56 protein-coding genes and 1 tRNA gene (2 of these 57 running past the window's edge) are annotated in these 54,898 nt (G+C 70.7%); 30 read left to right on the forward strand and 27 right to left on the reverse strand.

Features of this window, described 5'->3' with window-relative positions; all coding sequences use genetic code 11:
- A protein-coding gene (locus ACFQRD_RS11405; protein ID WP_377017891.1) for a catalase crosses the window boundary here: on the forward strand, positions 1–196 show its end. It extends 2,024 nt beyond the left edge of the window; 196 of the gene's 2,220 nt are visible here — the last part of the coding sequence; the start codon falls outside the window, past its left edge; the stop codon is at positions 194–196.
- A 161-nt stretch (positions 197–357) separates the two neighbouring features.
- Here ACFQRD_RS11405 and ACFQRD_RS11410 read toward each other — a convergent pair whose 3' ends face one another.
- A complete protein-coding gene (locus ACFQRD_RS11410; protein WP_377017889.1) occupies positions 358–1,692 on the reverse strand; it encodes an APC family permease in 1,335 nt (444 codons plus the stop codon).
- A gap of 199 nt (positions 1,693–1,891) precedes the next feature.
- Here ACFQRD_RS11410 and ACFQRD_RS11415 point away from each other — a divergent pair, with 199 nt between their 5' ends.
- The 4 genes from ACFQRD_RS11415 to ACFQRD_RS11430 all read left to right on the forward strand — a co-directional run bounded on the left by ACFQRD_RS11415 (position 1,892) and on the right by ACFQRD_RS11430 (position 6,027).
- The gene (locus tag ACFQRD_RS11415; RefSeq protein WP_377017887.1) at positions 1,892–2,941 is read left to right on the forward strand and encodes an iron-siderophore ABC transporter substrate-binding protein; all 1,050 of its coding nucleotides are present in this window, start codon (positions 1,892–1,894) and stop codon (positions 2,939–2,941) included.
- A gap of 16 nt (positions 2,942–2,957) precedes the next feature.
- Positions 2,958–4,028, forward strand: coding sequence for a FecCD family ABC transporter permease (locus ACFQRD_RS11420; RefSeq protein WP_377017885.1), 1,071 nt, complete (start codon positions 2,958–2,960; stop codon positions 4,026–4,028).
- A 248-nt stretch (positions 4,029–4,276) separates the two neighbouring features.
- Positions 4,277–5,203, forward strand: coding sequence for a FecCD family ABC transporter permease (locus ACFQRD_RS11425; protein WP_377017883.1), 927 nt, complete (start codon positions 4,277–4,279; stop codon positions 5,201–5,203).
- Positions 5,200–6,027: an ABC transporter ATP-binding protein gene (locus ACFQRD_RS11430; protein WP_377017881.1), complete on the forward strand. Its 828-nt coding sequence runs from the start codon at positions 5,200–5,202 to the stop codon at positions 6,025–6,027. The genes ACFQRD_RS11425 and ACFQRD_RS11430 overlap by 4 nt, the downstream gene beginning before the upstream one ends.
- A 183-nt stretch (positions 6,028–6,210) precedes the next feature.
- Here the strand turns inward: ACFQRD_RS11430 and ACFQRD_RS11435 are convergent, their stop codons facing one another.
- Positions 6,211–6,816, reverse strand: coding sequence for a TetR/AcrR family transcriptional regulator (locus ACFQRD_RS11435; RefSeq protein ID WP_377017879.1), 606 nt, complete (start codon positions 6,814–6,816; stop codon positions 6,211–6,213).
- 131 nt (positions 6,817–6,947) lie between these two features.
- On the opposite strand from ACFQRD_RS11435, the gene ACFQRD_RS11440 reads away from it, so the two are divergent.
- From ACFQRD_RS11440 to ACFQRD_RS11475, 8 genes are all read left to right on the forward strand, one after another.
- Positions 6,948–7,979 (forward strand): aldo/keto reductase, encoded by a 1,032-nt coding sequence (locus ACFQRD_RS11440; RefSeq protein ID WP_377017877.1) that lies wholly within the window; start codon positions 6,948–6,950, stop codon positions 7,977–7,979.
- Positions 7,980–8,390: 411 nt separating this feature from the next.
- Positions 8,391–8,681 carry a 30S ribosomal protein S6 gene (gene rpsF, locus ACFQRD_RS11445; protein ID WP_377017875.1) on the forward strand — a complete coding sequence of 97 codons (291 nt, stop codon included), beginning with the start codon at positions 8,391–8,393 and terminating at the stop codon, positions 8,679–8,681.
- A gap of 56 nt (positions 8,682–8,737) precedes the next feature.
- Positions 8,738–9,286 carry a single-stranded DNA-binding protein gene (locus ACFQRD_RS11450; RefSeq protein WP_377017873.1) on the forward strand — a complete coding sequence of 183 codons (549 nt, stop codon included), beginning with the start codon at positions 8,738–8,740 and terminating at the stop codon, positions 9,284–9,286.
- A gap of 117 nt (positions 9,287–9,403) precedes the next feature.
- Positions 9,404–9,640, forward strand: a complete 237-nt coding sequence (rpsR, locus tag ACFQRD_RS11455; RefSeq protein WP_377017871.1) for a 30S ribosomal protein S18 — start codon at positions 9,404–9,406, stop codon at positions 9,638–9,640.
- A 17-nt stretch (positions 9,641–9,657) separates the two neighbouring features.
- Complete coding sequence (gene rplI, locus ACFQRD_RS11460) at positions 9,658–10,128, forward strand: 50S ribosomal protein L9 (RefSeq protein ID WP_377017869.1); 471 nt, start codon at positions 9,658–9,660, stop codon at positions 10,126–10,128.
- A 136-nt stretch (positions 10,129–10,264) separates the two neighbouring features.
- The gene (locus tag ACFQRD_RS11465) at positions 10,265–10,549 is read left to right on the forward strand and encodes a hypothetical protein (RefSeq protein ID WP_377017867.1); all 285 of its coding nucleotides are present in this window, start codon (positions 10,265–10,267) and stop codon (positions 10,547–10,549) included.
- Between the two features lie 87 nt (positions 10,550–10,636).
- The gene (locus ACFQRD_RS11470) at positions 10,637–12,094 is read left to right on the forward strand and encodes an amino acid permease (protein WP_377804268.1); all 1,458 of its coding nucleotides are present in this window, start codon (positions 10,637–10,639) and stop codon (positions 12,092–12,094) included.
- A gap of 194 nt (positions 12,095–12,288) precedes the next feature.
- A tRNA-Leu gene (locus tag ACFQRD_RS11475) sits at positions 12,289–12,372 on the forward strand.
- 360 nt (positions 12,373–12,732) lie between these two features.
- On the opposite strand, the gene ACFQRD_RS11480 is transcribed toward ACFQRD_RS11475, so the two are convergent.
- Complete coding sequence (locus ACFQRD_RS11480; RefSeq protein WP_377017865.1) at positions 12,733–13,290, reverse strand: TetR/AcrR family transcriptional regulator; 558 nt, start codon at positions 13,288–13,290, stop codon at positions 12,733–12,735.
- Between the two features lie 83 nt (positions 13,291–13,373).
- Here ACFQRD_RS11480 and ACFQRD_RS11485 point away from each other — a divergent pair, with 83 nt between their 5' ends.
- Positions 13,374–14,303: an SDR family NAD(P)-dependent oxidoreductase gene (locus ACFQRD_RS11485; protein WP_377017863.1), complete on the forward strand. Its 930-nt coding sequence runs from the start codon at positions 13,374–13,376 to the stop codon at positions 14,301–14,303.
- Between the two features lie 12 nt (positions 14,304–14,315).
- Here ACFQRD_RS11485 and ACFQRD_RS11490 read toward each other — a convergent pair whose 3' ends face one another.
- Entirely contained in the window at positions 14,316–14,705 is a 390-nt protein-coding gene (locus ACFQRD_RS11490; protein ID WP_377017861.1) for a MerR family transcriptional regulator, read from the reverse strand.
- A 54-nt stretch (positions 14,706–14,759) separates the two neighbouring features.
- Between ACFQRD_RS11490 and ACFQRD_RS11495 the strand changes: the two genes are divergently transcribed.
- Entirely contained in the window at positions 14,760–15,740 is a 981-nt protein-coding gene (locus ACFQRD_RS11495; protein ID WP_377017859.1) for an aldo/keto reductase, read from the forward strand.
- Positions 15,741–15,767: 27 nt separating this feature from the next.
- Here ACFQRD_RS11495 and ACFQRD_RS11500 read toward each other — a convergent pair whose 3' ends face one another.
- From ACFQRD_RS11500 to ACFQRD_RS11525, 6 genes are all read right to left on the reverse strand, one after another.
- Complete coding sequence (locus tag ACFQRD_RS11500; RefSeq protein ID WP_377017857.1) at positions 15,768–16,316, reverse strand: NYN domain-containing protein; 549 nt, start codon at positions 16,314–16,316, stop codon at positions 15,768–15,770.
- Between the two features lie 42 nt (positions 16,317–16,358).
- Positions 16,359–18,758, reverse strand: a complete 2,400-nt coding sequence (locus ACFQRD_RS11505; RefSeq protein WP_377017855.1) for a PQQ-binding-like beta-propeller repeat protein — start codon at positions 18,756–18,758, stop codon at positions 16,359–16,361.
- A gap of 111 nt (positions 18,759–18,869) precedes the next feature.
- Positions 18,870–20,096 carry a formaldehyde dehydrogenase, glutathione-independent gene (gene fdhA, locus ACFQRD_RS11510; RefSeq protein WP_377017853.1) on the reverse strand — a complete coding sequence of 409 codons (1,227 nt, stop codon included), beginning with the start codon at positions 20,094–20,096 and terminating at the stop codon, positions 18,870–18,872.
- Between the two features lie 130 nt (positions 20,097–20,226).
- Positions 20,227–21,288 (reverse strand): Gfo/Idh/MocA family protein, encoded by a 1,062-nt coding sequence (locus ACFQRD_RS11515; protein ID WP_377017851.1) that lies wholly within the window; start codon positions 21,286–21,288, stop codon positions 20,227–20,229.
- Between the two features lie 53 nt (positions 21,289–21,341).
- Positions 21,342–22,241: a sugar phosphate isomerase/epimerase family protein gene (locus ACFQRD_RS11520; protein WP_377017849.1), complete on the reverse strand. Its 900-nt coding sequence runs from the start codon at positions 22,239–22,241 to the stop codon at positions 21,342–21,344.
- A 4-nt stretch (positions 22,242–22,245) separates the two neighbouring features.
- On the reverse strand, positions 22,246–23,433 hold the full coding sequence (locus tag ACFQRD_RS11525; RefSeq protein WP_377792359.1) for an ROK family protein: 1,188 nt from the start codon (positions 23,431–23,433) through the stop codon (positions 22,246–22,248).
- Positions 23,434–23,630: 197 nt separating this feature from the next.
- Between ACFQRD_RS11525 and ACFQRD_RS11530 the strand changes: the two genes are divergently transcribed.
- From ACFQRD_RS11530 to ACFQRD_RS11560, 7 genes are all read left to right on the forward strand, one after another.
- Positions 23,631–25,151, forward strand: a complete 1,521-nt coding sequence (locus ACFQRD_RS11530; RefSeq protein ID WP_377017844.1) for a YdiU family protein — start codon at positions 23,631–23,633, stop codon at positions 25,149–25,151.
- A gap of 265 nt (positions 25,152–25,416) precedes the next feature.
- Entirely contained in the window at positions 25,417–25,971 is a 555-nt protein-coding gene (locus ACFQRD_RS11535; RefSeq protein ID WP_377017842.1) for a type 1 glutamine amidotransferase domain-containing protein, read from the forward strand.
- Between the two features lie 208 nt (positions 25,972–26,179).
- A complete protein-coding gene (locus tag ACFQRD_RS11540; protein ID WP_377017840.1) occupies positions 26,180–26,773 on the forward strand; it encodes a hypothetical protein in 594 nt (197 codons plus the stop codon).
- Between the two features lie 228 nt (positions 26,774–27,001).
- The gene (locus ACFQRD_RS11545; protein ID WP_377804287.1) at positions 27,002–28,384 is read left to right on the forward strand and encodes a mechanosensitive ion channel; all 1,383 of its coding nucleotides are present in this window, start codon (positions 27,002–27,004) and stop codon (positions 28,382–28,384) included.
- Between the two features lie 829 nt (positions 28,385–29,213).
- Positions 29,214–29,921 (forward strand): alpha/beta hydrolase, encoded by a 708-nt coding sequence (locus ACFQRD_RS11550; protein WP_377017838.1) that lies wholly within the window; start codon positions 29,214–29,216, stop codon positions 29,919–29,921.
- Positions 29,922–30,130: 209 nt separating this feature from the next.
- Positions 30,131–31,609 carry a hemolysin family protein gene (locus tag ACFQRD_RS11555; RefSeq protein ID WP_377017836.1) on the forward strand — a complete coding sequence of 493 codons (1,479 nt, stop codon included), beginning with the start codon at positions 30,131–30,133 and terminating at the stop codon, positions 31,607–31,609.
- Positions 31,606–32,646 carry a hemolysin family protein gene (locus ACFQRD_RS11560; protein WP_377792358.1) on the forward strand — a complete coding sequence of 347 codons (1,041 nt, stop codon included), beginning with the start codon at positions 31,606–31,608 and terminating at the stop codon, positions 32,644–32,646. The genes ACFQRD_RS11555 and ACFQRD_RS11560 overlap by 4 nt, the downstream gene beginning before the upstream one ends.
- 122 nt (positions 32,647–32,768) lie before the next feature.
- On the opposite strand, the gene ACFQRD_RS11565 is transcribed toward ACFQRD_RS11560, so the two are convergent.
- Both ACFQRD_RS11565 and ACFQRD_RS11570 read right to left on the reverse strand, forming a co-directional pair.
- Positions 32,769–33,227: a hypothetical protein gene (locus tag ACFQRD_RS11565; RefSeq protein ID WP_377017832.1), complete on the reverse strand. Its 459-nt coding sequence runs from the start codon at positions 33,225–33,227 to the stop codon at positions 32,769–32,771.
- Positions 33,228–33,268: 41 nt separating this feature from the next.
- The gene (locus tag ACFQRD_RS11570; protein ID WP_377017830.1) at positions 33,269–34,843 is read right to left on the reverse strand and encodes a LarC family nickel insertion protein; all 1,575 of its coding nucleotides are present in this window, start codon (positions 34,841–34,843) and stop codon (positions 33,269–33,271) included.
- A gap of 254 nt (positions 34,844–35,097) precedes the next feature.
- Between ACFQRD_RS11570 and ACFQRD_RS11575 the strand changes: the two genes are divergently transcribed.
- Complete coding sequence (locus ACFQRD_RS11575) at positions 35,098–36,297, forward strand: AAA family ATPase (protein ID WP_377017828.1); 1,200 nt, start codon at positions 35,098–35,100, stop codon at positions 36,295–36,297.
- Between the two features lie 159 nt (positions 36,298–36,456).
- Complete coding sequence (locus ACFQRD_RS11580; RefSeq protein ID WP_377017826.1) at positions 36,457–37,401, forward strand: NADP-dependent oxidoreductase; 945 nt, start codon at positions 36,457–36,459, stop codon at positions 37,399–37,401.
- 339 nt (positions 37,402–37,740) lie between these two features.
- Here the strand turns inward: ACFQRD_RS11580 and ACFQRD_RS11585 are convergent, their stop codons facing one another.
- From ACFQRD_RS11585 to ACFQRD_RS11605, 5 genes are all read right to left on the reverse strand, one after another.
- Complete coding sequence (locus tag ACFQRD_RS11585) at positions 37,741–38,217, reverse strand: VOC family protein (protein ID WP_377017824.1); 477 nt, start codon at positions 38,215–38,217, stop codon at positions 37,741–37,743.
- A gap of 276 nt (positions 38,218–38,493) precedes the next feature.
- Positions 38,494–38,919, reverse strand: coding sequence for a DUF6098 family protein (locus tag ACFQRD_RS11590; protein WP_377017822.1), 426 nt, complete (start codon positions 38,917–38,919; stop codon positions 38,494–38,496).
- Positions 38,920–39,109: 190 nt separating this feature from the next.
- Complete coding sequence (locus ACFQRD_RS11595; protein WP_377017820.1) at positions 39,110–39,304, reverse strand: hypothetical protein; 195 nt, start codon at positions 39,302–39,304, stop codon at positions 39,110–39,112.
- Positions 39,305–39,365: 61 nt separating this feature from the next.
- Positions 39,366–40,247: a manganese catalase family protein gene (locus ACFQRD_RS11600; RefSeq protein WP_377017818.1), complete on the reverse strand. Its 882-nt coding sequence runs from the start codon at positions 40,245–40,247 to the stop codon at positions 39,366–39,368.
- Between the two features lie 119 nt (positions 40,248–40,366).
- Complete coding sequence (locus tag ACFQRD_RS11605; RefSeq protein WP_377017816.1) at positions 40,367–40,879, reverse strand: DUF4383 domain-containing protein; 513 nt, start codon at positions 40,877–40,879, stop codon at positions 40,367–40,369.
- A gap of 422 nt (positions 40,880–41,301) precedes the next feature.
- On the opposite strand from ACFQRD_RS11605, the gene ACFQRD_RS11610 reads away from it, so the two are divergent.
- Positions 41,302–41,739: a stress protein gene (locus ACFQRD_RS11610; protein WP_377017814.1), complete on the forward strand. Its 438-nt coding sequence runs from the start codon at positions 41,302–41,304 to the stop codon at positions 41,737–41,739.
- A 231-nt stretch (positions 41,740–41,970) separates the two neighbouring features.
- Here ACFQRD_RS11610 and ACFQRD_RS11615 read toward each other — a convergent pair whose 3' ends face one another.
- Entirely contained in the window at positions 41,971–42,381 is a 411-nt protein-coding gene (locus ACFQRD_RS11615; RefSeq protein ID WP_377017812.1) for a four-helix bundle copper-binding protein, read from the reverse strand.
- Between the two features lie 156 nt (positions 42,382–42,537).
- Here ACFQRD_RS11615 and ACFQRD_RS11620 point away from each other — a divergent pair, with 156 nt between their 5' ends.
- Positions 42,538–43,035, forward strand: a complete 498-nt coding sequence (locus tag ACFQRD_RS11620) for an AAA family ATPase (protein ID WP_377017810.1) — start codon at positions 42,538–42,540, stop codon at positions 43,033–43,035.
- 46 nt (positions 43,036–43,081) lie between these two features.
- On the opposite strand, the gene ACFQRD_RS11625 is transcribed toward ACFQRD_RS11620, so the two are convergent.
- Together ACFQRD_RS11625 and ACFQRD_RS11630 are read right to left on the reverse strand one after the other, a co-directional pair.
- Positions 43,082–44,029 (reverse strand): ribose-phosphate diphosphokinase, encoded by a 948-nt coding sequence (locus tag ACFQRD_RS11625; RefSeq protein ID WP_377017808.1) that lies wholly within the window; start codon positions 44,027–44,029, stop codon positions 43,082–43,084.
- Positions 44,030–44,092: 63 nt separating this feature from the next.
- Positions 44,093–45,286: an MFS transporter gene (locus tag ACFQRD_RS11630; RefSeq protein WP_377017806.1), complete on the reverse strand. Its 1,194-nt coding sequence runs from the start codon at positions 45,284–45,286 to the stop codon at positions 44,093–44,095.
- A gap of 462 nt (positions 45,287–45,748) precedes the next feature.
- Here ACFQRD_RS11630 and ACFQRD_RS11635 point away from each other — a divergent pair, with 462 nt between their 5' ends.
- Both ACFQRD_RS11635 and ACFQRD_RS11640 read left to right on the forward strand, forming a co-directional pair.
- Positions 45,749–46,690 (forward strand): iron-containing redox enzyme family protein, encoded by a 942-nt coding sequence (locus ACFQRD_RS11635; protein WP_377017804.1) that lies wholly within the window; start codon positions 45,749–45,751, stop codon positions 46,688–46,690.
- Positions 46,687–46,902 (forward strand): CDGSH iron-sulfur domain-containing protein, encoded by a 216-nt coding sequence (locus ACFQRD_RS11640; protein WP_377017801.1) that lies wholly within the window; start codon positions 46,687–46,689, stop codon positions 46,900–46,902. Before ACFQRD_RS11635 ends, ACFQRD_RS11640 begins: the two co-directional genes overlap by 4 nt.
- 111 nt (positions 46,903–47,013) lie before the next feature.
- On the opposite strand, the gene ACFQRD_RS11645 is transcribed toward ACFQRD_RS11640, so the two are convergent.
- The 6 genes from ACFQRD_RS11645 to ACFQRD_RS11670 all read right to left on the reverse strand — a co-directional run bounded on the left by ACFQRD_RS11645 (position 47,014) and on the right by ACFQRD_RS11670 (position 53,068).
- Positions 47,014–47,313 carry a hypothetical protein gene (locus tag ACFQRD_RS11645; RefSeq protein ID WP_377017799.1) on the reverse strand — a complete coding sequence of 100 codons (300 nt, stop codon included), beginning with the start codon at positions 47,311–47,313 and terminating at the stop codon, positions 47,014–47,016.
- Positions 47,314–47,541: 228 nt separating this feature from the next.
- Positions 47,542–48,618, reverse strand: a complete 1,077-nt coding sequence (locus tag ACFQRD_RS11650; RefSeq protein WP_377017797.1) for an aldo/keto reductase — start codon at positions 48,616–48,618, stop codon at positions 47,542–47,544.
- 199 nt (positions 48,619–48,817) lie between these two features.
- Positions 48,818–49,738, reverse strand: a complete 921-nt coding sequence (locus ACFQRD_RS11655; RefSeq protein WP_377017795.1) for a class I SAM-dependent methyltransferase — start codon at positions 49,736–49,738, stop codon at positions 48,818–48,820.
- A gap of 144 nt (positions 49,739–49,882) precedes the next feature.
- Positions 49,883–50,593, reverse strand: coding sequence for a phosphatase PAP2 family protein (locus ACFQRD_RS11660; protein WP_377804271.1), 711 nt, complete (start codon positions 50,591–50,593; stop codon positions 49,883–49,885).
- A gap of 211 nt (positions 50,594–50,804) precedes the next feature.
- Positions 50,805–51,803 (reverse strand): phosphotransferase enzyme family protein, encoded by a 999-nt coding sequence (locus ACFQRD_RS11665; RefSeq protein WP_377017791.1) that lies wholly within the window; start codon positions 51,801–51,803, stop codon positions 50,805–50,807.
- A 506-nt stretch (positions 51,804–52,309) separates the two neighbouring features.
- On the reverse strand, positions 52,310–53,068 hold the full coding sequence (locus ACFQRD_RS11670; RefSeq protein WP_377017789.1) for an SDR family NAD(P)-dependent oxidoreductase: 759 nt from the start codon (positions 53,066–53,068) through the stop codon (positions 52,310–52,312).
- A 141-nt stretch (positions 53,069–53,209) separates the two neighbouring features.
- On the opposite strand from ACFQRD_RS11670, the gene ACFQRD_RS11675 reads away from it, so the two are divergent.
- Positions 53,210–53,818 (forward strand): TetR/AcrR family transcriptional regulator, encoded by a 609-nt coding sequence (locus tag ACFQRD_RS11675; protein ID WP_377017787.1) that lies wholly within the window; start codon positions 53,210–53,212, stop codon positions 53,816–53,818.
- A 124-nt stretch (positions 53,819–53,942) separates the two neighbouring features.
- On the opposite strand, the gene ACFQRD_RS11680 is transcribed toward ACFQRD_RS11675, so the two are convergent.
- Positions 53,943–54,503, reverse strand: coding sequence for a TetR family transcriptional regulator (locus tag ACFQRD_RS11680; protein ID WP_377804273.1), 561 nt, complete (start codon positions 54,501–54,503; stop codon positions 53,943–53,945).
- An 85-nt stretch (positions 54,504–54,588) separates the two neighbouring features.
- Here ACFQRD_RS11680 and ACFQRD_RS11685 point away from each other — a divergent pair, with 85 nt between their 5' ends.
- Positions 54,589–54,898, forward strand: partial view of an SDR family NAD(P)-dependent oxidoreductase gene (locus tag ACFQRD_RS11685; RefSeq protein ID WP_377017783.1) — the 5' portion only. It continues 437 nt past the right edge of the window; the window shows 310 of its 747 coding nt (coding positions 1–310); it begins with the start codon at positions 54,589–54,591; its stop codon lies beyond the right edge, outside the window.

The following is a 54,898-nucleotide window of genomic DNA, read 5'->3' on the forward strand; positions in this document are numbered from 1 at the left end:
CCTGCTGATCGACGAGTGCTGGCGGCACGCCAAGGCCATCGGCGCCTGGGGCCGCGGCCGTGAGGCGCTCGAGGCCCGCTGCACGCCGGGCGCGCCGGGTCTGGTCACCGGTGAGGACGCCACCACCGTATTCGGCGAGGTCCAGCGGCTACTGGAGAACCACCGCGTGTGGGAGCGGTTCCCCGCCGGCGTCTGAGTCCCGACCACCGGGGCGGGCCCTCTCTGCCAGGGCTCTGACCAAAGACGGGACGTCATTCGAGGGTGGCCCGTCACATGCAGGCCGCCCTCGAATGACCGCCCACCGGTGGTCAGCTCACGAGCGCCGGTGGTGGTCAGCTGACTCCCGGGTCTCGCCGCTCAGGTCGTCGTCGTGCGGCGGCGCCGCCAGGCCGCGAACAGTGCGAGCAGAGCCCCGACCGCCAGGATCGGCAGCCCGAGCTTCCACACGGCGGCCTCTACCTGCGTCATCAGCAGCACGCACGAGAGCAGGCCGGCGATGGGCAGCACCGCCGGCACGCGGAAATGGCGCTGGTCGACCCGGTCACGGCGCAGCACCAGCACCGCGGCGTTCACGGCGACGAACACCACCAGCAGCAGCAGCACCATGGTGCTGGCGAGCACGTCGATGGTGCCGGTCAGCGCCAGGAGCAGCGAGAGTGCGGTGGTGACGATGATCGCGACCCAGGGAGTCCGCCGGCGGGGCAGGACGCGGGTTAGGGGCCGCGGCAGCAGCCCGTCCCGCGCCATCCCGTAGGCCAGGCGGGAGGACATGATCCCGGTCAGCAGCGCGCCGTTGGCGACGGCGACCAGGGCGACCACGCTGAACACGACGGGCGGGATGATGCCGGCGGCGGAGACCACCTGCAGCAGCGGAGCGCTGGAGTCGGCGAGCTCGGCGGTGGGGACCACGGCCGCGGCCGCGGCGCCCACCAGGGCGTAGATGAGGCCGGCGACGATCAGCGCGCCGAACAGTGCGCGCGGGTAGGAGCGGGCGGGGTCCTTGGTCTCCTCGGCGATGTTCACGCTGGTCTCGAAGCCGACGTAGGAGTAGAAGGCGAGGATGCTGCCGGCCAGCACCGCGGCGACCGGCCCGTTCTCCGGGGTGCCCAGCTCGGTGAGCCGCCCCAGGTCGCCGTCCCCGCGGCCCACGACGATCGCGCCCAGCACGATCACCGCCAGCAGCCCACTGACCTCGATGATCGTCGCCACCCGGTTCGCGCCGAGCGACTCGGAGATGCCGCGGGCGTTCAGCAGCGCGAGCAGGGCCAGGAACACGATCACCACGAGGAAGGTCGGCAGGGAGACGAACTCCGCGAGATAGTCCCCGGCGAAGCCCAGGGAGAGGGCCCCGACGGAGACGACGCCGGCGGCCAGCATGCAGAAGCCCACCAGGAAGCCGGCGAACGGACCGAACGCCCGGGTCGCGTAGTGGGAGGAACCGCCGGCCTGCGGATACTTCGTGGCCAGCTCCGCATACGAGCCGGCGGTCAGCAGCGCCATCAGGAGTGCGACGACCAGCGGCACCCAGACCGCTCCGCCGGCCAGTGCGGCCACCTCTCCGGCCAGCACATAGACACCGGCGCCGAGCACGTCTCCGAGGATGAACAGGAACAGCCCCGTGGTGGTCACCGCGCGACGCAGGCTGGTGCGGTCGGCGGCTGTGGTGCTGGAGCTGCTCCCGGTGCTGGTCATCCCGCAAAGATAGCTATGACCGGCGCAGATGCCCGGACCGCTCGGTCGTGCACGGTGTCGGGGCGCCGGGGATCGCTGTTGTCCAGATCACTGAATCGCTCGTGGACGCCGGTTTCCCCGCCAATTACGTGAGGCTAGGCTTGCCTAAGTCGCTGGGAGGTCCCCGGTGGCCCGTCCCGTCCTCGTACGCAGGAGAGCCATGAGCCCCGTCCCCGCCCGCCCGACCCGTCGTTCCTGGATCGCCGGAGCGCTCGCCGCGCCCCTGGCCCTGGCCGCATGCAGCGGCGACGGGCAGGAATCCGGCTCGAACGGCTCCGACGGCGGCGGCGCCGGCGACTTCAGCCCCGTCACGATCGAGCACGCCCTGGGAACCGCGGAGATCACCGCCAAGCCCGAGCGCATCGTGACCCTGGGCCAGGGCTCCGCCGAGACCGCGATCGCCCTGGGCATCATCCCCGTCGGCGTCGAGGAGTACCCGTGGGGAGCGGACGAGACCGGATACCTGCCGTGGATCCACGAAGCCGTGACCGACGCCGGCGGCGAGCTGCCGACCCAGTTCACCGGCGCCACCGAACTCGACGTCGAGGCGATCCTCGAGCTCAGCCCCGACGTGATCCTGGCGCCGTGGTCCGGGCTCACCCAGGAGCAGTTCGACGTGCTCACCGACATCGCCCCCACCGTCGCCTACGCGGAGCAGCCCTGGGTGATCACCTGGGAGGAGCAGATCACCACCATCGGCAAGGCCCTCGGCGAGGACGAGGCCGCCGCGGGCCTGATCGACGAGATCACGGCGACCTTCGAGGAGTCCGCCCAGCCCGGCTACGCGGACTACACCTTCTCCTTCATCTACAACGACGGGCCCGGCACCCTCGGGGTGTTCTACGAGAACGAGCAGCGTGTCGCCATGGTCCGCGGTCTCGGCCTCACCGTCGACCCGGTCAACCAGGAGCTCGACGAATGGGATGTGCCCGGCACGGACTCGGCCATGATCGGGCTCGAGAACGCGGACAAGCTCGCCGGGTCCGACCTCATCTTCACCTTCTACTCCGACGAGGCCAACCGCAAGGAGACGGAGGCGCAGGAGCTCTACGCCTCCATCCCCGCAGTCGCCAGCGGCGCGATCGTGGCCCCCACCGACCAGTCCTTCGTCACCGGCTCCTCGATCATCACGCCGCTGACGGTGCCCTGGGCGCTCGAGCGGTACATCCCGATGATCGACGAGGCGATCGCCAAGGTCGCCTCGGCCTGAGCCGGGCCGCATCCACGTGAGCCGGATATCCGCGACCCGCCGACCCCGGGCCGACGACCCCGCCGACGGGGCGAGCCTCCCGTCGGCCGATCGGCCCGCGCGCAGGCGCATATCGCCGTGGCTCGCCCTCGGGCTGGCCACCGTCCTGCTCGCGCTCGCCGCGGTGGCGAGCCTGTTCCTCGGGACGCGGGAGACCGATCTCGAGGCGGTGTGGGCGGTGCTGCGCGGGGAGGGCAGCGACTACATGCGGGAGGTGGTCGCGGCCCGCGAACCCCGAACCGTGCTCGGCGCCGTGGTGGGTGCGGCTCTCGCCGCCTCGGGCATGCTCATCCAGGGCGTCACCCGCAATCCCCTCGGCGAGCCCGGACTGCTCGGCGTCACCTCGGGTGCCTCGGCCGCCGTGGTCACCGCCACCGCGTTCCTCGGCTTCTCCGGCGGCACCGCCATGGTGTGGGTCGCGCTGCCCGGCGCCCTGCTCGCCGTGGCCGTGGTCCACCTGCTGGGCCGCCCGGCCGGCACTCACTCGGTGGTGCCGCTGATCCTCGCCGGCGCGGTGATCTCCGCGGTGCTGTACGCCTACATCCAGGCCATGATCCTCACGCGCCCCGCCGTGTTCGACTCCTACCGGTACTGGGTGGTCGGGTCCCTGGCCGGGGCCTCCTACGACACGCTCGCCGCAGTCGCGCCGACGCTGGTGATCGGCCTGGCGCTCGCGATCGTGGTCGTGCCCGGACTGAACACCCTGGCCCTCGGGGACGACGTCGCCACCGCCCTGGGCACCCCCGTGAGCCTGCTGCGCGCCGGTGCCCTGCTGGCCGCCACCCTGCTGGCGGCGGCCGCGACCGCCGCGGTCGGACCGATCGCCTTCGTCGGCCTCGCCGTGCCCCATCTCGTGCGCGCCATGGTGGGCAGCGAGCACCGGTGGCAGCTGCCCCTGTGCCTCGTCCTCGGCGGGGCGCTGCTGCTGGGGTCCGACGTCCTCGCGCGCAGCCTCGCCCACCCCGAGCTGATGGTCGGCGTGGTCACCGCCTTCGCCGGTGCCCCGTTCCTGCTGCTGGCCGTGCGCCGTGGGACGGTGAACGCCTGATGGAAGGCCCGACGACGTCCGCGACGACTCCCAGCGCCCCGACGAGCCATGCGCTGATCGGCGGTGCGCCTGCAGGCCAGGGCACGAGGGGCCATGCTCCGACAGGGCAGGCCCCGACAGATCATGAACCGGCGGGCCATGAACCGTCGGGCCGTGCCCCGACGCCTCGCCCACCCGCGCGCCGCGCGCCGCTGCCCCGAGCCGTGGCGGTAGGGGTGCTGCTGGTCAGCGGGATCCTCGCCGGAGGCTTGGCGACGCTGGCTTGGGGACCGCTCGGCGTGACCGCGCCGGATCTGCTCGCGGCCGCCCGGGGCGAGGCCGGCACCAAGGCCATGTTCGTCCTGGAGCGCCTGCGCGGGCCCCGCCTGCTGGTCGGCATCGGCGCGGGCCTCGCGTTCGGGCTCGCCGGAGCCCTGTTCCAGACCGTCACCCGCAACCCGCTGGGCAGCCCCGACGTGATCGGCCTGGGCAGCGGCGCCGGGGCCGGCGTGGCGCTGGGCACGCTGCTGGCACCCGGTCTCGTGCCCGCCCCCGTCGGCGCGGTCCTCGGCGCCGGGGTCGCCATCACCCTGGTGTACGTCTCCACGGGGCTGGGCTTCACCTCTCCGGCGCGGGTGATCATCACCGGCATCGGCGTCAACGCGATGGCGCTCGCCGTGACCCAGTACGTGGTCGCCGTGGCGCTGCGCGATGCGTCCTCCCAGCTCGCCGGGTACCTGGTGGGAACCCTGAACTCCCGCAGCCTCGACCAGGCCCTGTTCATCGCCGTGGCTCTGCTGGTGCTGATCCCGCCGGTGGCCGTCCTCTCGCACGACCTGCAGATGATGGACCTCGGCGACCAGCTGGCCGACGCCCTCGGTGGCTCCGCCCACCGCACCCGGACCTGGGCGATCGTCCTGGCGGCGCTGCTGGCCGCCGCGGCCGTCGCCGTCGCGGGGCCGATCGCCTTCGTCGCCCTCGCCGCCCCGCACATCGCCCGCCGGCTGGCCGGCGCCCCCGGGCCGCACCTCATCCTCTCCGCGCTGGTCGGGGCGCTCATCATCGTCCTGGCTGACTTCACCGTCCAGCACGTCGGCCCCGTCGAGAACCTGCCCGTCGGCGTCATCACCGCCGGTGTGGGCGGGATCTACCTCGGCTACCTGCTGATCACCACCTGGAGGAGGGCCGACGCATGAGCGCCGGACGCACCGATCCCCATGGCGCATCCTCGCTGCGCCTGGAGGCCGCCACCATCGCCTACGGCGCGAAGCCCGTCCTCGAGCAGCTCGACTTCGAGGTGCCGCGAGGCGTGTTCACGGCGGTGATCGGCCCCAACGGCTGCGGGAAGTCGACGATGCTGAAGGCCCTCGCCCGCACCCTGCGCCCGCGCGCCGGCACGGTCCGGCTCGATGACCGGCCGCTCGGGCAGTGGCGCTCGAGAGCAGTCGCCCGGCGCATCGGCCTGCTCCCGCAGGACCCCGTCGTCCCCGACGGCATCACGGTCCGGGCGCTGGTCGCACGCGGACGGCACCCGTATCACTCGCCGTTGCGGCAGCGCGTGCCCGGGGACGAGGAGGCGGTGGCGGCAGCGATGGCCGCCACCGGGGTCGAGGACATCGCCGAGCATCCGGTCGCCGGGCTCTCGGGCGGCCAGCGTCAGCGCGCATGGATCGCGATGATCCTCGCCCAGGACACCGAGTACGTGCTGCTGGACGAGCCCACGTCGTTCTTGGACATCTCCCATCAGATCGACGTGCTGCACCTGTGCCAGGACATGCGGGAGCAGGGCCGCACCGTCGTCGGCGTCCTGCACGACCTGAACCAGGCCGCGCGCTACGCCGACCATCTCGTGGTGATGGATGCCGGCCGCATCGTGGCCACCGGCCCGCCGGCGCAGGTGCTGCGGGCCGACCTGGTCCGCGACGTGTTCTCCCTCCGCGCGGAGGTCACGCTCGACCCCCAGAGCGGGAGCCCGATGGTGATCCCGCGCCGCCGCGAGCCGGACCCCTCGCAGCCGTGACATGCCGGGGCGGTCGCGGCCTGGACGCCGACGGCTGTGACATGCCGGGGCGGCTGCGGTCTGGACCCTGGCGGCTGTGACATGCCGGGGCGGTTTCGGCCGTTCCACCGTTCCGTGTCGCTGCGGCCACGTATCGGTGGAATCGATGCGCGCGTCGGAGCCGATCTCGTGGGAGAAACGGGCTCAGCCCGTCACCGAGAGCCCGTCCAGGAAGATCGCGACCATCCGCTCGGAGAAGCCGTCGGCACCACCGGGCACCGGCTGGGACAGCAGCGCGATCGCCGTCAGCACCTCGCGGGCGCTGACGTCATCCCGCGCCTCGCCGGCCGCGGCCGCCCGGTCCAGCAGGCCCTGGAGCGCCGGGACCAGCTGTTCCAGCAGCTGGTCCGGCAGTCCCTCGTAGGCCGGATCGCCGGAGTGCAGCGCTGAGGCCAGCCCCTGTTTGGTGCCGACGAACTCCGTGAAACGACCGATCCAGGCCACCAGCGCAGCGCGCGGTCCGGCGCCGCTGCTGAACTCGTCGGCCGCGGTGACGCACTCGTCGATCTCATGCTGGAGCACGGCGACGATGAGGTCCGACCGGCGCGGATAGTGGCGGTAGAGGGTTCCCACTCCCACCCCGGCGAGGTCGGTGATCTGCTTGGCCGGCACATCGACCCCGCTCTGGGCGAACGCCGTCTTGGCGGCATCGAGCAGCGCCGCGGCGCTGCGCTTCGCATCCGAGCGCTGACGCCGAGGCGGCCCGGCACCGTCCGGCGCTCCCGCGGCGGGCGTGGTCGATCGCGACATCTGGTCCTCCCGTGTGGCCCTTCCCTTGCCAAGCGGAAAGGCGTTCCGTATTGTTCCGGAATGGGCTTCCGCTTCGCGCAGTCTACGTCCCGGAGCCTGCCACCCGCACCCCTCACCACTCGGAGGACACCATGCAGTACCGCACTCTCGGCAGGACAGGCATCCAGGTCAGCCCCTATGGGCTGGGAGCCCTCATGTTCGCCACCCAGATGGGCAACGACGCCGAGGAGTCCGCCCGCATCATCCACAAGGCGCTGGACGGCGGCATCAACCTCATCGACACCGCCGACGCCTACGCGGACTCGGAGGAGGTCGTCGGCCGTGCGCTCCAGGGCCGACGCGACGACGTCGTCCTGACCACCAAGTTCGGCCTCCCCGACCGGGCCGCGGCCGGCGTGCCGAACCGGCAGGGCGGCTCCCGGCGCTGGATCACCCGGGCGGTCGAGAACTCCCTGCGACGCCTGCAGACCGACTACATCGACGTCTACCAGCTCCAGCGTCCCGACCCCGCCACCGACATCGAGGAGACCCTCTCGGCGCTGACCGACCTGGTGCGGGCCGGCAAGATCCGCGCCTTCGGCACCTCGACCATGCCTGCCTCGGACCTGGTGCAGGCGCACTGGACGGCCGAGCGGCGCGGGCTCGAGCGGCCCCGCACGGAGCAGCCGCCGTACTCAATCCTCAACCGCGGCATCGAGCGCGAGGTGCTGCCGGTGGCGCAGGAGTGCGGCATGGGTGTGCTGACCTGGGGGCCGCTCGGGCACGGGATGCTCACCGGCAGGGTGCGACGTGGCCAGGACACCGACGTGATCCGCGCGAAGTTCCTGCCCAGGGCGTTCACCGACGAGGCGCGTCTGGACGTGGTCGAGCAGCTCGCCCCGCTGGCGGCCGAGGCAGGGCTCTCGATGCCGCACCTGGCGATGGCCTTCGCGATCTCGCACCCGGGCGTGACCAGCGCACTGGTGGGAGCGCGGACCATGGCCCATCTCGACGATCTCCTGGAGGGCCTGGACACCGTGCTGAGCGACGACGTCCTGGACCGGATCGACGAGATCGTCCCGCCCGGCACCGACATCGGCGTGCTCGACCAGGCCTACGTGCCCCCGGCCCTCGCCGAGGTCGAGCGGCGCCGCCGCCCGGTGGGACAGCGCTCGGCCGCCTGAGCTCGGCCCTCCGGCCTCGGCTCTCGGTGCCTGCCCGGGACGCCGCGCTGGACCCTGGTAGCCGGGGCATCCCGGCGCGGCCCCGGCCGTTCCACCGATACGTGTCACTGTCGCCACGTATCGGTGAAATGGTGGGCGTGTCGAGGCCAGCCAGCGGCCTGCCGACGGTGGACCGCCGACCTGGCAGCCCCCTGCCAACGCCGCGCCAACCCCCTGCCGGCTCCCGGACAGCGGCGTGCCCGCCCTGTGATCCCCCGCGCACGTCCACAGCATCCCTGGCCCGCACCCCCGCGTGCGGGTAGTCTGTGCCGGTCCGTGAAGTGCATCGCCGATGTCCTCTCCGGGCGGCATGAACCCTCCTGCCACGGAGAGACCGTGGCCGCAGAGACCACAGGAGGTGGGTACCAGAACATGCGTAAGTACGAAATGGTCGTGATCCTCGACCCGTCCATCGATGAGCGGACCGTCAGCGCAACCTTCGAGAAGCTCGTCCAGGTCATCCCGACCGAGGGCGGCACCATCGACAACGTCGACGTCTGGGGCAAGCGCAAGTTCGCCTACGAGATCGACAAGAAGTCCGAGGGCATCTACATCGTCCTGTCGTTCACGGCCAGCTCCGAGACCGCTCAGGAGCTCGATCGCCGCCTCGGCCTCAACGAGTCCGTCGTGCGCACCAAGCTGATGCGCCTCGACGGCAAGTGATCTGCGCTCACTGATCCCCGCACCACCCTTACCGACCCCGGAGCAGAGGAGCACCCATGGCGAATGACACCGTCATCACGGTGATCGGCAACCTCACCGCTGATCCCGAGCTGCGTTTCACGCAGTCCGGCATCGCGGTCGCGTCGTTCACCATCGCGTCCACCCCCCGCACCTTCGACCGTCAGGCGAATGAGTGGAAGGACGGCGAGGCTCTGTTCCTGCGCTGCTCCATCTGGCGCGACGCCGCGGAGAACGTCGCGGAGTCGCTGGAGAAGGGCACCCGCGTCATCGCGCAGGGCCGCCTCAAGCAGCGCTCCTTCACCGACCGTGAGGGCAACAACCGCACGAGCATCGAGCTGGACGTCGACGAGATCGGCCCCTCGCTGCGCTACGCCACCGCCAAGGCCAACAAGGTCCAGCGCGGAGGCGGCGGTGGTGGCCGCGGCGGCTTCGGCGGTGGCGCCCCCCAGGGCGGTGCCCCGCAGGGCGGCGGCTACGGCGGCCAGGGTGGCCAGGGCGGTTACAGCAACGCGCCGCAGGGCGCCCCCGACGCCGACCCGTGGGCCGGCGGCAACCAGGGCGGGTACGACGACCCGCCCTTCTGATCGGGACGACGGGCGCTACACCCAGGTGCTGCGGCTCGTGCCGACCAGCGTTCACACCGAATCCATTCCATCCCGGGTCGATGCCCGGGCTCCCCTCAGGAAAGAAGGAGCACCACGATGGCCAAGCCTGTTCTTCGCAAGCCGAAGAAGAAGCAGAACCCCCTGAAGACCGCCGGTCTCGAGACCGTCGATTACAAGGACGCCGCGCTGCTGCGCAAGTTCATCTCCGACCGCGGAAAGATCCGCGCCCGTCGGGTGACCGGCGTCTCCGTCCAGGAACAGCGCAAGATCGCGAAGGCCGTGAAGAACGCCCGCGAGATCGCGATCCTGCCGTACTCGACCTCCGGCCGCTGAGCGAGGAAGGGACGAACATGACCACCAAGCTCATCCTCACCAACGAGGTCACGGGCCTCGGAGCCGCCGGGGACATCGTCGATGTCCGGGACGGCTACGCCCGTAACTTCCTCCTGCCCCGCGGTCTCGCGACCCCGTGGACCAAGGGCGGTCAGCGTCAGCTCGACCAGATCCGTGCCGCCCGCGGCAAGCGCGCGATCGCGACCCTGGAGGAGGCCCAGGCTCTCAAGGCCAGCCTCGAGTCCAAGCCCCTGGTCGTCGCCGAGCGCGCCGGCGAGAACGGCCGCCTGTTCGGCGCCGTCTCCTCCAAGGAGGTCGCCGAGGCCGTCAAGGAGACCTTCGACAAGGACATCGACCGTCGCACCGTCGAGTTCCCGACCCCGATCCGCTCGCTCGGCGAGCACAAGGCCACGGTGCGCCTGCACGACGAGATCTTCGCGAACCTCGTCATCCAGGTCGTCGCCGCCAAGGCGTCTGCCAAGGCCTGAACGACCCGCTCGACGTCCGCGTCGACCGCTGAGGATGCCCCGCACCGCTCTGGTGCGGGGCATCTTCGTCTCCGGGCGCTGTGCGGGCAGGCCCCGTCGTGCGACCCCCGTCGTGCGACCGCGATAGATTCGTCCCATGTTCGGACGCGCGAAGCAGCAGCAGGCACGGATCGAGTCGCTCGAGCGACGGGTCCGCGAGCTCGACGGGCTCGTCGGCCATCTGGCTGAACGTGCGGGGCTCAGCGAGACGGAGCGGCTGCATCTGCGCGAGACCGCCGGGCCGAGCATCCCCGAGCAGTGCCGCCGACTCGTGGCGGAGGGGAAGATCATCCAGGCCATCAAGGTGTACCGCGAGCAGACCGGCGCCGGACTGGCGGAGGCCAAGGACGCCATCGACGCCTATCGCGGCCGCACTTCCTGATCGTCCTCGGGGACGTCCCGGCGGCTTCGAGCACGCCGCGCGCCCGGTGAGCACGCAGTCACCCCGGATTCTGGCTACCCTCGTGCGGTGACCTCTCCAGCTTCCTCTCCCGGCCCCGCGACCGACGGCGCCTCGCCGGCCTCCTCCACCGACGGCCACCTCGCCCGTTCCCTCGGCCATGGCCAGATGGCCATGATCGCCATGGGCTCGGCCCTGGGCACCGGGCTCTTCCTCGGGTCCGGCGAGGCGATCGGCATCGCCGGACCGGCGGTGATCATCTCTTTCGCGATCGGTTCCCTGATCGCCGCGACCATCGCGCTGGCCATGGGGGAGATGGCCTCTCTCCATCCCGTGCGCGGCGGCTTCGGCACGCTCGCGGCGCGCTACCTCTCCCCGTTCTGGGGATACCTCTCGCGCTGGCTGTACTGGATCGTCACGGTCTCGGTCACCGGCGCCGAGCTCGTCGCCTGTGCCGCCTACCTCGCGTACTGGGTCCCGGCGATCCCCGTCTGGGCGGGCATCCTGCTGTTCGCCGCGGTGATCATCGCGATCAACCTCGCCAGCGTCGGCTCGTTCGGGACGGTCGAGTTCTTCCTGTCTTCGATCAAGGTCATCGCCGTGGTGGTATTCATCCTGGTCGGCCTGATCCTGGTGTTCGTCGGCATGCCGAGCGCGCCGGCCCCGGGGCTCAGCGAGCTCACGGCCGACGGCGGCTTCGCCCCGATGGGCTGGGCCGCCGTGTGGGTCGCCCTCTCGGTCGTGATGTTCTCCTTCGGCGGCATCGAGCTGCTGTCCATCACTGCCGCCGAAGCCAAGGATCCTGCCCGCTCGATCCGCACCGCCGCCCGCACCACCATCGTGCGCCTGGCGTTCTTCTACGTGCTCTGCATCGGCATCGTCGTCGCGCTCGTGCCCTGGCAGCAGGCCGCCGGCACCGGTGAGGACGTCGCCACCTCCCCGTTCGTGATGGTCTTCGACCGCATCGGCATCCCCGGCGCCGCCCACATCACCAACCTGCTGGTGCTGATCGCCGCACTATCGGCGGCCAACGCGAACCTCTATGCCGGCTCCCGCATGCTGCACTCCCTGGCCTCCGACGGGCTCGCGCCCCGGTTCGCCGCGGCGATCACTCGCAGCCGGGTGCCCGTCGTCGGCATCGCGTGCAGCTCGCTCGGCATCATCGCCGCCGCGGCCCTCGCCTTCAGCGGTGTGGGCGGAGTGTTCGGCTACATGATGAGCCTGGTCGTCTTCGCCGTGCTGATGGTGTGGTCACTGATCCTGGCCAGCTACATCTCCTTCCGCCGCACGGGGGCCACCGGGGCGACGTTCCGCATGCCGGGCGGGACGGCGACCGCGGTGGTGGGACTGATCGGCCTCGGCGCCGTGTTCGCCACGGTCGCGGTGCGGCCCAGCATGCAGGTGGCGGCTCTGGTCGGCGTCCCGGCGGTGCTGGTGGCGACCATCCTCTACTTCGCCATCGCGCGGCGCCGGATCGACCCGGACGACGTGGAGGCCGCCTTCGACGAGGCGGAGCGGATGCGCTGAGGTCCCACTTCGGATGACCGGGGCCGGGATGGCCTCGGTCGGCCTCCCTGGGCCTGCGCGTCGCACGTGCCTCGTCCGATCCGGCGGCGTGGCGTTCGTTACTGTGCGCCGTGTCGTTTTGAGCGGGGCGGCACCCGAGGGGTAACCTAGAGCAATCTTCGGTCTCGGTGAGTGATCCCCGGTGCCGAAGGCACGCGCGAGTGGCGGAATTGGTAGACGCGCACGGTTCAGGTCCGTGTGCTCGGAAGAGCGTGGGGGTTCAAGTCCCCCCTCGCGCACCGCAGGAATTTCCCCGGTTCACCCAGGTGGGCCGGGGATTTTCGCGTCCGGGGGCAGCCGCACCCGCGGGCCATCCGCGGGCGGCCCCACATGTACTGCCCCCACACGTGGACGGGCCCCATCCGCAGACGCCCCCACCGGCGGACGGTCCCCACCCGCATAGGGTCCCGACCCGATCGCTGGATCCGCGACCCTGTTGCTTAGCGCGCGCGATTCCAACAGGCTCACGGATCTCGCGGATCTCGCGGATCTCGCGGGCCTCACGGACCTCATGGAGCGCGCGGGCCTCACGGGTCTCACGGATCTCGCGGCCCTCACGGCTCCCACGGATCTGGCGAATCTCGTGGGTCTCAGGGTGCTCACGGCGCGGGGCGATCGTCCCGTGGGGGTGCCAGCCCGGAGAGCATGATGTCGAGCAGGAGATCCTGGTCCTGGCCGTTCCCGAGTCGGACGGCATGCTCCACGCCGCAGACCAGCCGCTGGACCTGGCCGATCGAGAGGTCGGGGCGCACCGCACCGGCGGCGACGGCGGCGTCGAGCAGCGCGCCGGCACGGTCGAAGAGCTCCGCGCGCAGTGCTCGCGCCTCCGTGGAGACGTCGTCCGCGAACCACATCTGCTGGAGCCCCTCGTGCTCGAGCTGTGTCCGCACCGCGCCGCGGAGGAACCGTACGAATCCCCGGCCCGCGTCGGGCTCCTCGGCTGCTGTACGGGCCAGGTCCACGGTCTGCTCCAGGGCATCGAACGAGAGCGCCTCGATGAGTGCCGTGACGGTGGGGAAGTGCCGGTAGACCGTCCCCACCCCGACTCCCGCGGCTCGCGCGACCTCGTTCAGGCGCAGATCGTCGAGGGGGCAGCCGCGGGCGGCTTCCAGAATCTTGGCGCGTGACCTCGCGGCATCCGATCGCAGTGCAGGCATGCAGGCATCCTACGCGATGCGGATAGCCCATCCGTTTGTGGGGTACGCTGAAGCGGATCAACTATCCGAATCGAGGAGCTCCCATGTCCTGGTACCCCACACACCTTCCGGACCTCAGCGGTCGCACCTACGCCATCACCGGGGCGACCGGCGGCATCGGCTACTTCGCCGCCGAGCAGCTCGCGGCGGCGGGCGCCGAGGTCGTATTAGCCTCCCGGTCGCGCGCCAAGCTCGACGTGGCCGCGGCGGCGATCCGCGCCCGGGCTCCGCACGCGGTGACGCACCCCATCGCCGTCGATCTCACGTCCCTGGCATCCGTGGCCGAGGGGGCCGAGCAGCTCGCGTCGCTGCCGCGCCTGGACGGGATCTTCCTCAACGGAGGGCCGATGCAGCTCTCCGCCGGCGCCACGACGCAGGACGGGCTGCCGCTGATGACCGGCGCGCACACGGTCGCGAACCTCGCCCTGGTCGCGGGTCTGCTGCCTGCGCTGGTGCGGCAGGGGGCCTCGGCCGATCGCTTCCCGCGCATCGTGCACGCCTCGACCGGTTTCGTCACGAGGTTCCCCATGGATGTCTCGGCACCGCGCACCGCGCCGCGGCTGGGCATCGCGGCCTACACCAAGGCCAAGACACTCACCGAGGTGTTCGCCTTCGAGCTGGACCGGCGACTTCGGGCCGCGGAGCTGCCCGTGGCCTCGATCGTCACCAAGCCCGGGGTGGGCGTCGATGCCAAGACACCAGAGCGCGCGGGGATCCGGGACTCCTCGGTGAGCTACCAGCGCAACCCGCTCACCCCCTGGGCACAGGGGAAGGACACGGCGGCCTGGTCGGGAGTGCGCGCGCTGGCCGACCCGGAGGCGGCGGGCGGGCAGTACTACGGGCCTGCGGGGAGCTTTCGCGGCCTCCCGGTGCTGGGGACCCCGGCGGCTCACACCGCTGCCCCCGATCCGCAGCTCGCCGATGCGATCTGGGAGCAGCTCGAGCAGCTGGCAGGAGTGAGCGTGCCCGTCTGAGGTCCGTACTCGTCAGTCGTTCCCGGCGTCGCTGCTGACGTGGCTCTGCGGCTGCTCCTCGTACCACTGCAGCTTCTCCTCGAGACGGGTGCGCCACCGCTCAAGCTGCAGGGCCTGCTCCGCGAGCGATGCCTGGTGCTCACGCAGCAGCGCGATCCGCTCGGGAAAGGTGGCGGGATCGCGGCACAGCTCCCCGTAACGGCGCAGCCTCTCGATCGGCATCCCGGAGTCGCGCAGGCAGTGCAGGAAATCCAGCGTGGCGAGATCCCCGTCGTCATAGGCGCGATGCCCTGCCGGGGTGCGCGCGACGGGAGGGAGGATGCCCTCGCGCTCGTAATAGCGCAGTGTGTCGATCGAGAACCCGCTGCGCTCGGCGGCCTCCGCCGTGGAGTACGTCCTCATGCCGCACACAGTAGCCCTTGACCCGGAGCGCGCTCCAGGGTGTGTGGTCCTGCCATGAACCCTGCAACCGATCACACGCACCCCACCCCCTCCGCTCGCCCCGTCTCCCCGCTGGTGCTCGGAGCCATGGCCTTCGGCACCCGAGTGGGCGACGAGGAATCCTTCGCCCTGCTGGACCGGTTCGTCGAGCAGGGCGGCGAATGGATCGACACGGCGGACTGCTACGCCTTCTGGGACTCGCCGGACGGACGCGGCGGCGCGAGCGAGCACGTTCTCGGCCGCTGGCTGGCCGCGCGGCCCGGCGTGCGCGAACGCGTGCGCTTGTCGACCAAGGTCGGCGCCGAACCGCTGTGGGCAGGCTCCTGGCCGCGGCACCGTGCCGGGCTGAGCCGACGCGCGATCCATGACGCGTTCGCCGGCAGCCTCGAGCGTCTCGGGGTCGACCACGTCGACCTGCTGTGGCTGCACCAGGAGGACCGCTCCGTCCCCCTCGAGGAGAGCGTCGACGCGCTCGGCGAGCTGATGGCCGACGGGTCGGTCCGTCGCGTCGGCGCCTCCAACCACCCCGCCTGGCGGGTCGAGCGTGCCCGGGCGCGAGCGCTCGCCCAGGGCATGAAACCTGTCGACGCGCTGCAGCTGCACGCGAGCTATCTCCGACCCCGCCCGGGTCTCCTGCCGGAGGGGAACATCCACCCCTTCGGTGTGCTCGGGGAGGAGCAGATGGACATCGCCGCCGAGCACCGGATGGAGGTCTGGGGGTACACCACGCTGCTCGGCGGGGCATACGACAATCCGGCGAAACCGATCCCGGAGGCCTACGAGCATCTCGGCAGCGCACGGCGCCTCGCCGCGCTGGACGAGGTGGCCGCCGACGCAGGAGCCAGCCGTGGGCAGGTCGTGCTGGCCTGGCTCGTCCACCGCGGCATCCGGCCGATCCTGGGCGGCAGTCGGCTGGAACAGCTCGAGGCGGCGCTGGAGGGCGTCGGCCTGCCCCTGTCCACGGACCAGTTCGCTCGACTGGACGGAGCCGGCTGAGAGCACCCGGTGGTACCGGGCCCGGGCTCAGATGAACTCGAGCGGATCGAACTCGTCGATGTCGATGATCCGCACGCGGGGCAGGCGGCTGGTGAACGCGCCGACGTCGTACTCGAGGTCGTGGAACTCGATGCCGGGGATCTCCCGCAGGCCGGTGGCCATGAACTCGCCGAAACCGATGATCGCCGTGCGGCGATCCGGCGTCGCGGCCAGGTTCTCCATCTGCGGGGTGAAGTCGTTGTCGTGGCTGACCAGCATGACGTCGGCCGGACGGTCCTGGAGCGCCTCGGCGGTGCGCTGGATCGCGATGTCGACGACCTTGCCGTCCCCGCGCAGCGGAACCGCCTTGTATCCCAGCGCGATCAGCGCCTGGACGAACCCCGAGGGCAGGCTGTCGCCGACGGCGAGGAAGAACAGGCCCTTGGCGGGCTGGTCCCAGGTGACCTCGGCGTGGTGGAGCAGCTTGTTCCACCGCGGCCGCTCCTCGGGCTGGGGGCGACGCCCCAGGACGGAGACACCGAGGGTCGCATCGATGTTCTCGCCGTCCACGAGGAGATAGGTGCTGCGTTCGCTCATACGGTGACCCTACGCGCTCGGCGGCGCCTCAGGGCGCGCCGCTCACACGGCCGAGACGTCGAGGACATCGAGCGCCCGCACGACGCCTGCCTGGTCCCCGACCAGCACGACTCCATGGCCCTCCAGCAGTGCGGGGGCGGCCAGGACCCGGTCGGGGCCCACCTGGCGCAGCGGCGTCACCGTACCGGCCGCGGTGTCCAGGAGCGAGAGCACGGCGCTGAAGCTGACCTGCAGCCACGTGCCCGCCGACGGGCCCGGGATCGGATCGGCGTCCAGCGAGATCTGCAGCGCCCGATCCAGCGGCGTCGCCGCTCCGTCGGCCGCGTCGATCAACAACGGTTCCTTGCGTTCCTGGACGGCGAGGATGCGTCCGTCCTCCAGCAGCTGCGGGGCCGAGTACATGGCACCGGCGGCCGTGCGCCACCGCTGCTCGCCCGTGGCCGCGTCGAGCGCGAACAGGTCGGTCACGGTCCCGAGCACGACGGTGCTCTCGTCCACGGCCAGCACCGTGCAGTTCCACGGGCCGTAGAGGAGGCGCTGATACGGGGTGGTGCGGGTGGTCAGCTCCGCGCTCCAGATCTCCGCGCCGGTCCGGGCGCTGTAGCAGCGGGCAGTGCCGTCGCCAGCGCCGAGCACGAGGCGGTCACCGACCAGTGCGGGGCGGCCGCTGGACTGCTGAGGGATCGCGGTCGACCACACCGTGCTCCCGTCCGCCGCCAGGCGGGCGAGCCGGTCACCGGCGCTGACGAACACCGCCGCAGCGCCGTCGACCGCGGTGGCCAGCGGGGTGGAGACCACGGGGAGGCCCAGGTCGGCGCGCCAGAGCTCCGTGCCGTCGGTGACCGAGAGCGCGTACAGGTGATGGTCCGCGCTGGGCACGTGCAGGACGGACCCGTCGGCCGACAGCGCCATGCCGCGGTGGACCCCGCCGACGCCGACAGACCAGTCAGTGCTCAGGCGCGAGCGGTCCAGAGACAGACGAGCGACGGTGCCGGAGCCGGTCGCGACCAGCGCAGAGTCCTCGCCCACCGGCAGGATCGCGCCGCTGACGGCACCGTCCAGCTCCAGGGCGTCCACCTCGGTGACCGACCCGCCCTCCACGGAGAAGGGTGCGGAGGCCTCCCACAGCCCACCGGCCTCGTCCACACCGCGCACCCGCATCGTGCAGCGGCCCGGCAGGGTCTGCGAGAGGTCGAGTTCGCCGCGCACGCGCCGGCCGCGCAGCTCGAGCTCGCTCCAGGTGCCTTCGGCGACCGAGCCGTACACGGACTGGTCGCGCAGCTGTGCTCGCGCCGCGGTGAGCGAGTGCGGGGCTCCGAGGCGCGCGGTGACCTGTGCGGTGTCGCCGGAGACATGCACCGAGACGTCCTGCAGGAAGGCGTCGGACTCACGGGCGGTGCCGAGGTGGAGCGGGATGGACGCGATCTCCTCCACGGTGCGATCCCCCTCCGCCCCGGGAGCCGGCTGGGTGATCGCCTCGACGAGCATCTCGCGCGCCTCCGGCTCGGGACCGCCGCGCAGCGTGAGCAGGTAGTGGACGGGCTCGTTCTTGATGGCACGGCCGGTGATCAGCACCGTCCCGTTGTCGGTGACCGTGGCCTCGCGGTGGACGTGCCCGGCCAGGACCAGGCGCACCGGGTGCTCGGCGAGCACCGAGAGCAGCTGATCGCCGGCCCGCACGTAGTGGTCGTCGGCCCCCGGCGGCCAGTGCATCACCAGGATGCTGGGCATCGTGCCGGCGGCCTGCAGGTCCTCGCGCAGCCACGCCAGGGCGGCGGGATCGACGTGGGCCTCCTCCTGCAGGGGCGCGCCCGCCTCGAGCATGATCACGTGCACGCCGAGATGATCGAAGGAGCGTGAGCCCTCGTGGAACCGCCGGCGGTACTCCTGACCGGCCGACGGGTCCCAGCGCAGCTCGTGGTTGCCCGCGACGTGCTGCGTGATCTCGGCGGCGTCAGGGCCCAGGAGGTCCTGGTAGGTCTCGTACTCGCCGCTCGATCCGAACTCGGTGAGGTCGCCCCCGTGCAGCAGCAGCGGGGCGCCGGAGGCACGGATGTCCTCGAGCACGAGGCGCAGGTGCTCCTCCTGCTGCTGGGGGATCGAGTCGATGTGCACGTCGGTGAGGAAGGCGGCGAACACCTGCGACTCCCCGTCGGCCGGTCCCTCCGCCCCCGCCCCGGTCGCGGGCAGCGCGGGGCCCGCCGCGTCGGCTCGGACCGTGGTCAGGCCCGCGGAGGCCAGGCCGGCCGCGCCGGCGGACACCGCGGCGGCGCCGAGCACCGTGCGGCGGCCGAGCGGCCTCGCCGTGACGGCCGAGGAGCGGGCGCGTGAGGACCGAGGCAGCGAGGACGGAGCCAGCGAGGACCGGCCGCTCGACGACGGGGCCGACGAGGACGCGGGGGACGAGGGCAGCGGGGCGTCGTACGACTCGGGGGAGGGCATGGCGAGAGGCTAGCGAGCGTGGTCGCCCCGCCGAGTGGACTGCGGGTGAACCTCTTTCGACGCTTCAGTCCGATCCGCCCACGTCAGCTCGACGTTCTTCCCCACGACTCCTCAGATCGACTCGACCTTCCCGGTGACCCCGTGCGGATCGATGACGTACTTCCGGGCCGCGCCCGCGTCGAAGTCGGCGTACCCCTTGGGGGCGTCGTCCAGTGAGATCGCGGTGGCCTTGACGGCGTCGGCGATCGTCACCTTCTCGTGCAGGATCGCCTCCATGAGCTGACGGTGGTACTTCATCACCGGGCACTGGCCGGTGGTGAAGGACAGCGCCTTGGCCCAGCCGAGCCCGAGCCGCAGCGAGAGCGAGCCCTCCTGGGCCGCCTCGTCCACGCCGCCGGGGTCGCCCGTGACATACAGACCCGGGATGCCGAGCCTGCCACCGGCACGAGTCACGTTCATCAGTGTGTTCAGCACGGTCGCCGGGGCCTCGCCGGCGTCCTTGCCGTGGCCGCGGGCCTCGAATCCCACGGCGTCCACGCCCGCATCGACCTCCTCCCGGCCGAGGATGCGGGCGATCCCCTCGCGCGGATCCTCGGAGGAGACGTCGATGGTCTCGCAGCCGAACGAGGCGGCATTGGCCAGTCGCTCCGCATTCATGTCGGCGACGATCACGACCGCCGCCCCGAGCAGCTGGGCACCGACGGCCGCTGCGGTGCCGACGGGGCCCGCGCCGGCGATGTACACGCTCGAACCCGGGCCGACGCCGGCGGTGACGGCACCGTGGTATCCGGTGGGGAAGATGTCCGAGAGCATCGTCAGGTCGAGGATCTTCTCCATCGCCTGGTCCTTGTCGGGGAACCTCAGCAGGTTCCAGTCGGCATAGGGAACCAGTGCGTACTCCGCCTGGCCGCCGACCCAGCCGCCCATGTCGACATACCCGTAGGCGCTGCCGGGCCGGTCGGGATTGACGTTCAGGCAGATCTCGGTGCGCTGGGTCTTGCACATCACGCAGCGCCCGCAGGAGATGTTGAAGGGGACCGAGACCAGGTCGCCCTTCTGGATGAACTCCACGCCGGGCCCGGTCTCGACGACCTCACCGGTGATCTCGTGGCCCAGCACCAGGCCTTCGGGGGCGGTGGTCCGGCCGCGGACCATGTGCTGATCGGAGCCGCAGATATTGGTGGTGACGACCTTGAGGATCGCCGCGTGGGGGAGCTGGCGGCCGACGTTGTCGGGGTTGACCCCGGGCCCGTCCTTCAGCTCGAAGGTGGGGTACTCGGTGTCGATGACCTCGACCTTGCCGGGACCCTGGTAGGCGACAGCGCGATTGGTGGACATGAACGGCCTCCTTGCCGGTGGGCGGCCTCCCGACGCTCCGTCACGTCGGGGACGAGCCGCACCACCTCAGGTTCCGTGTCGCAGGTCACATTGTCAACGGCCGGGAGCAGGTCCGCTCACAGGATCCGGCTCAGACCAGCGAGACCTCCCGGCCGGACTGCGCGGACTCGTAGATCGCCTCCAGGATCCGCACGATCTCCACGCCGTGCCACGCGGGGGCGACGCTCTCGGCGCGGCCCAGGCCGGCATCGACGAAGTTCGCGATCTCGTGGGCGAAGCCCGGGCCCATCTCGAACGTGCCCGAGGAGATCTGCGGGGCGATGTTGACCACCGAGTCGTGCATCTCGGTGGCGATGTGCAGATCCGGCTCCAGATCGGCGCCGCCCTTGTCGCCGTAGACGGACACGTCCAGGGAGTCTTTGGTGGCGTGCAGCGAGTAGGAGCAGTCCAGCAGCAGCGAGGAGCCGTTCTCGAAGCGGATCACGGCGTTGGCCATGTCCTCGACGCTGTTCTTCGTCGGGTCGTAGTCGGAGACCTGGTAGCGCGGCATCGTGGTGATGTTGGCCCGGTTGCCCAGGTGGTCGTAGGTGTTGCCGCTGACGGAGACCGCCTTGGGGCTGCCCATGAGGTACCAGCACAGGTCCAGCACGTGGATGCCGATGTCCAGCAGCGGGCCGCCGCCGGCGATCTCCTTGTCCGCGAACCAGCCGCCCGGGTTGCCCATGCGGCGGATGCAGCTGGCCTTGGCGTAGTAGATCTCGCCCAGTTCGCCGGCGTCGATGAAGGACTTCAGCACCTGGCAGTTGGGGGAGTGGCGACGCACGAAGCCCACCTGCACCACGCGGTCGGAGGCCTCGACGGCCTTCTGGATCTCCAGTGCCTCGGCGAGGGTGCGGGCGATGGGCTTCTCCACCAGCACGTGCTTGCCGGCTTCGATCGCGGCGATGGCCCAGGTGGCGTGGGAGTTGTTCCAGGTGCAGATGCTCACGCCGTCGATCTCGGCGTCGGCCAGCAGCTCGTGAGGGTCGGCGTAGGCGCGCGGGGCGCCGTAGCGGTCGGCGACGGAGCGAGCGCGTTCGAGGTTCACGTCGCTGATCGCGATCAGTTCGACGTCCGGGTTCGCGGCGTACGCGTCGAGATGGAAGCGGGCGATGCTGCCGGCGCCGATCACGCCGATGCGGAACTTCGTCATGGTGGGGTGGTCCTTCTGGCCGGGGCCGATGAGTGGTGCGGGGTGGGAGGAGGTCAGGCGTTCTCGAGCAGCCGACGGGCATTGGCGAGCCCGCGGGAGGCGCCGAGCAGGCAGTCCTCCCAGCCCTCGAACTCGATCGAGGCGTAGCCGCTGTAGTCGGAGTCCTTGATGGCGCGCGCGATGGCGGGCAGGTCGAGGTCGCCGTTGCCGACGACGGCTCCGCGCAGGTGCTTGCCGCCGCGGCTGCGGAACCAGCCCTCGCCGGGATCGGCATCGGTCGGGCGGATGTAGAAGTCCTTGAAGTGGACGACCATCGCGTAGGGCAGGTTCTGGGCGACGGAGACCTCGGGAGCCTCGTCGACGCACACGAAGTTGCCCACATCCAGCGTGGTGCGGAAGTTGGGCTCGTCGACGGCGTGGATGATCCGGCGCACCCGGTCGGCGGCCTGCACGAAGAAGCCGTGGTTCTCGAGGCTGGTGGTGATGCCCTTGGCCGCGGCGTACTGCGCGATCTCCTTGCTCGCGGCCACGATCGAGTGGAGAGCCCGCTCGAAGACGGGCGTGTCGTCGCCCGGAACCGGGGCGTGCGGGGCGACGTCGTGGCGCAGCTGGCGGATGCCGAGACGGTCGGCGAGGTCGACGTAGGCCTTCACCCGGGCGACGCGGGTGGCGAGCTCGGCCGGATCCTCGGTGACGAAGTCGGCGCCGATCGCCAGGGTGGACAGCGTCACGCCCGCGCCGTCCGCGGTGGTGCGGATCCGATCCACGGCGGCGCCGTCGTACCCGATGCTCGGGATGGGGGAGTCTGCGGCGTCGCTGAGCGCGGCCAGCTCCAGGTGCTCGCCCTCGCTCGCGGCGACCCAGTCGATCACCTGGGGCAGGGTCATCTCCCCGGTGCTGAGCTTCGCGTGGAAGCTGTAGGAGCTGAAGCCGAGGGTGAGATCGGAGGTCACGGAGTCATCCTTCTGTCGGGGCAGTGGCAGGGGCAGGGGCAGGGGCAGGGGCAGGGGCGGGAGCTGTGTCAGGAGCTGGGGCGAGGAAGCGGGTCCACGGGGGCGGCACGTCGGGCACCCCCACCAGGCGCGTCGAGCCGTGCTCGAAGGCCCGCCCGAGCGCTCCGACCAGGGAGCCGTCGGTGGTCAGGCGCGCGGCGACCACGTCGGGCCGCTCCGGCGCCATGAGCAGGTGGTGGATGTGGCGGCGGAGGGGGTCGAGCAGCGTGTCTCCGGCACGGGAGACGCCGCCGCCGACGACGACCAGCTCGGGGTCGATCGAGAGCAGAACGGTCACCAGTCGAGGGGCGATCTCGGCGCAGAAGGCGTCGATCTCCTGCTCCGCGGCGGCATCTCCCGCCGCGGCGCGCTCGAACAGGGGCCGGGCGTCCTCACCGGTCGACCAGGTCAGCCGGCCGCGGCGGGAGCTCTCGGTCCAGCGCATGCCGCGCTGGATGCCGAGTTCACCGGCCAGCCGATGGCTGCCCTGGAGGATCACTCCCTCGACGATCAGCGCCACCGAGATGCGATGCCCGATCTGGACGAAGGCGATGCTGTCCGCCGGCGGGCCGAGATGCCGTTCCGCATACGCGGCGAGCTTGATGTCGTTCTCGACCACCACCGGGCACTCCAGCTGCTGTTCGAGCTCGTCGGCGACGTCGATGCCGACGAGGTCGGGCAGGGCGAGGCTCTGCGCGAGGCGGCCGTCGGCGGCGAGGATGCCGGGGACGGCGACCGCGACCGAGCTGGGGCGGTGGCCGGTGGAACGGATCGCCTCGACCGCGGCCGGCAGGCGCGAGCCGTCCTCGGCGGCCACCGTGCGCTCCATGAGGATCTGACCGGAGGCGTCTGCCAGCAGGCAGCGGACCGAGTGCGAGCCGATGTCGACCGCGGCGGCGGTCGCGGCGGCCGGCCGGAAGGCATAGCGGCGCGCGGGCCGGCCGGGCTGACCGGGCTCGGCCGGGGCAGCCGGCTGCACGGACCCGGCGCCCTCGAGCTCCTGCAGGACGCTGGCGACCGTGGGGCGGGACAGGCCCGTGCGGGAGGCGATCTCGGCCAGCGCGAGCGGGGCGGCGGCCTCGCGCAGGGCGAGCAGGCACTCGCGCGAATTGGCCTGGCGCACCGCGAGCGCGGCGCGGTCGGCATGTGCCATGCGGCGTCCCTTCGGTGATCCGACCCGTCCGCGGTCCGACGCCGGCGAGGGCGGGGCTGCGACGAGGGCCCGGCGAGGCTTGTGAAACCGGGTTTCAGAATGGTTCGGCAAGCCTCGCCGCTCGATCACCCTCCTGTCAAGGCCGGGGGTGGGAGCGGTAGCGTGGCCGGGGACGTCGACCGGGAGGAGGCGATGGTATGGAGAGCACGGAGCCCGTGCAGCCCCGCGGCCCGCAGCTGCACCAGGCCTATGCCGCCGCGGTGCCCGCCCTGTCGGTCCCGTGGCAGGCGCAGACGCCGCCGTCACCGGAGATCGCCTGGGTGAACGAGGACCTCGCCGCAGACCTCGGCTATGACCCGGCCTGGCTGCGCGGCGAGGCGGGGATCGGGCTGCTGACCGGGCAGCTCGATGAGGCCGGAAGGCCCCTGCCCGCCGGTGCGCCGGCTCCCGAGCATCCCTTCACCACCGCCCAGGCCTACGCCGGTCATCAGTTCGGCTCCCCGAACCCGCAGCTGGGAGACGGCCGCGCCGTGCTGCTCGGCGACGTCCTCGATGCTTCGGGCAGGCGCCGGGACCTCCATCTCAAGGGCTCCGGACCCACGCCCTTCGCGCGCGCCGGGGACGGCAAGGCCCCGCTCGGCCCGATGCTCCGCGAGGCCGTCGTCGGCGAATCCCTCCACGCCCTGGGCCTTCCCACGACGCGCGCGCTCGCCGTGCTCACCACCGGAGAGTCCATCGCGCCCCGCCAGGGCGTCACCCCCGAGCCGGGGGCGATGCTGGTGCGCGTGGCCGCGAGCCATCTGCGCGTGGGCACGTTCGAGTTCGCCACCTGGCACCACGACCTCGACGTGCGCCGGGCGCTCGCCGAGCACAGCATCGATCGCCACCACCCTGCCGCCCGCGACGCCGAGAACCCGGTGCTCGCCCTCCTCGAGCACGTGGCAGGGGCCCAGGCCGAGCTGGTCGCGCAATGGATGCTGACCGGCTTCGTCCACGGCGTGATGAACACCGACAACATGGCGCTGTCCGGCGAGGGCATCGACTACGGCCCCTGCGCCTTCCTCGACGAGCATCGCCGCGGCGCCGTGTTCAGCTCGATCGACCGGGGCGGCCGGTACGCCTACGCCAATCAGCCCGGCATCGCCCTGTGGAACCTCTCTCGCTTCGCCGAGACCCTGGTCCCGCTCATCGATCCGGAGAACCCGAACGCCGCGGTCGAGGCCGCCACCGCCGTGCTCGAGCGGTTCGAGCCCCACTACCTCGACGCCTACGCCCGCGGCCTCGCTGCCAAGCTCGGCATCCCGGCTGCGGCCCCGCCCGATGTGGTCCGTGCCCTCGGTGCGGACCTGTTCACGCTGCTCGAGCAGCAGCACGTGGACCACACCGGCTTCTTCCGCGCACTCACCGACGGCCGCGCGGCGGAGCTGTTCCAGGACCGGGCGCCCTTCGAGGACTGGCACCGGCGCCTGCTGGAGCTGCGTGGCAACGGGGAGGCGGCCGATGCCGCCCGCGCGGCGATGGAACAGCACAACCCCGTCTACATCCCCCGCAACGTGCATCTGGACTCGGCGCTGCGTGCCGCGCACCTGGGTGACCTCGACCCGGTGCGGACCCTGCTGGAGGCCGTCCGTCGGCCCTTTGATCGTCGCGCGGGCCTCGAGGAGCTGGAAGGCCCCGGCGACGGCGGCGCGGATTTCATGACCTTCTGCGGAACCTGAGGTCGCGGGCTCCGGGGCCGCAGTTCAGGGCTGGCGTACCTGAGACCACCTCAGGGCCGGGGGACCTCAGAGCACGGAGAGGCTGAGCGCTGCGGCATCCCGTCGTGGCGGCGCCTCACGCTCGTCCGATCGGTCGGGGCGCTGGAGGGGCATTTTGCTACGGTCGATCCCGAGGCGGACCCGGCGCCGCAGCACTCCGCAGGGAGCCGGTTGCCGGGCCCTCGCCGCCGCGACATTTCGGGAAGCACGAGGGAAGGACAGCACCATGAGCACTGCCCTGAACGGCCGTAAGGTCCTTATCCTGACCAGCAACTTCGGTACCGAGGCCGACGAGCTCCAGCGCCCGCTGGATGCTCTGCGGGAGGCCGGCGCCGAGGTGACCGTGGCCGCGCCGAAGCAGGGCGCCGTGACCACCATGAAGGCCGACAAGGAATTCGGCCCGGAGGTCCCCGTCGACGCCACCACGGACTCCGTCAACGCCTCCGACTTCGACGCGATCGTGCTGCCCGGCGGCACGATCAACGGCGACACCGTGCGCACCGACGAGACCGCGCAGTCCCTGGTGCGCTCGTTCGCCTCCGACGGCAAGCCCGTCGCCGCGATCTGCCACGCCCCCTGGCTGCTGGTGGACACCGGCCTGGTCGAGGGCCGTGACGTCACCTCGGTCCCGACCATCCGCACCGACCTGGTCAACGCCGGCGGCAACTGGAGCGACCAGGAGGTCGTGGTCGATGAGTCCAAGGGCTTCCGGCTGATCACCTCCCGCACGCCGGATGACCTGGACGCGTTCAACAAGGCCATCGTCGACGCGCTCAGCTGAGCCGCGGGCCGCGAAGGCCGCGAGTCTGCATGACCGCGCGGTCCGCTCGTCCGCCCCGCCTGACCGAGGCCGCTCGGGTGCACTCCCGGGCGGCCTCGACGTAGCCTGTCGCCCCATCGAGTCCGGCCGGCTCGCTCCGTCGAGGTCGGCCGGCTCGCTCCGCCCAGCATCGTGGCCCCGTCAGCCCTGACAGCCCAGGAGGCATCCCATGACCCAGACCGGTGACTTCACCCCCGACCCGACGCAGGATCCGGCCACCGCCCCGGACCCCGACCCCGCCGTCGACCCCGAGCAGGACCCGGCGCTGGGGCCGACCCAGGATCCCGCTCTGGAACCCGAGGCGGACCCGGCCGAGGACGATGCCCCCGTCGACCCCGCCCAGGACGCGGCGGAGGACGCTGCCCTGGACCCGGCGCAGGAGACGGCCGAGAACATCGCTGTGGACCCGGACGAGGACCTCGAGCTCGAGGAGACCGTCGAGACGAGCCAGGACGAATACGCCCGGGCGGGCGACGAGGCGCCCGGCGAGCCCAGCATCGACGACGCCCTGGAGACCGACCGGGTCGCCGCCGAGGGCGGAGATTCACGCAACACGGACGGCTTCCGCTACGACGCCACACAGGACCGCGGGCTCGAGGAGTACGCGGCGGCCGAGCAGGGCAACCGCGAGGGCGACGAGATGGTCACCGACGGTGACGGGCCCGACGAGACCAGTCAGCTGGCCGGCTCCGACGCCGACACGGTGGCAGCCGACCCCGACACCACAGAGTTCAATCAGGAGTTCACCGACCCGGGAGCCTGAACGCCCGGTGTGACGGACGACACGCAGGGACCGTCGTGACCTGCGATGATGGACGAACCTCTCAGGATGCCCCATGCTACCTGTGAAGAGCCCGTGAGGATTCTTCGATCGATTCGGGACCGGTGACCCGCTCGCCGGTCGCGGTCGATGTGCACAACTGCTTCCCGATTCCCGGAGGACACCGTGGATTTCTTATCGTCCGTCGATTGAGCGGGGCTGGGACTGAAGATCCTTGCCGCCGTCGTCATCCTGGTCGTCACCGCGATCTTGGCCATGCTGGCCAAGGCCGGCGTCGCGAAACTGACCCAGAGGATCCCCGCCCTGCGGAGGCCCGGTGTCAACGGCGAGGGCCTGGGCAATTCCCTGGGCACGATCGCCTCGATGATCGTGTGGCTGCTGGGCCTGATCATCATCCTCGGCATCTTCCAGCTCTCCCAGGTCCTCTCGCCGGTGACGGCGATGCTGGAGCAGGGCCTCAGCTTCATCCCCAACATCATCGGCGCGGTCTTCGTCTTCATCATCGGCCTGACGATCGCCAAGATCGTGCGCGCGCTCATCGTGACGGCACTGAGCACCGTGGATTTCGGCAAGCTGCTGGGCACCGCCCAGGCGGGCTTCCAGAAGGCGACCGGTGGCATCACCTCCGCCGACGGCTCCGCGGCCCGGGCGCAGGGCGCGCCCCAGGGCGCCGCTGCGCAGGCAGGCCAGCCGGGACAGCCGCCGCAGCAGGGACAGCCGCCGCAGCAGGGCCGGCCGGGACAGCAGGCCAGCTCGGGCGCCAACGTTCCCGAGATCATCGCCTCGGTGGTGTTCGCCCTGATCATGATCGTGGTGTCGATCGCCGCGCTGCAGATCCTCGGGATCGCCTCGATCTCCGATCCGGCCTCGCAGATGCTCAGCGACGTCTTCACGGCGATCCCGAACATCATCGCCGCGGCTGCGCTGGTGGGAATCGGCGTGCTCATCGCCCGCTTCGCGACCGGCCTGTTCCGTCCGATCCTCGAAGGATCGGGCATCGACGGCTGGCTGCAGAAGCACGAGGTCCTCTCGCCCGGAACCTCCGCGACCCCGACGGTGCTGCGCATCATCGAGATCGCCGTGGTGCTGTTCTTCGCCGTGATGGGTGCCCAGGTGCTGGGCTTCCCGCAGATCACCGCCCTGCTCAGCGAGATCCTCGAGCTCGGCGGCAGCGTCCTGTTCGGGGCCGCGATCATCGCCGCCGGCTTCTTCATCGCCACGATCGTGGCGAAGCTGCTCTCGGGCACGGCCGCGACCATCGTGAAGTGGGCGATCATCATCCTGTTCACCGCCATGGGCCTGCAGTCCATGGGCGTGGCCGACTCGATCATCGAGATGGCCTTCGGTGCCCTGGTGATCGGCGCCGCCGCTGCCGCGGTGCTCGCCTTCGGCCTCGGCGGCCGCGACGCCGCCGCTCGTCAGCTCGAGAAGCTCGAGCAGAACCCGCCCACCGCCGGTGCCGGCTCCTCCGCGCCGGGCCAGGGCGGACCGGGCCAGGGTGGACCCGGCCAGGGTGGACCCAGCCAGGGTGGTCCGGCAGGGACGGGCCCGGCAGGGACCAGCGTTCCGCCGCAGCCCGGCCCGCAGGTCTGAGGCCACCACCGCTCGCGTGATCGGCGAGCACACCTGAACGGAGACGGGGCGCATCCATCCGGGTGCGCCCCGTCTCTGCTGCCCAGGACCCGCTCCAGCCGCCGATGCCACCGACCGCCCCCGAGCGCGACGATGGCGTACCGTGCCCGCCCGCCGTTCCCGGCCCCGAGCACGACGATCGCGTATCGTTCCCGCCCCCGAGCGCCCGGTCGCACAGCGGTCACACCACCGACATGCCGTAGCAGACGCGAGGCGACGCGGCGCGAGACCTCGAGGGCCTGCGCGACATCCGTGAACCTGTTGGTAACCATCCGGCATTCCCACAAGGTCGCGGATCCCGGGCTCACGGAGGTGCCGAAGCTGCGCAGATCGTGGCGGACTGCGCGGGCCTCGGCCTCCGAGAACTCGCGGCTCGGACGGTCCGCGGCGCAGGGACTTCGCGCTGCGAATAATCCGTTGCGTGCCTGAGGGAGGCGGTCGTACGTTGAGTGGACACAGGAAAGGAGGTGGTCCGAAGAATGAAGTCTTATCGGACATGTGAGGTGGCTCGCCGCTGAGGCGACCATCGACCTGACCCGCCACGGCGGGACATCAGATCGACGGACCCGCAGCGAATTCCACCGAGCTGCCCGGACCCGCAGGGGTCGGACCTCGTCCATCCGACCAGCGCTCAGGCGCAACCTGCGGGTCTGCCCCTGCCCGGAGACCTGTGCCGTCCTCTCGGCACTCCTCGCTCCGGTACCGCCCGTTCCGGACCTTCTCCGTCCGACGCCACTCTCCAGCCGGTCCTCATGCGCGACCGCAGCGCGCGAGTGATTAGCCTGCATGCATGAGCACCCCGCCGCAGAACCCTCCGGTCGAGCTGATCTCGGAGTCCATCGACGACTCCGCCGTGGTGTGGTCATCCGCTCCTGAGCCGGCGCGCACCTCGCGGCCCGAGCAGAACCTCCCGATCGTGCTGCTGCTGCACGGCCTGGGCAGCCACGAGCACGACCTCGCCGGTCTCGCCCCGTCGCTGGCGCCCCAGTTCACCTACGCCTCCCTGCGCGGCATCCACCGCTACGTCCAGGGCTACGCCTGGCTGGATGCGAGCATCGACTTTCAGCGCCCGGAATCGCTGCAGACGTCGGCCGCCGCCGTCGAGACCTGGATCTCCGCGCAGAGCGCCCCCGTCGTCGGTGCCATCGGTTTCTCCCAGGGCGCAATGCTCGCCCTGCAGCTGCTGCGCCGCGATCCCCGGGCGCTGGACTGGATCGTTCAGCTCTCCGGAGCGCCGTTCCCCGCGCCCATGCCGGGGGATGCCGCGCTCGCCGAGGTGCGCCCGCCCGCGCTGTGGGGCCACGGCGGCCTGGACCCCTTGTTCGATCCGCAGCGCGTGGACCAGGTACGGGAGTTCATGAGCGCCCACACCCGGCTCGACGAGGTGCATCGCCCTCAGCTCGGTCACGCGGTCGATGAGGTGGAATTGCGAGCGATCGCGAGCTTCGTCCGGCAGCGGGCCGACGAGCGCACGCGGTCCGCGGCCGACGACCGGTGAGCGCGACGTCCGCCCCTCCGCGTCGAACCTCGCTCTCCACATCCCTCCCGCCGCGCCCGTGCGGGTTGTAGCATTCCCTCATTCCACTCCGAGAGCCGGGGCGGAACCGAGGAGCACCAGGAGATCATGAGCGCCGCCAGCGACGCCCCTAGTGACAGTCGAAGGCCTTCGGGCCTGAGCACACAGACTTTCCGCGGGGGGATCCGCCGATGGACCTGATCGGTCCTCTCCTCTCGCTCGGCGCCGGGCTGCTGCTCGTCATCGCCTGCGGCGGTTTCGTCGCCGCCGAGTTCTCCCTGATCACCGCCAACCGCAACGACGTCGAAGCAGCCGCCGAAGCCGGCGACAAGCGCGCCGTCGGCGTTCTGCGGGGGATGAAGACCCTCTCCACGCAGCTCTCCGGCGCCCAGCTCGGCATCACCGTCACCAACCTCGGGATCGGCTTCCTCGCCGAACCCGCGATCGCCCAGCTGGTCGGCCCGCCCCTGGTGGGCGCCGGGCTCAGCGAGGTCGGGGCCCGCTCGGTCTCGGTCGCGCTGGCCCTGGTCCTGGCCACGGGCATGACCATGATCTTCGGCGAGCTGGTGCCCAAGAACCTCGCGATCGCCGAGCCGCTGCGCACGGCGAAGCTGGTGGTCGGCTTCCAGCGCCTGTTCACCACGATCTTCTCGCTGCCCATCCGGCTGTTCAACGGCAACGCGAACGCCGTGGTCCGGGCGCTCGGCGTCGAACCCCAGGAGGAGCTCGGCTCTGCCCGCAGCGCCGAGGAGCTCTCGGTGCTGGTCAAGCGATCGGCCGACGAGGGCGCCCTCGCCGAGGAGACCGCCAGCCTGGTCCAGCGCACGCTCGCCTTCGGCGACCGCCGCGCCCACGACGCGATGGTCCCGCGCGGGCGCATGGACGCCCTGGACATCGACGACACCGTCGTGGACCTGCTGGAGCTGGCGCGCACCACGGGCCACTCCCGCTTCCCGGTCCTGACCGATGAGAACGAGGTGGTCGGGGTGGCGCACATCCGTCACGGCCTGGCCGTCCCCTTCGACGAGCGCCCCACCACCCGCGTCGACGCGGTGATGGGCCACGTGACGTTCGTGCCGGACACGGTCCCGCTGGACGACCTCATGGACACCCTGCGCTCCGGCGGGCTGCAGATGGCCGTGGTCGTCGATGAGTTCGGCGACTACGCCGGGCTGATCACGCTCGAGGACCTGGTCGAGGAGATCGTCGGCGAGGTGCGCGACGAGCACGACGAGGAGATGGACGACACCCCCGAGCCCGACGGCTCCTGGGACCTCGATGCGCGCATGCGGCCCGACGAGGCCACCGAGCGCCTCGGGGTCACGGTGCCCGAGCACGAGGACTACGACACCCTCGGCGGCCTGGTCACCCTGGAGCTGGGCAGGCTCGCGGAGGTCGGCGACGAGATCGTCGTGGACACCGACCCCGCCCCCGGCGAGGACCCGGCCCGACTGCGGATTCAGGTCACCGAGGTCGACGGTCTGAGGATCGAGACAGTCCACGTGAAGGTCGAACCGGCTGCCGAGGACGAGGACGAGGACGACGAGGCGAACGACGGCGCGGGCGAGGATGGCCCGGCTGTCGATTCCCGCGCCCTGGAACACCGAGCCGCGGAGCACGATGAGCCCGAGAAGGTCGCCCGGCACCGCACACAGGAGGTGACCCGATGAGCACCTGGCTCGGCATCTCCCTCACCCTCGTGCTGCTGGCGCTGAATGCGTTCTTCGTCGGCGCCGAGTTCGCCCTGATCTCGGCCCGGCGCTCCGTGATCGAACCCAAGGCCCTCGACGGCAATCGGGCTGCGAGGATCACCATCTCCGCGATGGAGCAGGTCTCGCTGATGATGGCCGGGGCCCAGATGGGCATCACCGTGTGCTCCCTGGCTCTCGGCGCCATCAGCGAACCGGCCATTGCCCACCTGCTCGAGGTGCCCTTCGAGGCGGTCGGCGTGCCCGGCGCACTGACCCACCCGATCGCCTTCGTGATCGCGCTGTCCCTGGTCACCTACCTCCACGTCGTCTTCGGCGAGATGGTGCCCAAGAACATCGCCCTGGCCGGCCCGGAGCGGATGGCGCTGATCCTCGCTCCGCTGCTGATGGGCATCGTCACCGTGCTGCGGCCTCTGCTGTGGCTGCTCAACGGCATCGGCAACGTGGTGCTGCGCATCCTCGGCGTCACCCCGAAGGAGGAGGTGACCAGCGTGTTCACGCGCAACGAGGTGGCGGCGATGGTCAGCGAATCCCGCCAGGGCGGGCTGCTGGAGGACAACGACGAGGCCCTGCTGCTGGGCGCGCTGACCTTCGAAGCCCGCAGCGTCGTCAACCTCGTCATCCCCCTGGAGAAGGTCTCCACTCTCCCCGAGGGCGTCACCGCGGCGGCCGCCGAGGCCGCCGCTGTGGAGGGCTTCTCCCGGTTCCCGGTGCAGTCCGCCGACGGGCGCCTGACCGGCTACGTCCACATCAAGGACCTGCTCGACTCGATGGCCGAGCACCGCGAGGACCCGATCCCGGCCGAGCGCATCCGCGCCCTGCCCTTCGTCGGAGCCGACGAGCCGCTGCGCCAGGCTCTGACCGTGATGCAGGATTCCGGGGCGCACCTGGGGGCGGCGACCGACGAGAACGGCGAGGTCATCGGCATCGTCACGCTGGAGGACATGCTCGAGGAGCTGGTCGGCCAGATCCGCGACGACTCCCGCGTGGCCGCCTGACACGGCCGGCGCCGGCGACCGTGGCCGGGTACTGGCGACATAGCGGGTGCCGATCGCTATATGGCAACGGCACCCGCTGACGCGCCAGTAGTCGGCGGGATCGATCGTGCGGGCGGGCAGGATCAGCCGTCGATGCGGCCGCCGCCGGTCTGCTGGTCCGTCTCACGCAGCTGCGCGGCCTGCTCCGCGTCGCTGGGCGGTTCGGCCTCGACCTTGGGCACCTCGCCGGTGCGTGAGCCGGGGCCGCCGTAGCTGTCGGTGCCGGGCACGCTGACCACTGCGGTCAGCAGGAACACCGAGTCCTCGAGCGCTTCGACCGAGTGCCGCTGGTGCGCGAGCGCCCCGATGATCCCGTTCTCCAGAACCACCGGCTCGTCCCCGGTCACGCGCAGCGCACCGCCGAGCACCTGGATGGACGCGGCCGGCGGGGAGTTGTGCTCGGGCAGCACGGTGCCCTTGGTCAGGGCGATGACCGTCTGGCGGAGCAGACCGTCATTGATGAGAATCTCGGCGTGGCGACCGTTCTCGGCCGCCCTCGCTTCGTCGATGGCCTTCGTGGTCACGTCGGTCAGGGCAACCATGGTGTCCTCCTGGGGCGTCGGTGGTCCCACCTCAGTATCCGTCACGAATCGCCGTCCGTCAGGCCGGCCGCGGATTCCCGTGCCAGATCGAGCATCGCGCGCTCGCTCATCCCCAGCACCCGAGCGGCCGCGGCGACGTCCCGGAACTCGGGTTCGCGGCGGGCTACGGTGCCGTCCGCATCGCGGGCGACCTTCACCGCGATGCGCTGCCCGCGCACCTCCACCTCGGTGAACTCCCGGGTGCGGATCACGCGCTCGACCCGGTGTCTGCGCACCCCGAGCGTGCCGGTGCGGTCCATCATCAGCTCAGCCGTCTTCCCGGCGCTTTCCTCCCTGACCAGGGCATGGACGGTGACCCCGGGGCGGCCGCGCTTCATGACGACGGGGGTCAGCCAGGCGTCGAGCGCGCCGTGCTCGAGCAGGTCGTCGATCACGCCGGGCCACAGCCGCGGATCGAGGTCATCGACGTTGGCCTCGAGCTGGAGGGCCGACGTCGGGGTGTCGTGAGCGTCTCCGAGGCCTATGGTCTCCGGGGCGGGGAGCTCGGAGACCGGCCTGCCGACGAGCACCCGGACGACGTTGGGACGTCCGGGAGTGTCCTTCGTGCCCGCCCCGATACCGACCGCTTCGCTGATCAGGGTCGGCTGGGGACCGGAGGTCGGGGCCAGGCCGCGCAGGAGGGCCACGCCGGTGGGGGTGGCGAGCTCGCCGATGCCGGGCGCGACGCCCGGCGGGACGCGGCGACCGCCGTGCTCGTGGGGGCCGCCGGCGACGTGCTCGGGGACCGGGGGAGCGGCAGACGAATCCCCGGAATGCGCCTGGTGATCGGCGTGGTCGCCGTCATTGTCGTCGGCGTCGGCGTCGGCGTGGGCGTGGGCGTGAAGGTGCCCGTGGTCGCTGTGGTGCCCGTGGCCTGGCTCGTGGTCGTGCCCGTGATCGTGGCCGTTCCCATGGGAGTGCCCCCGCGCCGGCAGCATCTCGCCTGCTACCGTCGGCCACCCCACCGCGAGCTGCACCACGGCCGGTACCGGCACCGGGATATCGCCGTGCGCTGCACGGATGCGTCCGCTGCCGACGGCGATCGTGCTGCCTGCGCCCTCGGTGATGCCCAGCTGCCGCCACGCCTCACAGGCGCCGATCACGTCGGCCAGAGAATCCAGGGCGCCGACCTCGTGGAAGTGGACGTCGTCGGCCGGGACCCCGTGGGTGTTCCCCTCGGCCTCGGCCAGGCGCCCGAACACGTTCAGGGCCAGGTCGATCGTGCGCCCCGGGACGTCCTCGCGGGCTCGAGCGCCCTCCAGCAGGGCGCGGATCGACGCCCACGTGCGGTGCGGAGGATTCTCGACCAGCACGTCGACGTCGACCTTCACCGCACGCTGGCCACCCCGGTCCACGGAGCGGCTCGCCAGACGCACCGAACCCGGGATCAGGGCGTCGAGCACCCGCTGCACGGCCTCGAGATCCGCACCCGCATCGACCAGGGCGCCCAGCAGCATGTCCCCGGCGATGCCGGCGGTTGCGTCGATGTAGGCGAGGCGTCCCTCGCTCCCGGGCGAGGCGGGGGCAGCGCTCGCTCTCGGTGCGGAGGACGGCGTGGGGGAAGGTGTCGGCTCCATGGGGCGATCGTATGCTGGCGCGCCTGTCAGGCTCTGCTGGAGGCGGGCGTGGGCGGGGACGGGGCGGTCGCTCCCACGACCTCGATGAGCGCCGCGGCAGGGGCGACGACGGACGGGGAGGGTGACGGACTGCGGCTCTGGCGGGCGGATCGCTGCTGGCCGTTGGTGTATAACAGTCTATAACAGTCGTGACTGTGTAACCGGACATAAACCGCATGGGCTAGCGTGGCGCTCGACGATTCGGGAGGTCGCGCATGGACAGCAATCCGTTCACACCGGGATTCGGGCTCACCCCGCGCGTACTGGCGATGCAGGGCTCGCCGCTGGAGGACTTCGGTGAGGCGCTCGCCGGCCGCCGCTCGGTGGGCGAGCGCTCCGTGCTGATCTCGGGCGCCCGGGGCGTCGGCAAGACGGTGCTGCTGACGCAGATGCACGACGTCGCCGACCTCGCCGGCTGGCGCACCATCATCCTGCACACCTCCTCGACGTCCATGGTCGAGGAGCTGCGAGGTGCCACCGTGGACCTGCTGCGGGAGACCGATCCCGAAGCCGAGTCGATCCGGCCGACGTCCGCGACCGTCGGCGCCTTCGGGGCGCGCGCCGGTGCCGGTGGCGAGCTCATCGACCGCTATGACGGCGAGGCCGTCCCCCTGGGGCGGCTGCTGGAGCGGCTCGCCGAGCTGCTGACCGAGGAGGGCGGCGGGCTCGTGGTCAGCATCGATGAGGTCCAGTCCGCTGATCGCGACCAGCTCCACGAGATCGCCCAGCACATGCAGGACCTCATCGGACGCGGCTACGCCGTCGGCTTCGTCGCCGCGGGGATCCGCGCCGGGGTCGACGAGCTGCTGGCCCACCCGCGCACCACGTTCCTGCGCCGTGCCCACAAGGTCGAAGTGGGGAGCGTGGACGAGGGAACCGCGGCCGAGGTCATCCGCCTGACCGTCTCGGACACCGCGAAGTCCATCACCCCCGAGGCCGCCGTGCGGGCCGGCCAGATCTCACGGGGCTACCCCTATCTGATGCAGGTGGTGGGATCGCACGCGTGGCAGCGCAGCGGCGAGGCCGACGTGATCGAGATCGAGGACGTCGAGGGTGCGCGGGAGCCGACGATCGACGCGATGATCTACAACGTCCACGGCCCGGCGCTGCGCGACATCACCGGCCGCAAACTCGAGTACCTCTACGCCATGATCGAGGACGAGGGGCCGTCCCAGGTCTCGGAGATCGCGGCGCGGATGGGCTTGAACGTGAACAACCAGAACGTCCATCGCAGTCGCCTGATCAGGGAAGAGCTGATCCAGCCCGCCGGGCGCGGGGCGGTGGAGTATGCGATGCCGTATCTGCGCGAGGCACTGCTGCGGCTGCGCGAGACCGGCACGTCCAGCCGAGCCGCGGGACCGGCGCGCGTCGCCCGGCCGGTGCGGCACCAGAGCGGGCGCCGCGGCGAAAGCTGAGGCACGCCGTTCGTGCACCGGGGCAGGCTCGAGGACCGGACGGTCCGTGGCCCGCTGACTCGTGACGCCCGCCCGTTGCCTGCGCCGTCTCGTCGCCGCGGGATATCTCTTCCCTCACGCCCCGTGCGCGACCTCGCGCACCCGTGATACCCAGGACTTATGAGAGCCATCGGAGTAACCGAGCACGGAGGGCCCGAGGTCCTCCACGAGATCGACGTCCCGGCCGAGGACCTCGGCCCCGGCCAGGTGCGGGTCCGCGTCACCGCCGCGACCGTCAACCCCACCGACACCGGCAAGCGCAGCATGCCGCCCCGCGACGGCAGCGACCAGGGCATCGCCGGCATCGTCCCCGGCATGGACATCGCTGGTTCCGTGGTCGAGGTCGGCCCGGACACCGAGACCGATCTGGCCGAGGGCGACCGCGTCATCGGCATCGTCGTGCCCCACGGCGAGCACGGCGCCTACCGCGAAGAGATCGTCCTGCCCGTCGGCTCGGTCGTCCGCGCGCCGCGCGAGGCGAACGACGCCGAAGCCGCCACCCTGCCCATGAACGGCATGACGGCGCGCCACGCGCTGGACCTGCTGGGTCTCCCGCCCGGCGGGGTGCTGGCCGTGACCGGCGCTGCCGGAGCGCTGGGCGGCTACCTGATCCAGCTCGCCAAGGCCGACGGACTGGCCGTCATCGCCGACGCCGCCGAGAAGGACGAGGAACTGGTGCGCTCCCTCGGGCCCGACGCCATCGTGCCCCGGGGCGACGAGGTTGTCGAGCGGATCCGCGAGCTCTACCCCGAAGGCGTCGACGGTCTCGCCGACGGGGCGATCCAGAACGAGCAGGTGCTGCCCGCCGTCAAGGACGGCGGCTCCGTGGCCACCTTCCGCGGATATCGAGGCAACGGTGAGCGCGACCTGCGGGTTCATCCCGTGATGGTGGCCGAGGTCGCCGAGGAGCGCGAGAAGCTCGAGACCCTGCGTGACCAGGCGGAACAGGGCGTGCTCACGCTTCGCGTCGCCGACGTGTTGCCCGCCGGCGAGGCGGCCGAGGCCCACCGCCGGTTGGAGGCGGGCGGCGTGCGCGGTCGGCTGGTCCTCGACTTCGCGCGGTAAGACTGGCCAGCTGGCCAGCTGGCCAGCCGGCCAGCGAGCCGGTCGGGCAGCGAGCCAGCCGGCCCGTCAGTCGGCGAATCCTGTCTGTCCGTGCGTGACCGGTCCTGTCGAGCCTGCGAGGCGACGAATCTTGCCCGCGTGCCCGTTCGTGACCCGTTCGACGAGCAGGTGCTGTCCGTCGACGGGACGTCAGTCGGGCTCGCCGTGCTCTCAGCACGGCATCTGCGACTGACGTCCCGCTGATGGACAGTGGTCCCGCTCATGGACAGCCATGCCAGAGGGCGAGCCCCTTCATCGCACGAGGCGCAACAGTCCCGACAGCTGCTCGCGAGTGGAGCGTCAGCCCTCGTCGGAGCCGGAGATGTTGACCTGCCAGACGATGCCGAAGCGGTCGGTGAAGCTGCCGTAGACGTCGCCCCACATCTGCTTCTCCAGCGGCATGGTGATGGTGCCGCCCTCGGAGAGTTTCTCGTAGGCGCTGCGCAGCACGGCGTCGTCATCGCCCATGAGGGACAGCGTGACGTTGTTGCCCTGGACGAAGCCCTCGGGGGACATGCCCTCGATGACGTCCGAGACGTAGAGCTTGATGAGGTCGGTGACCTCGAGGCTGCCGTGCATGATCTTGTCGGCGCTGGGGTCGCCGTCCGGGACGGCTCCGAATTCTCCGAAGGTGGCGAACTGGGGCGTGGCCCCGAGGGCCGAGCCGTAGAACTCGAAAGCCTCTCGGGCGTTGCCGGGGAAGTTCAGGTAGGGGTGCAGGGCTGCGGGCATGATGTCCTCCTCCACGAGGGCGCCGACGCGGCGTCGTGCGCTCACCGGAAGCGTAAGCGCGGGGGCCGACGGGTGGAGGAGTTTTCGGGCAGCACGAGCCGGAACGGTAGGCGACGCGCCGTTCCGTTCCACTGATCCGTGCCGCTCGCGGCATGTTTCGGTGGAATGGGCGCGCTGGGTCGCGTGTCGTGCTGGTGGCGGGGGCGTTGGGCCGCGTGTCGTGCTGGTGGCGGGCGCGTTGGGCCGCGTGTCGTGCTGGCGGCGGGGGCGCTGGGCCGCGGGGCGCGCTGAGCTGTGGGGAGCGCTCGCTCTTCCGGGCGCTCAGTCCTCCGGGCCCTGGCCGGCGTCGAAGTTCTCCTCGTACACGCGCTCGGCCTCCTCGAGCACGGAGGGCTCCAGCCGCGCGATGGGCTCGACGTTCGTCATCAGCGGTTCGCAGTCCGGCCCGTTGCCGACGCGCTCGCCGCGCAGCACCCACGCAAAGCGTTCCGGGTTCTTCTCCGCCAGATCCTTATACTGGCACAGCTGCCGGGCCAGCCAGTCGGTGACGGGCCGGGTCCACCACGACTCGGGATGCATGGGGTTCACGGACAGCCCCGGCATCTCCAGCCCACTCTCACTGTCCATGCTCCCGCCCTCCCGGTCCGCATCGGGACCCTCTGAGTAGCGCAGGAAGAGCTCGGGATTCTCGCGCAGCTCTGCCTCGAGCTCGTCGAGCGACCCGATGCGCCGCATCTCGGTGGACATGTGACCTCCAGGTGTCGTTCGTCTGCGGGCCGCCGAGCGCGGGCCGGGGCACCGTGATGATCAGAGATTCTGACTCAGACCCAGGCCCGCGCGCGAGACGGGAGACGTGCCGGAGCGTCCGAGCGGGCCGGGAGCTGACAAGGCCGCCCCGGGGCCCGAAGGCACCGGGGCGGCCCCGAGGGCTGTCTGCTCAACCCTGCGAGTCACCTTCGGCCTGCGAAGGCCGCAGAGGGTCCGGATCGAAGCGCTCGCCGTCGTCCTGCTCGGTGGGCTCCGGCTCGTCGCTCGCGTCTCCCGCCGGCATCAGGTCCTCGTCCGGTTCCCCTTCGGCCTGGGACGGCCGCGTGGGCTCCGGATCGGTATGGCCGTACTGGTTCTCCGTCATGGTTCTCCTTCCCACTGCTGCCCGCCGCGCGGGCAGCGGTGTGCGGTCAGTGCGTGGTGATTCACTGCTTGTTGAACGTGTCCTTGACGGCCCCGGTGGCCTTCTCGATCGGGTTGGGCTTGTCGGTGGTGCCGTACAGCCGCGGGTCCGGGCGGGTGGGCTCCGGCATCGGCGCGGAGGTCGTCGGCCCGTCGTGGTAGCTGAACTCGCCCTTCCCGTCGGGCGTGGGGCCACTGGCCCAGGAGCCCTCGGAGGCCGCCTGACCGTCGGAGAAGTTCTGGTACTGGTAGGACGCCTCGCGGTACTCGTCATTGATCGGGAAGTTGCTCGGAACAGGCATCTGCTCGAGGCCCTCCTCCTGCAGCTCACGGGCCGCCGCGGTCCACTGGTTCTGGTGCATCGTGTCCCTGGCCAGCAGGAACGAGAGCAGGTCGCGCACGCCCGAGTCGTCGGTCATGTGGTACAGCCGAGCGACCTGGGTGCGGCCCTGCATCTCAGCGTTGGCGTTGGAGGTGAAATCGGCCAGCAGGTTGCCGCTGGCGGTGATGTAGCTGCCGCTCCACGGGTTCCCGTTGCTGTCCACGGGGCGTGCCCCGGCGCCGGCGACGATGGCGTGCTGGACGTCCATCCCGCCCACGACGGCGGCGATCGTGGGATCGGACTGCACCGCGTCCTCGGTCACGCCCATCGGAGCCTTCTCCAGCAGCTGGGCGATCATGGTCGCGAGCATCTCGACGTGCCCGAACTCCTCGGCGCCGATCCCGTAGAGCAGGTCGCGGTACTTGCCGGGGATGTGGGTGTTCCAGGCCTGGAAGCCGTACTGCATGGCGACGGTGATCTCGCCGTACTGGCCGCCGAGCACTTCCTGGAGCTTGCGGGCGTAGACGGCGTCGGGCTTGTCGGGAGTGGCCTTGAACTGCAGTTCCTGCTTGTGGAAGAACACGGATCTTCTCCTTCAGGGGCGATTCTGTCGATCCAGTCGCTTCGCCGGCGATCCGCGCCAGGCGTCGTCGGCGAAGCGGTCAGTGGTGCGCCCGCGAGAGCGGGGCACCGACGAAGAAGTCAGTGCCGCCCGTGCTCAGCGCCTCCGTACTGGGTCGCGGTGGCGGTGCGGCCGGGCCCGAGGCGGGGCAGGAACGACAGGCCGATCATGGAGACACCGAGGACGAAGTGGAGCCAGTCATCGGCCGTGTTCAGCGGCACGAAATTGGCCATCGAGTGGTCGCCGATGACGAGCCCGTAGATCCACAGCACCAGGTATACGGCGCCGCCGACGAGGAAGTAGAGGCGAGCCAGGGAGGGGCGGCTCGCCAGCGCGAGGCCGGCGATCCCGTAGAGCAGGTGCACGACGTTGTGCAGGATCGAGACCTGGAAGATGCCCATCAGCATCGCCTCGGAATGGTGCCCGGCCAACTGCATGGAGCCGACGTCGGCGGTCAGGCCGGGGATGAATCCCGCGATGCCGACGAGAAGGAAGATCACGCCGTACACCAGGGATGCGATCTGGATGGGGGAGCGGCCGGTGCCGGGGGTGCGGCCGGCGGATGACGCGGGGTCGGGTCGGGCTGTGGTCATGATCGGTCCTCTGCGGAATCGAGTCATCGTGGGTGCCGCGGTGCGGCGTCGACGTCTCGGGAGAGGGGCCGGCTCCGACGGGTCTGCGTCGGGGGCTGGTCCCATTCGCCAACGTAGCCACGCCGCGAGGGGCCGCCAAGGGTTCCCGACCGGTCGGACCGGATATCGGCAGGAGACTGGCCGGGGCGCGCCGGGCGGGGTATGTCAGCTCGATGAGCGTCGAGGCCAGCGGCGAGAAGTGCGCTGCGGCTCGTGGCCGTGGTGCCGTCGGCCGGCGGTCGACGTGCGGGTTCCGCCGAGATGGCCGGGGGCTTAACGGTCGGTCGTGGGGGTTGAGAAGCGGCTCTCACTGTGCATAACGTTTTGGTCACGAGCAGATAGCTCGGCCGGCCGCCGGCCGGCGGACATGAAGGGAGTTCATCATGGCTGATCAGAACAACCCCGGGCAGTTCGGCAATCGGGACGACACGGAACAGCAGGCCAGCCAGGGCGGTCAGCAGAGCTCGGGCAGCTTCGGCCAGCAGAACTCGGCCGATCCGAGCCAGGCCGGCCAGCAGGGCGGCCAGGAGAGCTCGGGCAGCTTCGGCGAGCAGAACTCGGCCGATCCCAGCCAGGCCGGTCAGCAGGGCGGCTACGCCAGCTCCGGCAGCTTCGGCGACTCCAACTCCGCCGATCCGAGCCAGGCCGGTCGCGAAGGCGGCCAGCAGAGCTCGGGCAGCTTCGGTGAGTCGAACTCGGCCGATCCGAGCGAAGCGGGCCGCCAGGGTGGCCAGGCCAGCTCGGGCAGCTTCGGCGAAGAGAACTCCGCCGATCCCAGCCAGGCCGGCCGTCAGGGCGGTCAGCAGAGCGGCAACAACTGATCACTCCCGAGGGCCGCAGCGGCCCTTGACCCCGAAAGGGGACGGCCATCCGGTCGTCCCCTTTCGCACGTCCCGCATGTCCACGCACCGAGGGTCACCGAGCGGTGATCTCTCGCGCACGGAGGGAGCCCGGCCATCGTCGGCCGGGCTCCCTCTGTGCGTGTGACTCACGTGCGCTGCGGTACGTGCTTCAGGCCGCAGTGCGGCGGGGGTCGGTCGGCGGGCTCCCTCTCAGCCCATCGCAGAGAGCAGGTCGGCGCACGCCTGCTCGCAGCGGCGGCAGGCCTCGGCGCAGACCTTGCAGTGCTGATGCATCTCCGCGTGCTTCTCGCACTCCTCGGCGCAGGCGGCACAGGCGGTTCGGCAGGCCTCGAGCAGCGAGCGGTTCAGCTCGACGTTCTTCCCGGTCTGACGTGAGAGCACCCGGCCGGTGGTCTCGCAGACGTCGGCGCAGTCCGAGTTCAGACGGATGCACTGACGCAGGTCCGCGACCATGTCCTCGGCCAGGCAGGCGTCGGCGCACGCGGTGCAGGTCTGGGCGCATTCGAAGCAGGCCTCGATGCACTCGGCCAGCTTCTGCTGATCGATGCTGCCGAGGTCCTTCGGGTAGGTCTCCAGCATGGAACTGACGTGGTGGGTCATGATCTCGCTCCTTGTCGTGTCGTCCTTCCGAACGGGCGCTCGACGGCCCGCTGCCTGGACCGTAGCCAGCAACAGGTCAGCGGTGGAAGGTTCTGGGGCGGGACCTACCGAACGGTGGCGCGCAGGCCGACGGGGCAACCATGCGAAACTGTGCCCATGGCTGTCCTGAACCTGTTCTGCGGCCCGCCCGGCTCCGGGAAGACCACTCTTGCCCGCCGGCTCGAGGCAGACGGTCACGGCCTGCGGATCTCCACCGACGACTGGCAGGACGACCTCGGCCTCGACATGGCCGACGCCGCCGTCCACGAACGCCTCCAGCAACGGCTGTATCGCCACGCCCTCGCCCTCCTCGAGCACGACGTGGACGTCATCCTCGAGGACGGTCTCTGGATGCAGGAGGAGCGGACCATGGTCTTCGCCGACGCCCGCGCGCGAGGCGCACGGATCCACTGGCACGTCTTCGAGGTCCCGGAACCCGAGCTGTGGCGGCGCCTCGAACAGCGCTCGGCGCGCGGCGAGCAGGGGGCTGCTCCCGTCTCCCGCAGAGACCTGGCACGGATCCTGACGCTCTTCGAGCCTCCGACGGCGGAGGAACGGGCGAGCGTGGATGAGTGCACGGTGCATCAGGCGGACACTGCACACGTCGTCGAATAGATGACGGGTCATCGAATAGAGACGGGAGGTGCCGCGGGGTCGCCGCCTACAGCGCCGTGGGGCCGAACAGCGCGCTGACCGAGTCGCCGCTGTGGATCCTGCGCACGGCCTCCGCGAAGGCCGGGGCCACGTTGAGCACGCTGAGCTTGGGGTGGTCCTTGCCCTGGCGCGGGACCGTGTCCGTGGTGACGATCTCGTCGACCTCCTCGGCGGCACCGATGCGGTCGAGGGCGCCGTTGGAGAAGATCCCGTGGGTGCACACGACGCGGACGCGCCCGGCACCGGCATTGCGCAGGTGCTCGAGGATGGCGATGACCGTGCTGCCGTTGGCGATCTCGTCGTCCAGGACGATGATGTCGCGGCCGGCGACGTCGCCGATCAGGGAGGTGATCACGACCCGGTCGTCCTCGAAGCGCTCCTTGGCGCCCGCGGCGACGCGGGCACCGATCCGGCGCGCGAACGCGGTGGCGCTCTTGGCGTTGCCGAGGTCGGGGGAGACGACGGTCGTGTTCGAGTGGTCCTCGCCGGAGAAGTGATCGGCCAGTTCCCGCAGCGCGTGAAGCTGATCGGTCGGCATCCGGAAGAAGGACTGGACCTGCGGGGCGTGCAGCGTCATCGTCAGCACCCGATCCGCTCCCGCGGTGGCCAGCAGGTCCGCGACCAGGGGGCCGCCGACGGAGATGCGCGGGGCGTCCTTCTTGTCGGAGCGGGCGTAGGCGAAGTGCGGCATCACCACGGTGATCCGTGAGGCGCTGGCCCCGCGCGCCGCGTCGATCATCAGCAGCAGCTCGACGAGGTGCTCCTGGACCGGGGCGGCGATGGACTGGACGAGGTAGACGTCCCGCTCCCGGCAGTTGTCCATCAGCTGCACTTCCAGGCAGTCATTGGCGAACCGCTGCAACCGGGTGTCGCTGAGCGGCACGCCGAGCCGCTCGCACATCAGGGCCGCGAACGACTCACTGGCACGGCCCGCGAACACCCGGATATCGCTCATACGGCCCACGGTACAGACGTCGTCGTGCCCCCACGCCTTTGTTCAGGGACGGCCGCTGCAGGATCAGGTCCGCCGCCGGGAGGAGCGGAAGGCCGGAGCGAGTGCGGCGCTGAGGAGGAACAGCCCCGCAATCGGCCAGAACGCCGTCAGCACGTCGTAGCCACTGGCCAGGAAGCCGATGAGCGGCGGGCTGACGAGGTTCGCGACGTATCCGACGCTGGCGACGGTCGAGGCCCGACGGGCGCCGTCGGGCCCCTCGGCCGCGGCGGACATCCCCAACGGGAAACCCATGGAGACCCCCACGGACCACAGCAGCACGCCGAGAACCGCGAGGGGAACGCCGAGATCCAGGGCCATGGCAGCCACGCCGAGAGCGCCGAGCGCGGTGCAGGCGCGGATCATCGTCACCCGTCCGAAGCGGTCCACCAGCGGGCCGCCGGCCACCCGGATCAGCACCTGCGCGGCCGCATAGACGCCGACGACTCCGGCGGCGAAAGCCTCGGACTGCCGCAGGGCATCCCGCATGGCGATGCTCAGCCAGCTGTTTGCGGCGCCCTCGCCGAACTCCGCGGCGAACATGACGACACCGATCGCCAGCAGGCGCAGATCCACCACGCCGCTGAGCCGGCGCCGCGACGTCGTCCCGGGATCCTTCCGCCGGCGCAGGCCCCGCGACCCACTGGGGACGAACCGCACCAGGACTACCGCGGCGAGGACGACGAGGACCGCCTGCCCGAGCAGCTGCGCCGCGGGTGCGATCCCCAGCCGTGCGCACACGGCGCCGATCCCGGCGCCGAGGACCGCACCCGCCGGCCAGGCTGCATGCAGGAACGGCATCAGTGTGCGCCGGGCGAGACGTTCGACCGAGGCGCCGTCGATGTTGATCAGCAGGTCGGTCGCCCCGATCCCGAGCCCGGCGATTCCCAGGCCGACGAGGAATCCCGCCACGCTGCTCGCCCAGACCGCCCCACCCGCAACCGCGATCCCGGTAGCCGCGGCACCGAGCATGACCAGTAGAGCACGTCGTGCCCCGGAGGTGCGCAGCATGATCGGTGCCGCCACGAGGCCGAGCGCCGAGCCGATGGTGGGGGCGAGCAGAGCAAGGCCGAGCTGCGCGTTGTCCAGCGAGAGCGTCTCGCGGATGGCAGGCAGTCGCGTCGCCCAGCTCGAGAGCGAGAACCCTCCCAGGGCGAACGCCACCAGGACGGCGCGCTGCCAGCCGCGCACCTGCGCGCGTCGCTCATGGCGTGACACCATCGTCGCCCTCCGTAGATTACAACGTGAGAAGGAGTGTAGTGGGTACACCCGTCCGCTGAAGCTGCCTCGAGGTGATCAGTATTTGCCGCCACTCCGTTCGCCAGGCCGTCCAGCACTCCGTTCGCCACACCGACATGCGACCGGAGCCCGCCGTCGTGAGCGTACCGACCACTAGGTTCATGATTGCCGCGGGTCAGTCAGCTGACCGTACGGGTCGTCGTGCACCCTCGTGACCAGGCCTTCCGTGCCGCCGCCTAGCTGGACCGCCCCGACCGCGGCTCACGCGTCCCGGGCAGGTGCGTGAGCCGCAGTCGCACAGGGCCATAGACTCCGGGCGATCTGTTCCCGGCCGCGCGTCGATGACCGCGAGATGAGGACTTCCATGCGCCCGCTGACGTGCCCGCCCACCGTTGCGCGACCCGCTGCAGCGCCACGGATATTCGTCGGAACCGGGAGCGAGCAATGCTGACCCCCACGGCGCGAGGATCCCTCAGCGACGCGGTCCTGGACGCGATGCGTTCGGGGGAGACCGCACGGGTGGGGTCGGTTCCCGAGGCCGACGGCCCTGACGACGTCCAGATCGCCCTGTGGTCCCTGTTCGAGCTGCACCACCGCGGCTTCGACGATGTTGCAGATGAGCTGGAATGGGACCCGCATCTGATCGGCCTGCGACGACAGCTGGAACAGAGCTTCGAACAGGAGCTCCGCGACCGCGCCCCTGAATTCCCCGAGCCCGGCGACTTCGCCGAGAACTTCTTCGCCTTCGTCGCCGGCCATGACGGCCCGTCGGTCGTGGGCCACCTGCAGAGCGCGGCCACGGCGGACCAGATGCGCCAGTTCCTGCGCCACAAGTCGATCTACACGCTGAAGGAATCCGACCACACCACGTGGACGATCCCGCGGCTGACCAACCGGGTCAAAGCGGCCGTGGTCGAACTGCAGTACGACGAGTACGGAGGCGGCGACCCCAACCGCCTGCACGCCCAGCTCTTCGCGCGTGGCCTCGAGGCCAGCGGCCTGTCCTCCGAGTTCGGCGCCTACATCGACGAGGCCCCGCTGGAGATCCTCGAGCAGGACAACGTCATGAGCATGTTCGGCCTGAACCGCCGGCTGCGGGCGGCGTCCCTCGGCTTCCTCGGCGCTTTCGAAGCCACCAGCTCCGCGCCATCCCGCAAGGTCGCCCGAGGCCTGGAGCGCCTGGGATTCCCTGCGGAGATCATCGAGTACTACACCGAGCACGTGGAGGCCGACGCGGTCCACGAGCAGCTCGCGATCCGGAACGTCTGCGGCACCTTGCTGGAGGAGAACCCCGACCAGTACGAGAACATCTACTTCGGCGCCTGGGCCTCGATGCACGTCGACGATCGCTACGCCGAGCGGATGCTCGCGGAGTGGGCAGCATGAGCGCCGAGGCGGCAGACGCTCACCCCGACGTCGTCCTGTGCCCGGGCGGCCCGATGCTGCTGCGCGGGGAGCACGTCATCCAGGACGAGGACGGCGAGGAGCACCGCACCTGGCGACCGGTCAGTGCCGTGTGCATGTGCGGGGGATCGGCCATCAAGCCGTGGTGCGACGGCACCCACAAGGTGATGCGGACGAAGCGGCCGTCGGCCTGAGAGCGATGCCTGAGGCCCGTAGAGCAGCGGGGCCAGCGGTGGTCTCTTCACACTGTCTGAGGGCCCCGATCAGGGCGCGACCACGGCGTCCGAGCGCGCACCGGGCCGGAGTCATGCGCCCAGGAGTGAGCCCACGTCCAGATTGCCGTTGAGGAACGTCAGGCCGACGCCGGCCACGGCGAGCAGGACGAAGGCGATGATCCACCCGAGCATCGACAGGAGGTTCAGCACGATGCCCCATCCGGCGCGGCCGCGGGCGGCCGGCTCGTTCCCGAGCGAGGAGATGCCGAGCAGCAGACCGACGAGCGGGGCGATCAGGATCCAACCGGCGAGCAGGGAGCAGACACCGAGGACGAAGCTGGCGGTGCCCTTGCCGGTGCCGTGGTGGGTGATCGTGCTGTAGGTGCTCACGGGGTCGTCCTTCGTCTCTGCGTTCCCGCCGAGCCGTTCCCGGCGAGTAACCGCAGACTACGAACGGGCCGGCGCGGCGCGGATCCGCCTACGGGATGGTGAGGATCAACCCCAGGGTGGATTCCGGGCGCGCCTGGGGATCACGCCGGTGCCCGGTGGCCCCGTTCCATCAGGCGACATACTCCGGCAGTGACCAGACCAGCTTCCCTAGCGCGCCGCGCACCGGGGTCACTCCTCCTTTGCAGCGTCCAGCGCCCGCTGGTGCTCCTGGTAGAACTCGGCCTCGGCCGGCTCCGGTCGGTCCTGTCCGTTGAGCAGGCGGTGCCACAGCGGGTAGTAGGCCGGCTGCTGGGAGGCCAAGGTGATGCGGTCACGGGCCTCCTGGGGGAGGGTGAGGTCGGCGGCGTCGAGGTCCTCCTGGAGATGCTCGAACGACCGGGCGGCGATCACCGTGCCGTCCACGCCCGGCCGATTGAGGATCCAGGAGATCACCACCTGGGGGATCGTCCAGCCCAGGTCCTCGGCGATCTCGTCGAACAGCTCGATGAGGTCGTAGGCGCGCTCGCGGTCCGTCACGTGCGGCTCCGGCCAGCCCGTGCCCTGCCTCGTATCCGACGGCGTCTCCTGGCCACGGCGCACCTTGCCATTGAGCAGGCCCTCGCCCAGCGGGCTCCACCCGAACGTTGCGACCCCCAGGTCGCGGGCGGCCGGGATGATCTCGTACTCGATTTCGCGAGCCTCGGGCGTGTAGTAGACCTGCTGCGCGATCGGGGCCTCGAGCCCGGCCTGCCGCGCCTCGTACACCGTCTTGGTCAGCTGCCACGCGCTGTAGTTCGACACGCCCCAGTAGCGGACCTTGCCGGCACGGATCAGGTCGGTGACGGTCTGGATGGTCTCGAGGATCGGCGTCTGGCCGTCCCACTGGTGCATGTACAGCAGGTCGAGGTGGTCGGTGCCCAGGCGCTGCAGGCTGTCCTCGACCGCGCGGGTGACGTGCTGCCGGCTGGCGCCGGTGTCGTTGGGGCCCTCGCCGATGGAGGTGCGGGCCTTGGAGGTGAGGATGATGTCCTCGCGGCGATTCCCCAGGGCTTCGCCGAGCACCCGTTCGGAGTCCCCGGCCGAGTAGATGTTGGCCGTGTCGATGAAGTTCACGCCGCGGGAGATGGCCTCGTCGAGCTGCCGACGGGCATCGTCCACCGAGAGCCCGGCGATCTTCTCGAAGCCGCCTCCGGAGCCGAAGGGGATCGTCCCCAGCGCCAGACGGGAGACGTACAGACCGGAGTGACCAAGACGGATGTGATCCATGGGATGCCTTCCTCTCGTGCTGTGGCATGAGGTCGCCCATGCGGGGCGAGCAGCGTGCTTCGACCGTACGTCACGCCCGACGGAGCCGGACACCCCGGCGCCCGCCGGGGAGCGCCGGTTTCGGGCGCTTCCAGCCGTGACCGCAGGTGGGGTCAGCCTCCAGCAGCGGGCGCCGCAGTCGGGCGCGAGCGAATCGGGTTCAGAACCCGGGTACCAGCTCGAATGTCCAGGCCACCAGGGACGACTGCCCCGCCTTGGCGGCGTTGGTGGCGTCGGCCGCCCAGGGATGCAGCTCCCAGATGCTCGGCGGACCGGGGGTCAGCGGCGCTGCCTTGTCCTCGGGGCCGACGGTGACGTCGCCGCGGAAGGTCTCCTCGCAGGCCCGCACCCCGAAACCGTGCGGTAGGGCGGCGCGCAGATAGTCCCCGAGGCCGTGGCTGAATCCGGTGATGTGCCCGGTGCGGCCGTCGGGAGACTGCTTGACCAGGGGATAGCGCGGCGATCCGATGAAGTGGCCGCGGGTGTCGAGCACGATCAGATGGCCGCCGGGTCGCATGACCCGCGCCGCCTCGGCGAAGAACGGAGCCAGGTCACCGAGGTGGGTCAACGCCAGGCTGCACACCACGTGGTCGACATCGCCATCCGGCAGAGGAAGAGCGGTAAGCTCGCCCGGAAGGAATCGAGCCTCGGGGACGGCCGTGCGGGCGCGCGCCAGCATTGCCTCGGAGAAGTCGACGCCGACGACGTCGTGGCCGCGGTCGACCAGCTGCCGGGTGACCGCACCGGTCCCGCAGGCGGCATCGAGAGCGCGCCCTGGAGGGAGGGCATCGAGCATCGGAGCGAGCACATCGTCACGCATCGGGAAGCAGCCGTTGTCCTCGCCGTCGTAACTCTCCGCCCAGCCGTCATAGCCATCGGCCACCGGCAGGGGAGGAACATCGATCCCCGGCCCGAGCTCGTCCGCGCGGTCCAGGAGGTGACGCACCTCGGCGATCCGAGCCTCGGTGAACGCCCGGTCGTACTCGCCGGCGAAAGCACGCATGAGGGCCACGCCTTCGAGGCCCAGCAGATAGGCCAGCGGGTGCTGGTGGATGGTTCGGTCGGTGGATTCGTCGGGCATGGGGCCAGTCTTCGAGGCCGATCCGTCCAGGGCAAACAAGTTTCCCCGGCAGCGTCGATGCAGGGCGTTGCGTTGCACCTGATCCCCCGGGTTCGACCGGCATAACACGCCGCGCTTCGGGCACGGCCAACATCGGACCAAGCGTCAGTGAGCGGCGCGCAGCGACATCCGAGATAGGCGTCGATCCGCGCGATGAGCGCCCCCTGGGTGATGGCGGGGCGATTCCGTCGAGAGAATCCGATTGACGATCGAGAAGCGCGTGGACCAGTGAAGGAGCCGTCGGACGGGAGGCGTCCCCCAACGGGCGGCGAGGATGACGAGCACGGTCCCGAGCAGCGCCCCGGCCAGGACGTCATGGAAGTAGTGAACGCCCACCACGACACGACACGTTGCGATGAGGCCCGCCATCGGAAGCGCTAGCAGTCCGAGCCGAGGTGCCATGGCCAGCACGCCCACAGTGATCGCGACGGCGATCGTGGCGTGGTTGCTCGGCCAGGACCAATTCGAAGCCTCCGGGCAGCTCGTGATCGTGCGCACGGAGAAGTTGTGGCACGGGCGCATCTCAGTGACCAGCATCTTCATGGACTCGCTGGCGATGTACGCGCCAATGACACCGAAGCCGGCCGCGATGCCGCGAGCGAGCCGGTTCACTCCGTACCGACGCGCTCGCCACGCGGCCACGCTGAACAGAGCGATGAGCCCGAGGATGCCGTACTCCGAGATCGCCTCGGCCAGGGTCTGCACGGGCGCAGGCAGACCCGCGGACCAGGCGACGGTTCCTCGGTACGTCATGCCACGGACGAGAAGGAGAACGATGACGCTCAGAAGCCCGACTGAGGCGATGCCGAGGATCAATCGCCGGGGGGAAGGGGGAGTGGAGGAAGGTATGGCGAACAGTCAACAGCGGGCTCGGTGTGGGTTCGTCAGCCTGGAGGAGGAAGCGAGGAGCAACGGCCTCAACCGAGGGTCGCAGATGCCTTGAGCTGCCATCGGAAGTTGCTCCGCCACCCGGCCGGTCGGAGTACATCTCCCCGCGCGGATCTGTCACGAGCGCCCTCGATGGCGGTCAAGGTCGTCGACCAGTCCAATGCGGGGCCGAGAGTTCCTCGACCGCAGCGTGCGACCAGCTCGAGGACGTGTCCGAAATCGGCACCATCGCGAGCGTGTACCAGAGAACCAGCGCACGCCACCATCGAAGCTCCGAGTCGGTCAGAGAGTTGGTCGATTCGTACCCCCGCAAGAACTCGCCACGCACGTCCGGGGTGACCGGCTCCCATTCCGTGAACTTCGTGCCGAGGAGAACCGCGGAACGCGCCAGCTCATCGAGCCGGTCGTCGACCCGGGCTTCGTCGAAGTCCAACACCGCAGATATCCGTCCGTCGGACCACAGGACGTTCGTGGATCGGAAGTCTCCGTGCAGGAGTTGCGCCGGCCGGTCGTCGCCTCGGTCAGGCAGTGCATCTCTCAACGTCCGGATCGCCTGTGGCGGAAGATGCGCACGGTCACCGTGCAGCCATGCCTCGATTCTCTCGGACAGGCTCGGCACGCCCTCGGGCGAGGCCAGCACGCCACCCGCATCGGGAGCCTGGGCGAGTGCGTGGTGCAAGCGACCCAGAACGGCGCCGGAGGCATACACCTGAGCCGGGTCGTCCACGTCAAGGATCTGTCCCGGCACCTTGCGCTGCAGGGCCAGGGAGACGCCGTCCACCTCCACCTGCAACCGGCCATCTAGAGCAACGACCGGTGCCGAGACAGGGATGTCGTCGTCAGCCAAGGCAGAGACGATGCGCGAAAGCGCATCCAGACGCTCGAACTTCTCGCGCGCGATCGACCACTTGGCGACCAGAGACCCCGACGACGAACTCAGCCATGCCAGCGCGTTCTTGTCGGACATCACGATGCGCGTGCAGTCCGAAGCATCAATCCCCCAGACGGCCCGAACGGTCTCCGTGATCCACTCCGATGCCGCCTGGGCATCGCTGAACCCGAACCGATCACGCAGCACGTCATGAGGGGACGCTCGCTCCCACAGCATCTCGACCGTGGGTGTGGTCAGATCACTCATCGCTCAAGCAGACCACGACTGCGGCCCGCTCGGGGAGGGGTCGTCACCTGGTCGGGGCCTCCTGCCCGCGCTGAGCTACGCCGTCCTGGGCCTGAGCACGACATCTTCGCTCGCGCTGATCGCGATGTTCGTCGCCGCGATGGCCACCGCCGTGAACCGAGTCGTCGTCAGCACACTGCGACAGGCGGCAGTGCCCGATCGGCTGCTGGGACGCGTCAACCCGGCATACCGCCTCATCGTGCTGGGCGTGGTGCCCATCGGAGCGCTGGCTGGAGGCCTGGTCGGCCGCTGGCTCGACGTGCCGGCCGTCTTCGTCTGTGCCGCCGTGGGGCTGACCGTCGCCACCGCGGTCCTGGCGCCGCACGTCACCACCCGCTGCGGGACGCAGAGATGCAGGACGAGGCGGTTCGTCCGTGAACCTGCCTGCCACGACAGGATGGACGCAGAGGCGATCAGCACTCCCTGCGGCCCCTCGCGCGCCCAGGAGAGCCGAAGGACCGTCTCGATCATGGGTAGACCTGCACCTCGCCGCCGTCCACGAACAGCTCGCTGCCGGTGATGAAGCTGGACTGGTCCGAGGCCAGGAAAAGGACAGCGTTGGCGATCTCGGCGGGTTCACCGGTACGGCCCAGCGGTATGCCGCTGGCCATGCCCTCGAGCATCGCCTCGGCGTGACGCGGGTTCTCGGCCAGGCCGCGGAGCCCAGGGGTATCGGTCGAGCCGGGCACGACGATGTTGACGCGCAGGCCGCGAGGCGCGAGTTCAGCGGCCCAGACCCGACTGAACTGCCGCAATGCCGCCTTCGTGGCGGAGTAGACGCCGAAGCCGGCGACGCCGCGACGTGCCGAGCTGGAGCCGGTGAGCACGATGCTCCCGCCGCTCTTGAGCAGGGGGAGCGCCTTCTGAACCGTGAACACGGTGCCTCTGACGTTGATGCCGAAGGTGTGGTCGAAGGCCTCCGCGGTGAGCGCGTCCAGGGGCTGGCCCGCCTCGCCCCCTCCGGCATTCGCGAAGAGGATGTCGAGCCGGTTCCCGTCGTCGGCTATCCGTCCGAACAGTCTGTCGAGGTCATCGAGATCGGAGACGTCGTTCTGAATCGGGATCGCTCGATCGCCCAACGTCTGGGCGGCGGATTCGAGCTCCTGTGTGCGCCGCCCGGTGATGTAGACGTTCGCGCCCTCGGCGACGAAGCGTTCGGCGGCGGCGAGCCCGATGCCCGTGCTCGCGCCGGTCACCAGGGCCGTCTTGTCTGCCAGCTGTCCCATGAGCGTTGGTCCTATCCCGTGTCCTGCGTCGAGGCGAGGCGGGTACCCATCCGGTCACGGGGCCTCGCGCTGGTTCTTGACCGGTCGGTCCACCATATATGCATGGTGGACCGACCGGTCAAAAACCCATATCCTGGGGGCATGGCGAGGCCGCGACAGTTCGACGAGGACGAGGTGCTCCGTGCGGTGTGCGATCAATTCTGGGACGCCGGCTACACGGCGACCTCGCTGCAGGACCTCATGCGGGCCAGCAATATGGGCAAGGGCAGCCTCTACGCCGCTTTTGGGGGAAAGCGTGAGCTGTTCCTGCGGGTGCTGCGCCGATACATCGCCTCACTCGATCGCGCGTTGCGCCGGTCGTTCGACTCCGCGCCGCAGGCGGTCGAGGCGCTGCGATCCTTCGTGACGATGCCGGTCGGTGACCCTGACGGCGTGGCCGCGCGACGCGGCTGCCTGCTCGCCAACAGCACTACCGAGCTGGCCACCGCCGATCCCGCCGTCGCCGCCGAAGCGCGGCAGGCCTACGAGGGAGTGACGGCGGTGCTGGCCGACGGCGTGCGCCGTGCGCAGGCCCAGGGCGACCTGAGCGCATCCGCCGACCCGGTCGCCACAGCCCGGGCGCTCCTGGCCGCGCAGCAGGGCGTGACTTTCATGGGACGCACCGGGATGGACGTCGGAACGCTGGCGGCGACGGCGCATTCGCTCGCGGACACGATCCTGCCTGCCACGGCCGACGGTCACGGGAGCTGAGACGTCTTCACTCGCGCTGGCCACGAGGTTCGTCGCCGCGATGGCCATCGCCCTGGATCAAGTCGCCGTCAACACACTGCGACAGGCGGCAGTGCCTGTTCGGCTGCTGGGACGCTGCCTCGTCTCAGGTGCCGGCCTGCAGCATCCGCTCGACAGCGATGACGACTGCTTGTCGGCGAGCGGCGAGCGCCTCCTCCGTGCCCGAGTTCTTCTCGAGACCGGTGAGCCCCTCGGGTGAGAACTGCCAGGCCTGCGCGATGGCGTAGATGAAGACCAGGACGTCGACGGCCGTCAGCGGCCGGGCAGCAGCCGTCGCGACGGCGAGCGTCTTGTCCCGATAGACATCGCTCGGCTCAGCGGCGGCCTCGGGTCGCTCGAGCTGAGCCCACATGCTCAGGCGGAGCACTTCAGGGAAGCGCTGATGATGGTCGAAAACGTCCCCGGCCCAGCCCGCGAGGTCCTCCGGACGCGGAGGGACGTTCTCGGCCATGCGACGCAGTGCCTGCGCAAGCGTGGCGTCGAACAGGCCGCTCTTGCCGCCGAAGTACGCGTAGATCATCCGAACGTTGCACTCCGCCTGCGAGGCGATTCGCTCCACTCGACCGCCGGCAAAGCCGTGGGCCGCGAACTCCACGGTTGCCGCGGCAAGCAGCCGTTCCCTCGTGGCCTCGGCGTCACGTGCCATCCGTCTGCCCCTCCCGTGGGTATTGACGAGCTCGTCCTCGGCCACTAGCTTACAAGTAAGTACTCATTTACTTACTGGAGGCGACATGACCCGCACAGCACTCGTGACCGGAGCCAACCGCGGACTTGGACGGGCCACCGCGCTCGCACTGGCCCGGGAAGGGCTCAACGTCGTCGTCGCCTCGCGGGGCGGTGCGAGCGAGGTCGTGGACGAGATCGTCGAAGCAGGCGGCGAAGCCATCGAGAGCCGGATGGATGTCGCGGACTTTCCCTCCATCGAGGCGGCCTGCGCCGCGGTGCTCGCCGGTATCGAGCAGACGTGGAACGCGAGCACACTCGACGTGCTGGTCAACAACGCCGGCGTGGGACTGTTCGCGCCACTCGGCGACATCACCG

It is taken from the genome of Brachybacterium sp. GCM10030268, from assembly GCF_042666305.1.
Taxonomy (GTDB): domain Bacteria; phylum Actinomycetota; class Actinomycetes; order Actinomycetales; family Dermabacteraceae; genus Brachybacterium.

Coding starts and splice junctions, on each gene's coding strand:
- ACFQRD_RS11610 (WP_377017814.1), top strand. CDS start 41,302: ATGGCTGATCAGAACAACCCCGGGCAGTTCGGCAATCGGGACGACACG.
- ACFQRD_RS11505 (WP_377017855.1), bottom strand. CDS start 18,758: ATGCCCTCCCCCGAGTCGTACGACGCCCCGCTGCCCTCGTCCCCCGCG.
- ACFQRD_RS11550 (WP_377017838.1), top strand. CDS start 29,214: ATGAGCACCCCGCCGCAGAACCCTCCGGTCGAGCTGATCTCGGAGTCC.
- rpsR (WP_377017871.1), top strand. CDS start 9,404: ATGGCCAAGCCTGTTCTTCGCAAGCCGAAGAAGAAGCAGAACCCCCTG.
- ACFQRD_RS11635 (WP_377017804.1), top strand. CDS start 45,749: ATGCTGACCCCCACGGCGCGAGGATCCCTCAGCGACGCGGTCCTGGAC.
- rpsF (WP_377017875.1), top strand. CDS start 8,391: ATGCGTAAGTACGAAATGGTCGTGATCCTCGACCCGTCCATCGATGAG.
- ACFQRD_RS11465 (WP_377017867.1), top strand. CDS start 10,265: ATGTTCGGACGCGCGAAGCAGCAGCAGGCACGGATCGAGTCGCTCGAG.
- ACFQRD_RS11555 (WP_377017836.1), top strand. CDS start 30,131: ATGGACCTGATCGGTCCTCTCCTCTCGCTCGGCGCCGGGCTGCTGCTC.
- ACFQRD_RS11515 (WP_377017851.1), bottom strand. CDS start 21,288: ATGACGAAGTTCCGCATCGGCGTGATCGGCGCCGGCAGCATCGCCCGC.
- ACFQRD_RS11525 (WP_377792359.1), bottom strand. CDS start 23,433: ATGGCACATGCCGACCGCGCCGCGCTCGCGGTGCGCCAGGCCAATTCG.
- ACFQRD_RS11440 (WP_377017877.1), top strand. CDS start 6,948: ATGCAGTACCGCACTCTCGGCAGGACAGGCATCCAGGTCAGCCCCTAT.
- ACFQRD_RS11670 (WP_377017789.1), bottom strand. CDS start 53,068: ATGGGACAGCTGGCAGACAAGACGGCCCTGGTGACCGGCGCGAGCACG.
- ACFQRD_RS11500 (WP_377017857.1), bottom strand. CDS start 16,316: ATGAGCGAACGCAGCACCTATCTCCTCGTGGACGGCGAGAACATCGAT.
- ACFQRD_RS11620 (WP_377017810.1), top strand. CDS start 42,538: ATGGCTGTCCTGAACCTGTTCTGCGGCCCGCCCGGCTCCGGGAAGACC.
- ACFQRD_RS11495 (WP_377017859.1), top strand. CDS start 14,760: ATGAACCCTGCAACCGATCACACGCACCCCACCCCCTCCGCTCGCCCC.
- ACFQRD_RS11480 (WP_377017865.1), bottom strand. CDS start 13,290: ATGCCTGCACTGCGATCGGATGCCGCGAGGTCACGCGCCAAGATTCTG.
- ACFQRD_RS11665 (WP_377017791.1), bottom strand. CDS start 51,803: ATGAGTGATCTGACCACACCCACGGTCGAGATGCTGTGGGAGCGAGCG.
- ACFQRD_RS11410 (WP_377017889.1), bottom strand. CDS start 1,692: ATGACCAGCACCGGGAGCAGCTCCAGCACCACAGCCGCCGACCGCACC.
- ACFQRD_RS11580 (WP_377017826.1), top strand. CDS start 36,457: ATGAGAGCCATCGGAGTAACCGAGCACGGAGGGCCCGAGGTCCTCCAC.
- ACFQRD_RS11630 (WP_377017806.1), bottom strand. CDS start 45,286: ATGGTGTCACGCCATGAGCGACGCGCGCAGGTGCGCGGCTGGCAGCGC.
- ACFQRD_RS11625 (WP_377017808.1), bottom strand. CDS start 44,029: ATGAGCGATATCCGGGTGTTCGCGGGCCGTGCCAGTGAGTCGTTCGCG.
- ACFQRD_RS11530 (WP_377017844.1), top strand. CDS start 23,631: ATGGAGAGCACGGAGCCCGTGCAGCCCCGCGGCCCGCAGCTGCACCAG.
- ACFQRD_RS11535 (WP_377017842.1), top strand. CDS start 25,417: ATGAGCACTGCCCTGAACGGCCGTAAGGTCCTTATCCTGACCAGCAAC.
- ACFQRD_RS11560 (WP_377792358.1), top strand. CDS start 31,606: ATGAGCACCTGGCTCGGCATCTCCCTCACCCTCGTGCTGCTGGCGCTG.
- rplI (WP_377017869.1), top strand. CDS start 9,658: ATGACCACCAAGCTCATCCTCACCAACGAGGTCACGGGCCTCGGAGCC.
- ACFQRD_RS11605 (WP_377017816.1), bottom strand. CDS start 40,879: ATGACCACAGCCCGACCCGACCCCGCGTCATCCGCCGGCCGCACCCCC.
- ACFQRD_RS11570 (WP_377017830.1), bottom strand. CDS start 34,843: ATGGAGCCGACACCTTCCCCCACGCCGTCCTCCGCACCGAGAGCGAGC.
- ACFQRD_RS11575 (WP_377017828.1), top strand. CDS start 35,098: ATGGACAGCAATCCGTTCACACCGGGATTCGGGCTCACCCCGCGCGTA.
- ACFQRD_RS11565 (WP_377017832.1), bottom strand. CDS start 33,227: ATGGTTGCCCTGACCGACGTGACCACGAAGGCCATCGACGAAGCGAGG.
- ACFQRD_RS11595 (WP_377017820.1), bottom strand. CDS start 39,304: ATGACGGAGAACCAGTACGGCCATACCGATCCGGAGCCCACGCGGCCG.
- ACFQRD_RS11450 (WP_377017873.1), top strand. CDS start 8,738: ATGGCGAATGACACCGTCATCACGGTGATCGGCAACCTCACCGCTGAT.
- ACFQRD_RS11655 (WP_377017795.1), bottom strand. CDS start 49,738: ATGCCCGACGAATCCACCGACCGAACCATCCACCAGCACCCGCTGGCC.
- ACFQRD_RS11485 (WP_377017863.1), top strand. CDS start 13,374: ATGTCCTGGTACCCCACACACCTTCCGGACCTCAGCGGTCGCACCTAC.
- ACFQRD_RS11615 (WP_377017812.1), bottom strand. CDS start 42,381: ATGACCCACCACGTCAGTTCCATGCTGGAGACCTACCCGAAGGACCTC.
- ACFQRD_RS11540 (WP_377017840.1), top strand. CDS start 26,180: ATGACCCAGACCGGTGACTTCACCCCCGACCCGACGCAGGATCCGGCC.
- ACFQRD_RS11415 (WP_377017887.1), top strand. CDS start 1,892: ATGAGCCCCGTCCCCGCCCGCCCGACCCGTCGTTCCTGGATCGCCGGA.
- ACFQRD_RS11430 (WP_377017881.1), top strand. CDS start 5,200: ATGAGCGCCGGACGCACCGATCCCCATGGCGCATCCTCGCTGCGCCTG.
- ACFQRD_RS11590 (WP_377017822.1), bottom strand. CDS start 38,919: ATGTCCACCGAGATGCGGCGCATCGGGTCGCTCGACGAGCTCGAGGCA.
- ACFQRD_RS11490 (WP_377017861.1), bottom strand. CDS start 14,705: ATGAGGACGTACTCCACGGCGGAGGCCGCCGAGCGCAGCGGGTTCTCG.
- ACFQRD_RS11435 (WP_377017879.1), bottom strand. CDS start 6,816: ATGTCGCGATCGACCACGCCCGCCGCGGGAGCGCCGGACGGTGCCGGG.
- ACFQRD_RS11650 (WP_377017797.1), bottom strand. CDS start 48,618: ATGGATCACATCCGTCTTGGTCACTCCGGTCTGTACGTCTCCCGTCTG.
- ACFQRD_RS11675 (WP_377017787.1), top strand. CDS start 53,210: ATGGCGAGGCCGCGACAGTTCGACGAGGACGAGGTGCTCCGTGCGGTG.
- ACFQRD_RS11640 (WP_377017801.1), top strand. CDS start 46,687: ATGAGCGCCGAGGCGGCAGACGCTCACCCCGACGTCGTCCTGTGCCCG.
- fdhA (WP_377017853.1), bottom strand. CDS start 20,096: ATGTCCACCAATCGCGCTGTCGCCTACCAGGGTCCCGGCAAGGTCGAG.
- ACFQRD_RS11680 (WP_377804273.1), bottom strand. CDS start 54,503: ATGGCACGTGACGCCGAGGCCACGAGGGAACGGCTGCTTGCCGCGGCA.